At 69.2% G+C, this 57,671-nt stretch carries 45 protein-coding genes and 2 pseudogenes (2 of these 47 only partly in view); 21 read left to right on the forward strand and 26 right to left on the reverse strand.

Going from position 1 to position 57,671, the window contains the following annotated elements:
- The 5 genes in view from hpnH to KB879_RS16180 are tightly spaced (at most 38 nt apart) and all read left to right on the forward strand, a layout consistent with a single transcriptional unit that may run on beyond the window.
- On the forward strand, positions 1-823 hold the 3' portion of the coding sequence (gene hpnH / locus KB879_RS16160; RefSeq protein ID WP_211979416.1) for an adenosyl-hopene transferase HpnH. Its footprint begins 347 nt before the window's first position; only the last 823 of its 1,170 coding nucleotides appear in the window; its start codon lies beyond the left edge, outside the window; it ends in the stop codon at positions 821-823.
- 11 nt (positions 824-834) lie between these two features.
- The gene (hpnI, locus tag KB879_RS16165; RefSeq protein ID WP_211979417.1) at positions 835-1,989 is read left to right on the forward strand and encodes a bacteriohopanetetrol glucosamine biosynthesis glycosyltransferase HpnI; all 1,155 of its coding nucleotides are present in this window, start codon (positions 835-837) and stop codon (positions 1,987-1,989) included.
- A complete protein-coding gene (gene hpnJ / locus KB879_RS16170) occupies positions 1,986-3,410 on the forward strand; it encodes a hopanoid biosynthesis associated radical SAM protein HpnJ (protein WP_211979418.1) in 1,425 nt (474 codons plus the stop codon). Before hpnI ends, hpnJ begins: the two co-directional genes overlap by 4 nt.
- A gap of 38 nt (positions 3,411-3,448) precedes the next feature.
- Positions 3,449-4,252: a hopanoid biosynthesis-associated protein HpnK gene (gene hpnK, locus KB879_RS16175; RefSeq protein ID WP_080569609.1), complete on the forward strand. Its 804-nt coding sequence runs from the start codon at positions 3,449-3,451 to the stop codon at positions 4,250-4,252.
- Between the two features lie 9 nt (positions 4,253-4,261).
- Positions 4,262-5,266, forward strand: a complete 1,005-nt coding sequence (locus KB879_RS16180) for a lysylphosphatidylglycerol synthase domain-containing protein (RefSeq protein WP_211979419.1) — start codon at positions 4,262-4,264, stop codon at positions 5,264-5,266.
- A 13-nt stretch (positions 5,267-5,279) separates the two neighbouring features.
- Here KB879_RS16180 and KB879_RS16185 read toward each other — a convergent pair whose 3' ends face one another.
- Positions 5,280-5,924, reverse strand: a complete 645-nt coding sequence (locus KB879_RS16185) for a phospholipid-binding protein MlaC (RefSeq protein WP_211979420.1) — start codon at positions 5,922-5,924, stop codon at positions 5,280-5,282.
- 176 nt (positions 5,925-6,100) lie between these two features.
- Between KB879_RS16185 and KB879_RS16190 the strand changes: the two genes are divergently transcribed.
- Both KB879_RS16190 and KB879_RS16195 read left to right on the forward strand, forming a co-directional pair.
- Complete coding sequence (locus KB879_RS16190; protein WP_211979421.1) at positions 6,101-8,737, forward strand: MMPL family transporter; 2,637 nt, start codon at positions 6,101-6,103, stop codon at positions 8,735-8,737.
- A 40-nt stretch (positions 8,738-8,777) separates the two neighbouring features.
- A complete protein-coding gene (locus KB879_RS16195) occupies positions 8,778-9,572 on the forward strand; it encodes a VacJ family lipoprotein (protein ID WP_013953787.1) in 795 nt (264 codons plus the stop codon).
- A gap of 9 nt (positions 9,573-9,581) precedes the next feature.
- Here the strand turns inward: KB879_RS16195 and KB879_RS16200 are convergent, their stop codons facing one another.
- On the reverse strand, positions 9,582-10,034 hold the full coding sequence (locus tag KB879_RS16200) for an FKBP-type peptidyl-prolyl cis-trans isomerase (protein ID WP_013953788.1): 453 nt from the start codon (positions 10,032-10,034) through the stop codon (positions 9,582-9,584).
- A gap of 217 nt (positions 10,035-10,251) precedes the next feature.
- Between KB879_RS16200 and KB879_RS16205 the strand changes: the two genes are divergently transcribed.
- From KB879_RS16205 to KB879_RS16215, 3 genes are all read left to right on the forward strand, one after another.
- On the forward strand, positions 10,252-11,580 hold the full coding sequence (locus tag KB879_RS16205) for a tetratricopeptide repeat protein (RefSeq protein ID WP_013953789.1): 1,329 nt from the start codon (positions 10,252-10,254) through the stop codon (positions 11,578-11,580).
- A gap of 61 nt (positions 11,581-11,641) precedes the next feature.
- Positions 11,642-12,013 (forward strand): DUF6152 family protein, encoded by a 372-nt coding sequence (locus KB879_RS16210; protein WP_211979422.1) that lies wholly within the window; start codon positions 11,642-11,644, stop codon positions 12,011-12,013.
- Between the two features lie 15 nt (positions 12,014-12,028).
- Complete coding sequence (locus tag KB879_RS16215) at positions 12,029-12,541, forward strand: DUF6644 family protein (protein WP_211979423.1); 513 nt, start codon at positions 12,029-12,031, stop codon at positions 12,539-12,541.
- Positions 12,542-12,552: 11 nt separating this feature from the next.
- On the opposite strand, the gene copD is transcribed toward KB879_RS16215, so the two are convergent.
- From copD to KB879_RS16235, 4 genes are read right to left on the reverse strand one after another with little or no spacing between them, the layout of a single operon-like run.
- The gene (copD, locus tag KB879_RS16220; RefSeq protein ID WP_013953792.1) at positions 12,553-13,485 is read right to left on the reverse strand and encodes a copper homeostasis membrane protein CopD; all 933 of its coding nucleotides are present in this window, start codon (positions 13,483-13,485) and stop codon (positions 12,553-12,555) included.
- A complete protein-coding gene (copC, locus tag KB879_RS16225) occupies positions 13,486-13,872 on the reverse strand; it encodes a copper homeostasis periplasmic binding protein CopC (protein WP_013953793.1) in 387 nt (128 codons plus the stop codon).
- Between the two features lie 38 nt (positions 13,873-13,910).
- Positions 13,911-14,909, reverse strand: coding sequence for a copper resistance protein B (locus KB879_RS16230; RefSeq protein WP_041228717.1), 999 nt, complete (start codon positions 14,907-14,909; stop codon positions 13,911-13,913).
- A gap of 26 nt (positions 14,910-14,935) precedes the next feature.
- Positions 14,936-16,771 (reverse strand): copper resistance system multicopper oxidase, encoded by a 1,836-nt coding sequence (locus KB879_RS16235; protein WP_153953297.1) that lies wholly within the window; start codon positions 16,769-16,771, stop codon positions 14,936-14,938.
- Positions 16,772-16,936: 165 nt separating this feature from the next.
- On the opposite strand from KB879_RS16235, the gene KB879_RS16240 reads away from it, so the two are divergent.
- Both KB879_RS16240 and KB879_RS16245 read left to right on the forward strand, forming a co-directional pair.
- Complete coding sequence (locus KB879_RS16240; RefSeq protein WP_211979424.1) at positions 16,937-17,632, forward strand: heavy metal response regulator transcription factor; 696 nt, start codon at positions 16,937-16,939, stop codon at positions 17,630-17,632.
- Positions 17,629-19,002 (forward strand): heavy metal sensor histidine kinase, encoded by a 1,374-nt coding sequence (locus KB879_RS16245; RefSeq protein ID WP_153953296.1) that lies wholly within the window; start codon positions 17,629-17,631, stop codon positions 19,000-19,002. Before KB879_RS16240 ends, KB879_RS16245 begins: the two co-directional genes overlap by 4 nt.
- Positions 19,003-19,258: 256 nt before the next feature.
- Here KB879_RS16245 and KB879_RS16250 read toward each other — a convergent pair whose 3' ends face one another.
- The 10 genes from KB879_RS16250 to KB879_RS16295 all read right to left on the reverse strand — a co-directional run bounded on the left by KB879_RS16250 (position 19,259) and on the right by KB879_RS16295 (position 37,422).
- Positions 19,259-21,694 (reverse strand): CHASE2 domain-containing protein, encoded by a 2,436-nt coding sequence (locus KB879_RS16250; RefSeq protein ID WP_211979425.1) that lies wholly within the window; start codon positions 21,692-21,694, stop codon positions 19,259-19,261.
- Positions 21,669-23,360: a FecR domain-containing protein gene (locus tag KB879_RS16255; RefSeq protein WP_153953294.1), complete on the reverse strand. Its 1,692-nt coding sequence runs from the start codon at positions 23,358-23,360 to the stop codon at positions 21,669-21,671. The genes KB879_RS16250 and KB879_RS16255 overlap by 26 nt, the downstream gene beginning before the upstream one ends.
- Positions 23,353-24,081 carry a response regulator transcription factor gene (locus KB879_RS16260; RefSeq protein ID WP_013953800.1) on the reverse strand — a complete coding sequence of 243 codons (729 nt, stop codon included), beginning with the start codon at positions 24,079-24,081 and terminating at the stop codon, positions 23,353-23,355. Before KB879_RS16260 ends, KB879_RS16255 begins: the two co-directional genes overlap by 8 nt.
- 310 nt (positions 24,082-24,391) lie before the next feature.
- A complete protein-coding gene (pelG, locus tag KB879_RS16265; RefSeq protein ID WP_153953293.1) occupies positions 24,392-25,762 on the reverse strand; it encodes an exopolysaccharide Pel transporter PelG in 1,371 nt (456 codons plus the stop codon).
- Between the two features lie 2 nt (positions 25,763-25,764).
- Positions 25,765-27,363, reverse strand: a complete 1,599-nt coding sequence (gene pelF / locus KB879_RS16270) for a GT4 family glycosyltransferase PelF (protein WP_013953802.1) — start codon at positions 27,361-27,363, stop codon at positions 25,765-25,767.
- On the reverse strand, positions 27,360-28,346 hold the full coding sequence (locus KB879_RS16275) for a lipopolysaccharide assembly protein LapB (protein WP_013953803.1): 987 nt from the start codon (positions 28,344-28,346) through the stop codon (positions 27,360-27,362). The genes pelF and KB879_RS16275 overlap by 4 nt, the downstream gene beginning before the upstream one ends.
- Positions 28,339-29,778: a PelD GGDEF domain-containing protein gene (locus tag KB879_RS16280; RefSeq protein ID WP_013953804.1), complete on the reverse strand. Its 1,440-nt coding sequence runs from the start codon at positions 29,776-29,778 to the stop codon at positions 28,339-28,341. The genes KB879_RS16275 and KB879_RS16280 overlap by 8 nt, the downstream gene beginning before the upstream one ends.
- A gap of 66 nt (positions 29,779-29,844) precedes the next feature.
- Entirely contained in the window at positions 29,845-30,411 is a 567-nt protein-coding gene (locus tag KB879_RS16285) for a transporter (RefSeq protein WP_041228943.1), read from the reverse strand.
- 59 nt (positions 30,412-30,470) lie between these two features.
- Entirely contained in the window at positions 30,471-34,559 is a 4,089-nt protein-coding gene (locus tag KB879_RS16290; RefSeq protein WP_211979426.1) for a tetratricopeptide repeat protein, read from the reverse strand.
- Positions 34,522-37,422 (reverse strand): bifunctional glycoside hydrolase 114/ polysaccharide deacetylase family protein, encoded by a 2,901-nt coding sequence (locus KB879_RS16295; protein WP_249221137.1) that lies wholly within the window; start codon positions 37,420-37,422, stop codon positions 34,522-34,524. The genes KB879_RS16290 and KB879_RS16295 overlap by 38 nt, the downstream gene beginning before the upstream one ends.
- Positions 37,423-38,439: 1,017 nt before the next feature.
- Here KB879_RS16295 and KB879_RS16300 point away from each other — a divergent pair.
- The 4 genes from KB879_RS16300 (at position 38,440) to KB879_RS16315 (ending at position 42,501) form a co-directional block, all read left to right on the forward strand.
- On the forward strand, positions 38,440-38,643 hold the full coding sequence (locus KB879_RS16300; protein ID WP_010810931.1) for a cold-shock protein: 204 nt from the start codon (positions 38,440-38,442) through the stop codon (positions 38,641-38,643).
- A 227-nt stretch (positions 38,644-38,870) separates the two neighbouring features.
- On the forward strand, positions 38,871-39,740 hold the full coding sequence (gene hpnD / locus KB879_RS16305; protein WP_013953808.1) for a presqualene diphosphate synthase HpnD: 870 nt from the start codon (positions 38,871-38,873) through the stop codon (positions 39,738-39,740).
- Positions 39,741-39,799: 59 nt separating this feature from the next.
- Positions 39,800-41,818, forward strand: a complete 2,019-nt coding sequence (gene shc, locus KB879_RS16310) for a squalene--hopene cyclase (RefSeq protein WP_013953809.1) — start codon at positions 39,800-39,802, stop codon at positions 41,816-41,818.
- Positions 41,815-42,501, forward strand: coding sequence for a phosphorylase (locus tag KB879_RS16315; RefSeq protein WP_013953810.1), 687 nt, complete (start codon positions 41,815-41,817; stop codon positions 42,499-42,501). Before shc ends, KB879_RS16315 begins: the two co-directional genes overlap by 4 nt.
- Positions 42,502-42,519: 18 nt before the next feature.
- Here the strand turns inward: KB879_RS16315 and KB879_RS16320 are convergent, their stop codons facing one another.
- Positions 42,520-43,779, reverse strand: a complete 1,260-nt coding sequence (locus KB879_RS16320; protein ID WP_013953811.1) for an Hsp70 family protein — start codon at positions 43,777-43,779, stop codon at positions 42,520-42,522.
- Positions 43,780-44,030: 251 nt separating this feature from the next.
- Between KB879_RS16320 and nfsB the strand changes: the two genes are divergently transcribed.
- From nfsB to KB879_RS16335, 3 genes are all read left to right on the forward strand, one after another.
- Positions 44,031-44,675 carry an oxygen-insensitive NAD(P)H nitroreductase gene (gene nfsB / locus KB879_RS16325; RefSeq protein WP_041228718.1) on the forward strand — a complete coding sequence of 215 codons (645 nt, stop codon included), beginning with the start codon at positions 44,031-44,033 and terminating at the stop codon, positions 44,673-44,675.
- 145 nt (positions 44,676-44,820) lie between these two features.
- Positions 44,821-46,020, forward strand: a complete 1,200-nt coding sequence (locus KB879_RS16330; protein ID WP_013953813.1) for a CaiB/BaiF CoA-transferase family protein — start codon at positions 44,821-44,823, stop codon at positions 46,018-46,020.
- Complete coding sequence (locus tag KB879_RS16335; RefSeq protein WP_013953814.1) at positions 46,017-46,901, forward strand: citryl-CoA lyase; 885 nt, start codon at positions 46,017-46,019, stop codon at positions 46,899-46,901. Before KB879_RS16330 ends, KB879_RS16335 begins: the two co-directional genes overlap by 4 nt.
- Before the next feature lie 5 nt (positions 46,902-46,906).
- Here the strand turns inward: KB879_RS16335 and KB879_RS16340 are convergent, their stop codons facing one another.
- Positions 46,907-48,160, reverse strand: coding sequence for a diguanylate cyclase (locus KB879_RS16340; RefSeq protein ID WP_211979427.1), 1,254 nt, complete (start codon positions 48,158-48,160; stop codon positions 46,907-46,909).
- A gap of 204 nt (positions 48,161-48,364) precedes the next feature.
- The gene (locus KB879_RS16345; protein ID WP_013953816.1) at positions 48,365-49,114 is read right to left on the reverse strand and encodes an IclR family transcriptional regulator; all 750 of its coding nucleotides are present in this window, start codon (positions 49,112-49,114) and stop codon (positions 48,365-48,367) included.
- A 450-nt stretch (positions 49,115-49,564) separates the two neighbouring features.
- On the opposite strand from KB879_RS16345, the gene KB879_RS16350 reads away from it, so the two are divergent.
- Entirely contained in the window at positions 49,565-49,798 is a 234-nt protein-coding gene (locus KB879_RS16350; protein WP_010810922.1) for a hypothetical protein, read from the forward strand.
- A 276-nt stretch (positions 49,799-50,074) separates the two neighbouring features.
- Here KB879_RS16350 and KB879_RS16355 read toward each other — a convergent pair.
- The 7 genes and pseudogenes from KB879_RS16355 to soxC all read right to left on the reverse strand — a co-directional run bounded on the left by KB879_RS16355 (position 50,075) and on the right by soxC (position 56,637).
- A pseudogene (locus KB879_RS16355) lies at positions 50,075-50,845 on the reverse strand (methyltransferase domain-containing protein).
- Between the two features lie 67 nt (positions 50,846-50,912).
- Positions 50,913-51,794: an ABC transporter permease gene (locus KB879_RS16360; protein WP_211979428.1), complete on the reverse strand. Its 882-nt coding sequence runs from the start codon at positions 51,792-51,794 to the stop codon at positions 50,913-50,915.
- A gap of 16 nt (positions 51,795-51,810) precedes the next feature.
- Positions 51,811-52,647, reverse strand: a complete 837-nt coding sequence (locus tag KB879_RS16365) for an ABC transporter ATP-binding protein (RefSeq protein ID WP_153953288.1) — start codon at positions 52,645-52,647, stop codon at positions 51,811-51,813.
- Between the two features lie 2 nt (positions 52,648-52,649).
- Positions 52,650-53,660: an ABC transporter substrate-binding protein gene (locus tag KB879_RS16370; protein ID WP_153953287.1), complete on the reverse strand. Its 1,011-nt coding sequence runs from the start codon at positions 53,658-53,660 to the stop codon at positions 52,650-52,652.
- 79 nt (positions 53,661-53,739) lie between these two features.
- Complete coding sequence (locus tag KB879_RS16375) at positions 53,740-54,669, reverse strand: TauD/TfdA family dioxygenase (RefSeq protein WP_041228944.1); 930 nt, start codon at positions 54,667-54,669, stop codon at positions 53,740-53,742.
- 153 nt (positions 54,670-54,822) lie between these two features.
- Positions 54,823-55,410 carry a c-type cytochrome gene (locus tag KB879_RS16380; protein WP_013953822.1) on the reverse strand — a complete coding sequence of 196 codons (588 nt, stop codon included), beginning with the start codon at positions 55,408-55,410 and terminating at the stop codon, positions 54,823-54,825.
- Positions 55,397-56,637, reverse strand: a pseudogene (gene soxC / locus KB879_RS16385) (sulfite dehydrogenase). Before soxC ends, KB879_RS16380 begins: the two are co-directional and overlap by 14 nt.
- Positions 56,638-56,852: 215 nt before the next feature.
- Here soxC and KB879_RS16390 point away from each other — a divergent pair.
- Positions 56,853-57,671 carry the 5' portion of an ABC transporter substrate-binding protein gene (locus KB879_RS16390; RefSeq protein WP_013953824.1) on the forward strand. 312 nt of this gene lie beyond the right edge of the window, so the window shows 819 of its 1,131 coding nt (coding positions 1-819); its start codon is at positions 56,853-56,855; its stop codon lies off the right edge, out of view.

Raw genomic sequence — 57,671 nt, forward strand, 5'->3', positions numbered from 1 at the left:
GGACCAGTACCAGCCCAGCCCGTATTTCATCTGGTCGGTGCACCTGGACGGCGACCGCGAGATGCATGACCGCTCGGTGTGCCAGGAAGGCGTGTACGACCGCTGCGTCGAGGCGATCCGGCTGGCCAAGGAACGGGGTTTCCGCGTCAATATCAACTGCACGCTGTTCAACGATGCCCAGCCCGAGCGCGTGGCGAAGTTCTTCGACTCGATCAAGGCGCTGGGCGTGGACGGCATCACCGTGTCGCCGGGCTATGCCTATGAACGCGCGCCGGACCAGCAGCACTTCCTGAACCGCGGCAAGACCCGCCAGCTGTTCCGCGACATCCTGAGCCGTGGCCGCGCCGGCAAGAACTGGGCCTTCAGCCAGTCGACGCTGTTCCTGGACTTCCTGGCCGGCAACCAGACCTACCACTGCACCCCGTGGGGCAACCCGGCGCGCACCGTATTCGGCTGGCAGCGTCCGTGCTATCTGGTGGGCGAGGGCTATGCCGCCACCTTCCGCGAGCTGATGGAAGAGACCGACTGGGACGCCTACGGCACCGGCAACTACGAGAAGTGCGCCGACTGCATGGTGCACAGCGGCTATGAGGCCACCGCCGTGGCGGACACCTTTGCCCATCCGCTCAAGGCGCTGGGCGTGAGCCTTCGCGGCGTGCGCACCAGCGGGCCGATGGCGCCCGATATTGCGCTGGACAAGCAGCGGCCGGCCGACTACGTGTTTTCGCGCCACGTCGAGATCAAGCTCGAGGAAATCCAGCGCGCGAAGCCGCCCGCCAACCGGCCGCGGCCGGCGAAGGCCAACGCCGCGGCCACGCACTGACTGCACTGCCGATGGCCACCGAACTTGCCGCCACCCTCCCGGGCGCTGCGCTGACCTGCGTGTCGGCGGGCTATGCGCTGGCCGCCGCCTGGCTGTCGCGCCGCGCGCCCGCGGCAGGCGGCGGCACGGCAACGACACCGGTCAGCGTGCTCAAGCCGCTGTGCGGCGCCGAGCCCCGGCTGTACGAGAACCTGGCCACGCTGTGCCGGCAGCGGCATCCGTCGTTCCAGCTGGTATTCGGCGTGCGTGCCGCAGACGATCCCGCCATCGCCGTGGTTGAACGGCTGCGCCGCGACTTCCCGGCGTGCGACATCGCGCTGGTGGTCGATCCGCAAGTGCACGGCACCAACCTGAAAGTCAGCAACCTGATCAACCTGTTCGCGCAGGCCAGGCACGATGTGCTGGTGATCGCCGACAGCGATATCGCCGTGCCGCCCGAATACCTGGCGCGCGTGACCGCGCCGCTGGCCGACGCCGGCGTGGGCGTGGTCACCTGCCTCTACCGCGGCAAACCGACTGGCGGGCTGTGGTCGCGCATTGGTGCGCAGTTTATCGACGACTGGTTCGCGCCGTCGGTGCGCATCGCCCACGCGGGCGGATCGCAACGCTTTGCCTTTGGCGCGACCATTGCGCTGCGCCGCAATGCGCTGGAAGCCATCGGCGGCCTCGCAGCCTTGTCCGGCCGGCTGGCCGACGACTACTGGCTGGGTGAGCTGACGCGGCAGCAAGGCTTGCGCACGGTGCTGTCGGAGGTGGTGGTCACGACCGACGTCACCGAGGACCATTTCACCGACCTGTGGCGACATGAGCTGCGCTGGCTACGCACGATCCGTTCGCTGAATCCGCCGGGCTTTGCCTTTACCTTCATCACGTTCACCTGGCCGATGCTGGCGCTGGGTGTGCTGCTGGCACCGCTGCCGCTGGTACTTGCGGTGGCGGCCGTCGGCGCGCTGGCGCGCAGCGTGCTGGCAGGCAGCGTCGCCGCCGCACTGCGCGCACCGTTGCGCGATGCGCTGCTGCTGGCCGGCTGGGCATTTGCGCTGGCAGGCAAGCGCGTGCAGTGGCGCGAGCAGGTGCTGTCGGTGCGCGATGCCCTGCACGCCAGTCCTGCGCTGACCCCGAATCAACCTTCATCCACCGGCATCCATCCCCAGAGGCCGCTATGAAAAAAACCCTTTTCCTCCAGGCCCCTTCCTTCGACGGCTTCGACGGCGGCGCGGGCTCGCGCTATCAGGCCAAGCGCGAGATCAAGTCGTTCTGGTACCCGACCTGGCTGGCGCAGCCCGCCGCGCTGGTGCCGGGCAGCCGGGTGCTCGACGCACCGGCCGACGGCCTGACCGTGCAGCAGTCGCTGGATATCGCCGCGGACTATGAACTGGTCATCATCCACACCAGCACGCCCTCGTTCCCCACCGACGCCAAGTTCGCCGAGGAACTGAAGAAGCGCAAGCCGGATGTGATGATCGGCATGGTCGGCGCCAAGCCCGCGGTCGATCCGGGCGGCACGCTGGGCGCGAGCGAGGCCATCGACTTCGTCTGCCGCGAGGAGTTCGACTACACCTGCCAGGACGTGGCCGCGGGCAAGCCGCTCAAGGACATCCTGGGCCTGTCCTACCGCCTGCCGGACGGCTCGCTCGAACACAACGGGCAGCGCCCGATGATCGAGAACATGGACGAGCTGCCCTTCGTGGCGCCGGTCTACCAGCGCGACCTGAAGATCGACAACTACTTCATCGGCTACCTGAAGCACCCCTATGTGTCGATCTACACCGGCCGCGGCTGCCGTTCGCGCTGCACCTTCTGCCTGTGGCCGCAGACCGTGGGCGGGCACCGCTACCGCACGCGCTCGGCTGAAAGCGTGATCGCCGAGGTCAAATGGATCAAGGAGAACATGCCCGAGGTCAAGGAGATCATGTTCGACGACGACACCTTCACCGACTTCAAGCCGCGCGTGGAAGAGATCGCTCGGGGGCTGGGCCAGCTGGGCGTAACGTGGTCATGCAATGCCAAGGCCAACGTGCCGTACAGCACGCTCAAAATCATGAAGGAGAACGGGCTGCGCCTGCTGCTGGTGGGCTATGAGTCCGGCGACGACCAGATCCTGCTGAACATCAAGAAAGGCCTGCGTACGGACATTGCGCGCCGCTTCACCGAGGACTGCCGCAAGCTGGGCATCCAGATCCACGGCACCTTTATCCTGGGCCTGCCGGGCGAGACGCGCGAGACCATCGAGAAGACCATCGAGTACGCCAAGGAAATCAACCCGCACACCATCCAGGTGTCGCTGGCCGCGCCCTACCCCGGCACCACGCTGTACCGGCAGGCGGTGGAGAACGGCTGGCTCGAGGAAAACAAGGTCATCAACCTGGTCAACGACCAGGGCGTGCAGCTGGCCGCGATCAGCTATCCGCACCTGTCCAAGGAAGACATCTACCACGGCGTGGAGACCTTCTATAAGCGCTTCTACTTCCGCCCCGGCAAAATCTGGGAAATCGTGCGCGAGATGCTGGGCAGCTGGGACATGATGAAGCGGCGCCTGCGTGAAGGCGTCGAGTTCTTCCGCTTCCTGCGCTCGCACGAGGCCTGATCCTGGCCCACGCGCTTTCCTGTGCCTCGCAACGCGCGCTGATCGTCACCGCCGACGACTTCGGGCTGCACCCCGCCGTCAATGAGGCGGTGGAGCTGGCCCACCGCGACGGCGTGCTCAGCGCCGCCAGCCTGATGGTGGGCGCGCCCGCCGTGGCGGACGCGGTCGAGCGCGCGCGCCGGCTGCCGTCGTTGCGCGTGGGGCTGCACGTGGTGCTGGCCGACGGCCCGGCCACGCTGCCGCGCGCGCAGATCCCCGACCTGGTCGACGCCGGAGGCCGCTTCGGCTCGGCCATGGCCCTGGACGGCTGCCGCTTCTTCTTCCTGCCGCGGGTGCGCCGCCAGCTGGCGGCGGAGATCCGCGCGCAGTTCGAAGCCTTTGCCGCCACCGGCCTGCCGCTGGACCACGTCAACACACACAAGCATTTCCACCTGCACCCGACGGTGCTGTCGCTGATCCTGTCGATCGGGCGCGACTACGGCCTGCGTGCGATGCGCCTGCCGCGCGAGCATGGCGCGCCGTTGCTGCTGCGCCCCTGGCTGGCGCTGCTGCGCCGGCGCCTGGACCGCGCCGGCATTGCGCACAATGACTACGTGGTTGGCATCGCGCGCAGCGGCCAGATGGACGAGGCAGCCCTGCTGCAGGCGCTGGCGCAGTTGCCCGCGGGCGTGGGCGAGATCTACCTGCACCCGGCCGTGGTCTCTGGCGAGGCCATCACCGCATCGATGCGCGGCTACCGCCACGCCGACGAACTGGCCGCGCTGCTGTCGCCGCGCGTGCGCGCCGCGCTGGAGCGCGCGGCCAACCGGCGCGGCGGCTTTGCCGACGTGCTGGTGCCCTGACTTTTCAACATGAAACGCATTGCTTACCTGACCGGCCTGCTCGGGCTGCTGGCGCTCACCGCGCTGGTGATCCACCAGGGCGCCAGCGATATCGCCGCGATCGTGGCGCAGGGCGGCTGGCTGCTGCTGTTGCTGGTGCCCCTGCACGCACTGCCGCTGCTGCTCGACGCGCAAGGCTGGCGCGTCCTGCTGACCTCGGCCGACCCCGAGGAGAAGGCGGGGCTCGGTTTCCTGTGGTGGGTCGCCACAGTGCGCGAAGCGGTCAACCGCCTGCTGCCGACGGTGGGGGTCGGCGGCGAACTGGTCGGCATCCGCCTGACGCGGCTGCGCATCCGCGACACCACCGCGGTGACTGCCAGCATCGTGGTCGAAGTGATGCTGACGCTGTTCTCGCAGTACCTGTTCTCGGCCATGGGGGTGCTGCTGCTAGTGGCCGCGCTGCAGGACAGCGGCGGGGCCTGGGTCATCCTGGCCGGGCTGTTGCTGTCATTGCCGGTGCCGGTGCTGTTCGCGATGTCGCTGCGGCATACCGCGATTTTCGAGAAACTGGAAGGCGCGGCGCGCAAGCTGTTTGGCGAAGATCACCGCATTGTCGCGATGATCGACGGCGCGCGGCTCGATGCCCATATCCGCGCGCTCAACCGGCGCCGGCGCGAGCTGCTGGCGGCGCTGGGCTGGCAACTGGCAGGGCTGGTCAGCGGCACGCTGGAGATCTGGCTGGCGCTGATGCTGCTGGGCCATCCGGTGCCGGTCTGGCAGGCGCTGGCGATCGAATCGCTGACCCAGGCCGCGCGCCAGGTGGCCTTCTTCGTGCCCGCCGGGCTGGGCGTGCAGGAAGCGGTGGTAATGCTGCTGGGGCAGGTGCTGGGGATCGATGCGCAGGTCTCGCTGGCGCTGGCGCTGGTCAAGCGCGCGCGCGAGATCCTGTTCGGCGTGCCCGCGCTGCTGTCATGGCAATGGGTGGAGTTGCGCCACTGGCGGCGCAGCCGGGACACCGGTCACGCCGCCCCATAATGGCGTGCGGCGCTCAGGCGTCAGATGCCTGGCGCGCGTTGTGGGTGGTCAGGTACTTCACCAGCCCGTCGACCCCGCTGCGCGCGACGATGTCCGCAAACTGCTTGCGGTACACCTCGATCAGCCACGCCCCCATCATATTGATGTCGTAGATCTTCCAGCCGTTGGGAGTGCGCTGCAGCCGGTAGTCGATCTGCATCTCGTCGGCATTGTTGATCACGCGCGTCTGCACCACCACATCGGTGGCGCCGCTGCCGGACTTGATCGGCTGGTAGCGGAACTTGACGTTCTGCTCGCGCAGCTGCGCCAGCGACACCGCATAGCTGCGCACCAGCAGCATCTGGAACTGCTCATGGAGCTGTTGCTGCTGCTCCGGCGTGGCGGTGCGCCAGGCACTGCCCACTGCCAGCCGCGTGGTGCGCTGGAAATCCGTGTAAGGCAGGAACTGCTTCTGCACGACGGCGGTAATCTTGCCGAGGTCGCCGGCGCGGGTGTCGGGATTGGACTGGATGGTGCCGATCACGCCCTCTACCGCGGCCTGCACCAGCCGCTCGGGGCTGGCGCGCAGGTCGCCGGGCTGGACAGCCTGGGCGTGCGCTACGGAAACCATGGCCACCGCTGCAAGCGGCGCCAGGGGAAGCAAACCGTGAATCGTCATGGATGTGAGAGCCAGGAAGGAATGTGAAGCGGCGCCGCCGCTGCAGCGCAGGCGCCAGGCTGACAGTTTATAGCGGATCGGCCTGAATCGCGGATGCCTGTGCCGCGCATGCCGCATGCCGCATGCGCCACGCTTCCAGCCGATATACTCGCGGTTCGTGCTCCTTGGATCCGCCCATGCTGACTTCGCTGCTGACACGCATTGTCCGGCTTGCCACCGCCTGGCCGTGGCGCGTCATCATCCTCGCGGCATTGCTGACCGCCGCCAGTGGCGTCTACGTGGCCCGTAATTTTGCGATCAACACCGATATCGGCCGCCTGCTGGAATCCGACGCCCCCTGGGCGGTGCGCGACGCCGCCATCGGCGACGCCTTTCCCCAGCGCAACCAGTTGATCCTGGCGGTGGTGCAGGCGCCCGCGACAGAGCTGGCCGACGCCGCCGCCGACGCGCTGGCCGAGGCGCTGCGCCGCCAGCCGGCACGCTTCACCGCGGTCAGCCAGCCCGGCGGCGGCCCGTTCTTCGCGCGCAACGGCTTGCTGTTCGCCAGCAACGATGAAGTGCGCCAGCTCTCGCAGCAGCTCGTGCAGGCGCGTCCGCTGGTCAACGCGCTCGCGCATGACCCGACCCTGCGCGGCCTGTCCGATCTCCTCACCACCACGCTGACGCTGCCGCTGCAGATGGGGCAGGTAAAGCTGGGCGACATGGCCAGGCTGCTGGGCAGCAGTGCCCAGACACTGGACCAGGTGCTGGCCGGCAAGCCCGCCGCGCTGTCCTGGGCAGGGCTGCTTGACGACAGCCTCAAGCCTGGGCCCGATGGCCAGGTCTACAGCTACCTCGCGCTCAGCCCGGTGCTGGACTACAGCGACCTGCAGGCCGGGGCCGCCGCCTCGCGCGCGATCCGGCAGGCAGCGGCCGACCTGCAGCTGGCGCAGCGCTACCAGGCCACGGTGCGCCTGACCGGCCCGCAGGCGCTGGCCGACGATGAATTCGCCTCGGTCAGCGACGGCGCCGTGCTCAACGGCGTGCTGACGGTGCTGGTGGTGGTCCTGATCCTGTGGCTGGCCTTGCGCTCGGCGCGGCTGATCGTGGCGGTGCTGGCCAGCCTGTTTGCCGGGCTGCTGATCACCGCGGCGCTGGGGCTGGCCATGGTCGGTTCGCTGAACATGATTTCGGTGGCGTTCGCGGTGCTGTTCGTCGGGCTGGGGGTGGATTTCGGCATCCAGTTCGGCGTGCGCTACCGCGCCGAGCGCCATGACCGCGACCATATCGTCGAAGCGCTGGGGCTGTCCGCGCGCGGCGTGGGCGCGCCGCTGGCCCTGGCCGCCGCGGCCACGGCGGCGGCATTCTTCTGCTTCCTGCCCACCGACTACCGCGGCGTGGCCGAACTGGGGCTGATCGCCGGCGTGGGCATGATGGTGGCATTCGCCACCACCTTCACGCTGCTGCCGGCGCTGATCTGCGTGCTCAAGCCCGGCGGCGAGCCCGAGGCGCCGGGCTTCGCGTGGCTGGCGCCCGCGGACCGGTTCTTCGACCGCTATCGCAAGCCGGTGCTGCTGGTCACCCTGCTCGCGATCCTGGCAGGCGCGCCGCTGCTGCCGCACCTGCGCTTTGACTTCGACCCGCTGCACCTGAAGGACCCCAAATCTGAATCGATGGCCACGCTGCTGGCGCTCAGGGACGCGCCGCAGGCCGGCACCGACGATGTCAGCGTGCTAGCGCCTTCGCTGCCGGCCGCACGCGATCTCGCCGGCAAGCTCGCGGCGCTGTCCGAGGTGGCACGCGCGGTCACGCTGCAGACCTTTATCCCCGGCGACCAGCCGCCCAAGCTGCAGGCCATCGGCCAGGCTTCGGCCGCGCTGATGCCGGCGCTGACGCAACCCACCGCCACGCCCGCCACCGACAGCGTGCGCGTCAATGCGCTGCGCAATGCCGCGCGGCAGCTGGCCATCGCCGCCGACGAGCATCCCGGTCCGGGTGCGGCTGAAGCCGCGCACCTGTCCGCCGCGCTGAAGAAGCTGGCCTCCGCCGACGCCGCCACGCGCGACCGCGCCGAGCGCGCCATCGCCGTGCCGCTGCAGCTGGCGCTGGCACGGCTAAAGCTGGCGCTGGACCCGCAGCCTGTCAGCCAGCAGACGCTGCCGCCCGAACTGGTGCGCGACTGGATCACGCCGGACGGGCGCGCGCTGGTCAGCGTCAGCCCGAAGCTGCCGCCGCCCGCCAGCGCGCAGCGCGAGGCCGCGCTGGACCGCTTCATCACCGCGGTGCAGCGCGTGGCACCGACCGCCACCGGCGGGCCGATCGCGATCCGCGGCTCGGCCGATACCATCATGGCCGCCTTTACCCAGGCAGGCGCGTGGGCGGTGGTGTCGATCACCATCCTGCTGTGGATCACGCTGCGCCGTTTCGGCGACGTGCTGCGCACGCTGATACCGCTGCTGGTTTCGGCCATCGTCACGCTGGAGTTGTGCGTGCTGTTCGGCATTGCGCTGAACTTTGCCAACGTGATCGCGCTGCCGCTGTTGCTGGGCGTCGGCGTCGCGTTCAAGATCTATTACGTGATTGCCTGGCGGCACGGCAAGACCCAGCTGCTGCAGTCCAGCCTGACGCACGCCGTGCTGTACAGCGCGGCCACCACCGCCACCGCTTTCGGCAGCCTGTGGCTGTCGCAGCATCCCGGCACCGCCAGCATGGGCAAGCTGCTGGCGCTGGCGCTGGCGTGCACGCTGGTTGGGGCCGTGTTCTTCCAGCCGATCCTGATGGGCCGCCCGCGCGAAGGCGCCCATCACAAACATGACAAGGCTGCCCGGTCATAATCACAAACCCGACGCGGCCGACCCCGAACCCCTTCGTACGATGCCTTTACGCCAGCGCGCTACATCCGTTGCCACCACCGCCATTGCCGCCACCCTGCTCGCCGGCTGCGCCACCGGCCCGCAAGCCAATCCCGACGATCCGTTCGAGCCCATGAACCGCGCGGTCTTCACCGTCAACGACAAGCTCGACCAGTACGTGGCCGTGCCGGTGGCCAAGGGCTACAAGGCGGTCACGCCGGAGCCGGTGCGCACCGCGGTCACCAATTTCTATTCGAACATCGCGGACATCGGCAACTTTGCCAACAACCTGCTGCAAGGCAAGGGCGTTGAGGCCGCGGAGAGCTTCATGCGGGTCGCGATCAATTCCGTGCTGGGTATCGGCGGACTGATCGACATCGCCACGCCCGCCGGCCTGCAGAAGCATTCGCAGGATTTCGGCCTGACGCTGGGCACGTGGGGCGTGCCGTCGGGACCCTACCTGGTGCTGCCGCTGTTTGGCCCCAGCTCATTCCGCGACGGCGTGGGCCTGTATGTGAATTTCCAGTTCGACCCGACCACTTATGCCGAGCCGGCGGTGCGCAATTCGCTGTTCGGGATGAACGTGGTGGACGTGCGCACCAACCTGCTGGGCGCCACCGACCTGCTGAAGCTGGCGGCGCTGGACAAGTACACCTTTGTGCGCGATGCCTACGTGCAGCGGCGCCGCTACCTGCTGGGAGAGAGCACGTCGCTGCCGGACTACGACGAAAACGACGACAGCGGCGCGGCCGCAGCGCCCGCCGCGGAGGCGCCGGCGGGCACGCCTGCGCCCGCGCAGCCGCAGGCGCCGCGCTGATGCGGGCTCTTAGCCGCCGATCCCCAGCAGCACCACCTCGAAGGTAAGCGTGGCGTTCGGCGGGATCGTGCCCGGCACGCCGCGCGCGCCGTAGGCCGTGGCCGGCGGGCAGGTCAGCTTGGCCTTGCCGCCCACCTGCATCGCCTGCACCCCTTCGGTCCAGCACGGGATCACGCGGTTGAGCGGGAACGAGATCGGCTGGCCGCGCTTGTACGAGCTGTCAAACTCGGTGCCGTCGGCCAGCGTGCCGCGGTAGTGGACCTGCACCGAGTCGGTGGCCTTGGGCGAGGCGCCATTGCCCTTGATCAGGTGCTGGATGGTCATGCCCGACGCCAGCGTCTGCGGCGCCGCCGCGGGTGCGGCAGGGGCGGCCGGGGCGGCCGGGGCCGAGGCAGCCGGGGCGGCCGCGGATGCGGCGCAGGCGAAGGTCAGGGTGCCGAGGAAAAGCGCAAGTGTTTTCATGGGAAACCTGATGGTGAGGTCGTGATTGGGGATGCGGCAGTTTAACCGACACACGGCAACGATATGGCGGCAGCGGCATATAGCGCACAACGCACCCCGGCCATGCGCCTTGTGGCGGGCATGGTGCGGCGCACCCCGCCGCATCCGTTACACGGGGCGTTTTGCCGTCTACGATGGTTCGTGACAGCCCCGCTGCCGCGGGCGCACGGAGATTGCCATGGCACTCACGGATTCACGGGATCTTCCGGTCTCGACCCAGAACGCCCGCTCGGTCGAGCAGTATGAGACCGCCCTGCAACTGCTGAACAGCTACTACGGCAACCCGCTCGCCGCCATTGACACGGCGCTGGCCGCCGACCCCGGCTTCGCCATGGGCCACGCGCTGCGCGCCGCGCTGATGGTCACCTCTGGCGACGGCACCGCCGAGCCCATGCTGCGCCAGAGCGTCGAAGCCGGCGAAGCCCTGCACACCAGCGCCAACGACCGCGAGCGCCGCCATATTGCCGCGGCACGCGCCTGGCTGGACGGCGAGTTCGAGCGCTCGGTCCGGCTCTACGGCGATATCGTGATCGACTATCCACGCGACTTGCTGGCGATCCAGACCGCGCATCTCGAAGACTTCCTGCTGGGGCAGTCATCGATGCTGCGCGACCGCGTGGCGCAGGCGCTGCCGCACTGGGATGCCGGCATGCCGGGCTACGGCTACCTGCTCGGCATGCATGCCTTCGGCCTGGAGGAAACCCAGCTCTACGAGCGCGCCGAGGAAAGCGGCCGGCGCGCGCTGGAGCTCAATCCGCGCGACCCATGGGCCGTGCACGCGGTGGCGCACGTGATGGAGATGCAGGGCCGCCTGGCCGACGGCATCGCCTGGCTGGACGGGCGCCGCGACGACTGGTCCGACGACAATATGCTGGCCGTGCACAACTGGTGGCACCTGGCATTGTTCCAGCTGGAAGACGGCAGGACCGACGAGGTGCTGGCGCTGTACGACCGCTGTATCAAGCGCCCCGCGCCGGCGATCGCGCTGGACCTGGTGGATGCCTCAGCGCTGCTGTGGCGGCTGCACCTGCGCGGCGTGGATGTGGGCCGGCGCTGGCAGCCGGTGGCCGACGACTGGCTGGGCCGCGGCGCGGCCGGCTACTACGCCTTCAACGATGTCCATGCCGTGATGGCCAGCCTGGGCGCGCACCGGCCCGCGGCCGCCGACCAGGTCCGTGCCGCGCTGGAGCGCGCCGCCCTGGGCAACGGCACCAATGCCATGATGTCGCGCGATGTGGGGCTGCCGGTGGCCGATGCCCTGATCGCGTTCGACCAGGGCGATTACACCACTGCCATCGACCTGCTGACGCCGGTGCGCCTGATCGCCCACCGCTTCGGCGGCAGCCATGCGCAGCGCGACGTCATCAGCCTGACCCTGCTCGAGGCGGCGCTGCGCGGCGGCCGCAGCAACCTGGCGATTGCGCTCACGGCCGAACGCGCCGCGCTCAAGCCCATGAGCCCTAGCCTGCACCGGCTGGTGCAGCGCGCAGACTCGTGCCGCGCATAGGTCTCACTTCCACGGTCGGGATCGGCGCATATACTGCACCTGTCCTGACCGGAGACCACCCATGCCCAGCATCCGCGCCCTGTTCCGCCCCGCCCTCTTTGCCGCCAGCGCCGCGCTGGCGCTGGCCGCAGTGCCGGCCATTGCCCATCACGGCTGGTCCACCTATGACGAGACCAGGCCGCTGACGCTGACCGGCAAGATCGTCGAAAGCCACTACGAGAACCCCCACGCGCATATCCGCGTCGACGCCGGCGGCAAGCGCTGGCTGGCCGTGCTGGCACCGGTGTCGCGGATGGAGGCGCGCGGCGCCACCGCCGACAAGGTCGCCGTGGGGCGCGAGGTCACGCTGGTCGGCTACGCCAGCAAGGAAAAGGCCGACGAGCTGCGCGCCGAGCGCATCACAATGGACGGCAAGACCGTCGAGTTGCGCTGAGCCGGCTCGCGCCGCATGTCGGTGCTGTTCGCGCAATGGACGGAATGGGCCGGCGCGCTGGCGCGGCTGCCGTTCCCGATGGCCCTGCGCAGTTCGGCCTGGGCCTATCCCGCAGTGGAGATCGTCCACCTGGCCGGCATGGCGCTGCTGTTCGGCTCCATCTTCGTGGTCGACATGCGCCTGGCCGGACTCGGCCGGCGGCTGCCGGTGAGCCTGCTGTTGCGCCATGCGCTGCCCTTCACCGCCGGCGCCTTCGTCGCGGTCGCGGCCAGCGGCGTGCTGCTGTTCCTGGCCCATGCCGATGAGCTGGCCGTCAATCCTGCATTCCTGGCCAAGCTGTGCCTGATCGCGCTGGCGCTGGCCAATGTGCTCTGGTTCCACCTGGGGCCATATCGCAGCCTGCATGCCGGGCAACGGGGCTGGGACAGCGGCGTCGCGCCGCCAGCCGGCGCGCGGATCAGCGCCATTGCCTCGATGGTGACGTGGTCGCTGGTAATCTGTGCCGGGCGTTTGATTGCCTATGTCTGATCGCGCCGGCCTCATATCGGCGCCGGAGACAGCATCCCCAGCATGGCCACCAGGGCCATCACCAGCGCGGCGGCGCCGGCCTCCAGCAGCAGGCTGCGCCGCAACGCCAGCGCCGCCACCCGATGGTCCCCGGCCTGCACCGCCAACGCCAGCTGCGGGCTCAGGCGGAAGCGGTTCGCGGCAGCCATGCCAAGCATCGCCACGAACAGCGCGAGCTTGGCGGCCAGCAGCCCGCCATAGGACATCGGCGCAACATCGGGCAGCGCCGGGCCCACGATGAACCAGTAGTTGAGCACGCCGGTCAACAGCAGCGTGGCAACAATAATGGTGCCGACGCGGGCGAAGCCGTTCGAGGTGCGGCTCAGCAACGCCACGGCCGCCTGGTCCGATCCCGGCCGCGCCAGGGACAACAGCACGAACGCGGCCAACGCGCCAACCCATGCGCCGGCGGCCAGCAGGTGCGCCACGTCGGCGCTCAGGTGGACATAGCGCAAGGCGCCCTCATGCATCGCGCCGTGGCCGCCCCAGGCCAGCGTGGCCAGTGCAATCCCGCCGAACCCGGCCAGCGCAGCGCAGCGCGCGCCCGGCCGCCTGCGCCAGGACACGCCGGCCAGCACGCAAAGCAGCAGGGCCATCAGGCGCACCGACCAGGCCAAGCCGAAATCCGTGCCCGTGACGATCATCGCGAAGACGTGGCCCTGCAACGAAGCGTAGTCGGACACCCCCGTCATCGCCCGGGCCATCACGACGAGGGCGCCCAGCGAGAGCACGATGCCCGCTACGGCACAGCCCAGCGCAAGCGCCTGGCATCGCATGGCAAAGCGTGAGGCCCGTTCACCCCGATGCAGCGCATAGGTGCAGAACAGCGGCAGCCCGAACAGCAAGGCCAGGTCGACATAGAGCGCCAGGCGCAGCCCGGCGGCCACCCAGTCCGGTTGCGGCAATTACTTCACCGTGAAGGCGATATTGCCGTTGACGGGATGGGTATCGGATGACACCGCCCGCCAGTCGACGCGATAGCTGCCGGCCGGCAGCGGCTGCGCCGGCGTGATCACCATGGCCTTGGGGTCGTCGCTGCCGGAGACTTTCGCGGCCATTTTCATCGGCGCATGACTAGCCATGCCCGGCATGCCGGTCATCACCAGACTGGCGCCGGAAAACTGGGTGACCAGGGTCTCGGAGAACTGCAGTTCGATCTTCTGCGGCGCCGCCACTTCGGCCTTGTCCGCCGGCGTGGACGACACCAGCTTCGGGTGCGCGAAGGCGATGCTGCTGGCCAGCGCGGCGCTGGCGGCAAGCAGGGTCTGGATCAGGGGGCGATTGGCATGCATGGTTATCTCCGCTTGGGGATGATGATGAAGTTGTGGTGTCAGAACCAGACCCGGACACCGGCGACGAAACGCGTTTCGCCCGCCTTGCCGCCAGAGGTCCGGATCATGTCGGCGGTATTGCCGAAGGCCTGGTAGCGCTCCACGCCGATATACGGCGCAAACTGCCGGCTGAACTCATAGCGCAGCCGCAGCCCCACGGTGCCGTTGGACAAGCCGCTGCCGATGCCCACCTCCGGGTCGTTCTTGCCATAGAGGTTGGCTTCGATGCGTGGTTGCAGGATCAGGCGCTGCGTCAGCAGCAATTCGTATTCGGCGGACAGCCGCAGCGCGGTGCGGCCGCTGGTGCCGACATAGGCAGTGGCATCTACCTCGAACCAGTACGGCGCCAGCCCCTGCACGCCGAAGGCCAGCCAGTTGCGGGCCGGGCGGCCGCTGCCGGCGTCGTTGCGCAGGCCCAGCTGGGTATCCCAGTAGCTGGCCACGGCGTGGCCCCACAGCAGCTCGGTGCGGGCCTCGTGCATCTTGCCCTTCGACGCTTCGCCCTCGGCCTTGAGCACCAGCTTGTCGTAGCTGTTGCCGAACCATGCCTGCATCTCGTAGGCGGCGGCATTGCTGCCGTTGGCGTGGGCCCATTCGAGGCGGTCGACCAGCACCGAGGCGAACAAATGCTCGTCCGCCATCACTAGCTGGCGCTTGTCGCCGAGCGCGTACTTGCCGACGCCCAGCTGGTAGCCGCCGGAATAGGCATGCGGATCGCGGGCGTCGGGCGGCGCGCTGCCGCCCTGCATCTTCATGTCGCCGTGGTCCATGGCGGGGGCGGCCATGCCCTGCATGTCCGGCACCGGCGCGCCGCCACCGTCCATGGTCTGGATCCCGTCCTGCTCCATGCCCTGCATCTGGCCATGGTCCATGCCCTGCATGGCGGCCGGGGCATCGTGCTTGTGCGCATGGCCGGCATGCGGGTCCTGCGCTTGGGCTGCGCCGATTGCGGTCAAGGCCAGCGCCGCGGCCAGTATCGTCTTCGTGTGCCTGTGCATGGAGATTGCGAATTCAGGTTGAGCCATCACGCCACCACCACTTCGCGGAACATGCCCGCATCCATATGCAGCATCAGGTGGCAATGCCAGGCCCAGCGCCCCAGCGCATCGGCGGTGACCAGGAAGCTGATGCGCTGCGCCGGCTGCACGGGGATGGTGTGGCGCCGCGCCTGGAAGCTGCCGTCCGGCGCTTCCAGCTCGCTCCACATGCCGTGCAGGTGCATGGGGTGGGTCATCATGGTGTCGTTGTGCAGAATCACGCGCAGCCGTTCGCCGTGCTTGAAGTAGATCGGCGTCGACTTGCCGAACTCGACGCCGTCGAAGGACCAGGTGTAGCGCTCCATATTGCCGGTCAGGTGCAGCTCGACCTCGCGCCCGGGGCCGCGCGCATCCATGGCGCCGCCGATGGTGTGCTGGTCGGCCAGGGTCAGCACGCGCCTGCCGTTGTTGCGCAGGCCGATGCCGGGATCGTCCAGGTTGGTGCGGGCCATGTCGACGCGCATGTCGGTGCCCGGACCGTATTCGGTGCGGGCGTGGCGGGCGGTCTTGCTGGGGACCTTGAGCGGATCGGCGGCGGCCATGGCGTGCTGGCTGTGATCCATGCCGGCGTGGTCCATGCCCTGCATCGGCATCGCGCCGTGCTGCATGCCACCGTGTCCGCCATGCCCGCCGTGGCCTGTCATCGCGCCCATCATGTCGGTCATGGTCAGCCATTCGGCCTGGTCGAGCGCGGGCACCGGCGCCGCCAGCCCTTCCCTGACCGCCAGCGTGCCGCGCGCATAGCCGGTACGGTCCATCGACTGCGCGAACAGGGTGTAGGCGTCGTCGCGCGGCTCGACGATGGCGTCGCAGGTCTCGCCGGGGCCGAAGCGGAATTCGTCGACCGTGACCGGGTCGATATTCTGGCCATCGACCTGCACCACCCGCAGCTTCAGTCCGGGGATGCGCACGTCATAGAAGGTGTTGCCCGAGCCGTTGATAAAGCGCAGCCGCACGGATTCGCCGCGCCGGAACAGCCCGGTCCAGTTGCCGGCCGGGGTGACGCCGTTGGCCAGGTGCGTCAGCGTGGCGCTGGACAGGTCCGCCAGGTCGGTCGGGCTCATCCGCATCTGGTTCCACATGCTGCGCTTGTCCAGCGCCTGCTTCAGCCCGTCGCGCGAGACGTCGCGGAAGAAGTCGACCACCGTCGGCTGGTTGTAGTTGTAGTAGTCGCCCTGGATCTTGAGCTTGGTCAGCACCCGCATCGGGTCTTCGTCGGTCCAGTCCGACAGCAGCACTGTGTGGTCGCGGTCGGCCCGCACGGTTTCCTGCCCAGAGGCCGGATCGATGACGATGCCGCCGTACACCCCGGTCATTTCCTGGAAGCCGGAATGCGAGTGGTACCAGTAGCTGCCGGTCTGCGCGACCTTGAAGCGGTAAGTGAAGGTCTCGCCGGGCGGAATGCCGGCAAAGCTGATGCCCGGCACGCCGTCCATCTCGTACGGCAGGATGATGCCGTGCCAGTGGATCGAGGTGGCCTCGCGCAAGCGGTTGGTCACGCGGATGGTGACCGTGTCGCCCTCGCGCCAGCGCAGCGTCGGGCCGGGCAGCATGCCGTTGATGGTGGTGGCGATGGCCGGCTTGCCGGTAAAGTTGACCAGCGACTCGCCGATCACCAGGTCGAACTCGGTGCCGCGCAGGACCGGCGCCGAGCCGGAGCCGGCCGGGGCAGCCTGCCCGGCGCGCTGGCCCGCATGCTGCGCCCACGCGCTGCCGCCAACGCCGGCAAGGCTGGCCACCACGCCGCCGGCAACCAGCCCTTGCACGAAGCGGCGGCGGGGTAAATCGGGCAGCACAAGGCCGGTACTGGGGTGGCGTCGCATGTCATCAGTCCTGGTTGAAAGCATGCCAAGCGTAGCGAAGGCCACCCTACGCACGTCTGACTGGAACATGACATTCCGGTAATCTTCCGGTCATGTTGGCGCCCGCGTTACCGGCGTAGAGTTGCCGGACCCTGCCCAAAGGGCCGATCGATCAAGGAAAGTGCTGTGAAACTGCTAGTGGTGGAGGACGAGTCCAAGACCGGCGAATACCTGCGCCAGGGGCTGACCGAGGCGGGCTTTGTCGTCGACCTGGTGGCCAACGGGCTGGACGGCCAGCATCTGGCGATGACCGAGCCCTATGACCTGGTCATCCTGGATGTGATGCTGCCGGACGTCGACGGCTGGCGCATCGTGCAGGCGCTGCGCGCCGCGGAGAACGCCGTGCCGGTGCTGTTCCTGACAGCGCGCGACAGCGTGGCCGACCGCGTCAAGGGGCTGGAGCTGGGTGCGGACGACTACCTGGTCAAGCCCTTCGCCTTTTCCGAGCTGCTCGCGCGGGTGCGCACGCTGCTGCGCCGGGGCACGGCACAGATGGCGCTGGACCGCATCCAGGTGGCCGACCTGGTGCTGGACCTGGGCCGCCGCCGGGCCACGCGCGCCGGTCGCCGCATCACGCTGACCAGCAAGGAGTTCGCCTTGCTGGAACTGCTGGCACGCCGCCGCGGCGAAGTGCTGCCGCGCTCGCTGATCGCCTCGCAGGTGTGGGACATGAACTTCGACAGCGACAGCAATGTCATCGACGTCGCCATCCGGCGCCTGCGCGCAAAGATCGACGATGAGTTCGAGCCCAAGCTGATCCAGACCGTGCGCGGCATGGGCTATGTGCTGGAAGCCCCCGAGGCAGCGGAGGACGCTGAATGAAGGGCCGGATGTCGCTGACGGCACGGCTCACCATCCTGTTCTCGCTGTCGTCGGCCGCGGTGCTGCTGGGGCTGGGCGTGCTGATCTGGCTGGCGATCGACAATCATTTCGCCGACGAGGACTACGCCGTGCTGGGTGACAACGTGCGGCTGATCCAGAAGATCGCGGCCAAAGGCCCGGCAGCGTCGCTGCCGCAGCGCCTGGGCCCGGTGCTGGAACACCATGCCGGCTTCGTCGCCGAAGTGCGCGCCGCCGACGGCAGGCGCCTGTATGCCACGCAGGACTTCGACTTCGGCATCGCACTGGCTGCAGCCGCGCAACTGCCGGCGCAGCGGCATGCCTTCACCTGGGAACAGGGTGGCCAGACCTACCGCGGCATGCGTGCGCTGGCCCAGGTGGCGCCCGGGCAGCCGGGGCCGCTGCAGGTCGTGGTCGGCATGGACACTTCGCTGCATGCCCACTTCATGCACGCCTTCCGCCAGTCGCTGGCCTTCTACACCGCGCTGGCCGCGCTGGCGAGCGGGCTGCTGGGCTGGTGGGCCGCGCGCCGGGGGCTCTGGCCACTGCGCACCATGGCCTCGCGCGCGCGCGCCGTCACCGCGCACAAGCTGGACGAGCGCATGCCGGTCGATGCCGTGCCGGTGGAAATGGCCGACCTCGCCGCGACGCTCAACGCCATGCTGGAACGCCTGCAGCGCGATTTCGCGCGCCTGTCGGAGTTCTCATCGGACCTGGCGCACGAGCTGCGCACGCCGATCACCAACCTGATGACGCAGACCCAGGTGGTGCTCTCGCAGCCGCGCGATGCGGACAAGTACCGCGACGTGCTGGCGTCCAACGTGGAAGAGCTGCAGCGGCTGTCGCGCATGGTGTCGGACATGCTCTACCTGGCGAAGATGGAGCACGGCATCACCCTGCCGAACGCCGAGCCGATCGAGGTCGCTGATGAGGTGGCTGCGCTGTTCGATTTCTACGATGCGTTGGCCGAGGACAAGGGCGTGCGAATGGCCGTGCGCGGCAGTGGCCGCATCACCGGTGACCGGCTGATGCTGCGGCGGGCGTTGAGCAACCTGCTGTCGAATGCGCTGCGGCATACGCCGGCCGGCAAGGGCATTGTGGTGGAGATTTTGCGCTCGGCCGAAGGGGTGACGGTGGTCGTCGAGAACGAAGGCGACACCATCCGGCCGGAATTGCTGCCATCGCTGTTCGACCGGTTCTTCCGTGCCGACAAGTCGCGAGCGCGGCCCGAGTCCGATGGTGCAGGGCTGGGGCTGGCGATTACGCAGGCGATTGTGGCTGCGCATGGCGGGGGAATCGGGGTGGAGTCGGAGGGGGGAAGGACGCGCTTTGTCTTGACGTTCAGGGGATAGGCCGGGCTGCGTGTCTGTCGCTGCACCCGCACCTGTGCCGGCGAGAGAGCGCTCCGCGTTGTCGCGAAGCCGTACCCGCTGCCAACCCCAAAAAAAGCCGCCCACGCCAGTTACGGCCATTGGGGGAGCTGGCGTGGGCGCGAAAACCACCGGATGCGGCTCCAGCGGCGATCCGATGCTACGCAAATCCGCCTGTGACGACTGCCAACAATTGTGTCGGCGGCCGCAACACGCCTAGCGGCAATTTCCGTGCCGCTCAGGCCACAGGCAATTCGATGCGGAACACCGCCCCCGCGCCAGCGGCACTGCGCACGCTGGCCTTGCCGCCATGCCGCTCGGCCACGGCCCGCACCAGCACCAGCCCCAGGCCCGCGCCTTCCGGCGCGCCCTGCTGTCCCTCATGCAGGCGCGCGAACGGTTCGAACAATCGAGCCTGGTCGGCCTCGGCAATCCCCGGCCCGTGGTCCTGCACTGCAACGACAAAGCTGCCCGGCTCACGCGTGAGCGAGACCGTCACGGTCTCCCCTTGCGGGCTGAACTTGATCGCATTGCTGACCAGGTTGGCGATGGCGCGTGCCAGCAGCGTCGGTTCACCCTGCAGCACCGCGGGGTCGTCAGGCAGGTCGATCTGCAGCGTCACGTCGCGGGCCTTGGCCAGTGCCCAGAGCTGGTCCGTCGCATCCAGCACCAGGCCACCCAGTTCCACTTCCATGAACGCCAGGGTCTTCGACTCCGCGCGCGCGACGCTGATGAAGTCGTCGGCCAGCGTCATCGTGCGGCGTGCATGCGCGGCGATACGGGCCAGCACGCTGCTGTCCGTGGCGACATCGCCGGTGGCTGCGCCATCGCGCCGCGCGCGGCGCTCATGCAGCTCGATCAAGGCCAGGATCGAGGCCTGCGGCGAGCGCATGTCGTGCGACAGGAAGCGCAGCATCTGCTCGCGCTGGCGCTCGGCAATGCGGATCGCAGTGATGTCGATCACGCTGACGATCAGGCCGGCCACGGCGCCGGCCTCGGCATGCAGCGGCGCGCCATGCAGCAGGTAGCGGCGGTCGCCGCGCCCGGCCACCTCGATGCCGCCGTCGGGGACCGGGGCCGGGGCGATGCGGGCGCCGGCGTGGCGGTCGTGCAGCGCCTGCCAGTACGCCAGGGCCGGTGCCGGCGCGGGAAAGAGCGCCTCGATCAGCGCGTGGATGGCCGGCCGCGGCGGCCCGGCCTCGCCCGGCGCGCGCGCGGGCTCGCCGTCCAGCACGGCGGGCGCCAGCGCCACGCAGCGCCGGTTGGCCAACATCACGCCGCCATCCAGGTCGCAGATCGCGGTGGCATCGGGCAGACTTTCCAGGCCATCGGACAGGAAGCGGCGCGTGCCGCGCAGCTGCGCGCTCATGCCGTAGACGGCGCGCATGCGGCTGTCGAGCGTGGCGCCGGTATGGCGCGGCGCGGCAATCAGGCCGGGCTCGCGTTCCAGCCGCGCCAGTTCGTCGGTAAGGAAGCGCAGGGCCGCCTCCTGGCGCAGCCAGCTCCACAGCGGGTAGAACAGCACGCAGCCCAGCGCCGCGGCGGCGGGCGCGAACCACAGCCGCGCCAGCGCCAGCAGCAACAGCGAGCCGCCCAGCAGGGCGGCCAGCAGCAGCCCGGTGGCCACCAGCGCGCCGCGCGGGGGCAGGCGCAGCGCGGCCAGTGCGGCCAGCAGCACCGCCAGCAGCGTGCCGCCGACCTGCCACGCGCGCGGCACCGCCACGATGGCGTCGCCGTCGGCCAGCGCCTGCACGGTATTGGCCAGGATCTCCACCCCGCTCATGCCGCGGCCATCGCGCGACACCGGCGTCGGCAGCACGTCGCCCATGCCGGTGGCCAGCGCGCCGATCAGCACGGCCTTGCCGGCGAAGATGGCGGGATTGGCGCGGCCGTCCAGCACGTCGCTCGCCGACACGCGGGCAAAGGTGCCGGGCGGGCCGGCATACGGGATGCGCAGGCGGCCGCTGCGCTCCCAGCCGTTGGCCTCGGTGATCCGGGCCGGCTCCTGGCGCGCGATGCCGGGCGGCTCTCCGGCGTGCCCGAACGCCGCCATCACCGCGGCCAGGTGCGGCACGCCGGCGGCGGCCACCGGATGAGGCCCCTCGCTCAGATAGACCTGGCGCGCCACGCCATCGGTGTCGACCACCATGTTGATATGGCCCACCGCGGCGCCCAGCCCGGCCAGCGGGTAGCGCACCAGCATGCCGGCGGGGCCGGATTCGGCCACCACCGGCAGCACCACGTTGCCGGCCTGGGCCAGGCTGCGGGCCAGCACGGCGTCGTCTTGCGGATAGCGGGTGTCGCGCTCGGACAGGATCACGTCCACGCCGATCACGCGCGGCCGGCCGGCGGCGATGCGCTCGACCAGTTGCGCCAGCACCGCGCGGCGCCAAGGCCAGCGGCCGATGGCGGTGATGCTGGCGTCATCGATGCCGACAATGACGATGTCGTCGCGGGCCGGATGGTGCTGCGCGCTGATGGCGATATCGTAGGCGGCCAGGTCGGCGCGCTCGGTCCAGCCCTGGCGCGCGGCCAGCACCACCAGCGCCAGCACGGCCGCAAGCAGCAGGCACCATTCGATCCGCGTGCGCCGCCCGAAAGCCCGCCCGCCTGCCCGCGTAGGCGCGGCCGGTGGCGAGCCTGGCGCGTCAGTTGAGCCGGACGCGGCCACCACCGTCCGGCCGGTCGCCCGACCCGATCGCGCCGCCCTGCGAGTCGCGCAGGAAGGCAGAGACCTCGATGCGCTGCGGCGCGGAGAACGCCGCCGGGTCAGGCGTCACCCCCGGCGCCGCACGTGCCACGCGGATGAAATAGACGCCGGGCGCGGGGCGCGGCAGGTCAATGGTGTTGGTGGTGGTGTGCTCGTCGGCCAGCAGCGTGGCAAAGCCGGCATCGGCCGACACCTGAACCCGGTAGCCCGCGCCGGCACCACTGCCCTCGGGCCAGCCGATATGCAGCGCGCCGCCGTCGTCCTGCAGGGTCGGCACGGGCGGCTTGGGCTCGACGCTGAACGGGACCGCATCCGACCACGGGCCCGGCCGGCTCGCCGCATCGACGCTGCGCACGCGCCACCACCAGCGGCCCGGCACCAGCGCTTGCGCGGCGGCGGGCCCGGAGGCCGCCTGCACCACGGCATCGCGCGTAAAGGCGGGATCGGCGGCCAGCGCCAGTTCGTAGCGCGCAGCACTCGGCACGGTGGCCCATTCGAAGGCGACGGCGTCGGCATAGCGCACCGCATCCGCGGCAGGCTGCCGCGTGAACGGCGCCGGCGGGTTCAGCCGCACCGCCACCGGCGCCTGCGCGCCGTGCCCGGTCAGCTGGTGCTTGTCGATGGCGCTGACGCTCAGGTACAGCGTGCCCTCGGGCAGCCCGTCTACACGGGCGGTCGTGGCCTTGGCGCCACTGACGATGCCGGTCCAGGCCAGTTCGCTCAGCGCCGCATCGCGCGCCACCAGCACGCGGTAGGCGGTGGCGCCCGGCACCGGCTGCCAGGCGGCCTCGAAGGACGGGCCCAGCACGGTATCGGCCGGGGGCAGCAGGGCCGGCGCCGGCAGCAGCGCCACCGGCTGCGACAGCTTGCCGCCGGCCGACACGCCGATGCCATAGCCGGCACCGACCGAAGCCGCCGCGGTCATGGCGCGCTCCGCTGCCGGCCGGGCGCGGGCGCCCCGCGCCGCGCTGACGCCGACGCGCCCTTCCAGCACCTCGCTGCGGCTTCCCGCGGTGTCGGCCGAGACCCGGTAGCGGGTGCCGCGCACGCCGGTCACCATCATCGGCGTATGCAGCTCGAAGCGGCCGACGCCGCCGCCCGTGGGCGCCACGCGCGTATCGGCGGTGCCCTTGTCGATGCGGATCACGGTGTCGGTCAGGCCGCTGCGCGCGAACGTGCGCAGCCGGCTGACCGAGAGCCTGGTGGCCGGCGGCACCGTGACGCGGCTGCGGTCCGGCAGCTCCAGCGTGACCGAGCCGCCCGCGGGGGTCTCGATGCGCGCGGCTTCGTCCAGCGTCATGCCGGCCTGCACCGGCCGGCCATTGGCGCGGACCTCGCCGGCCACATAGACCACGCGCGCCGAGGCGGCCTGTTCGGGAATCTGGCTGAGCGGGATGCGCAGGCGCGAGCCGGGCACCAGCCGGTACGGATCGGCCACGCCGTTCAGGCGCTGCAGCGTGCGCCACCCCTGCTCGGACGCCATGTAGCGCGAGGCCAGGCCGATCAGCGTATCGCCCGGCTCCACCAGGTAGATAAAATCGGCGCCTTCCGCGCCCGCGGGCCCGGCGTGCGCCGGAACCGCCACGCCGGCCAGCAGGGCCAGCGCGACACCACCCATCACCTTACGCATCCGCCCCGGCCTCATCCGCTTCCGCGTCAGCCGCGGAAGCCTCTTCAAAGCGATAGCCGTGCGAATACACGGAGGTCAGCCGCACGCCGTTCTCGGGGCGCAGCGCCAGCTTCAGGCGCAGCCGCGAGATATGCGTATCCAGCGTGCGCGAGCCCGCCCCCATGGCGCGGCCCCAGACGGCCTGCTCCATCACCTCGCGCGCCAGCAGGCGCCCGGTATTGCGGAACAGGAACAGGGCCAGCTCATATTCGCGCGGCGACAGCAGCGCCGGCTCGCCGCCGACGGTGATGGTGCGCGCGTGGGTATCGACGGTGTAGTTGCCGCGCCGGATCAGCTCCACTTCCTGCGCGGCCTCGGGGTAGGCGCGGCGCAGCAGCGAGCGCACGCGGGCGATCAGCTCGCCGGCGCGGATAGGCTTGAGCATGTAGTCGTCGGCGCCCACCGTCAGGCCGTCGACGATATCGGATTCAGCGGTGCGGCTGGTGACGAACAGGATCGGCGGCATATTGCCGGACTTCTGCCGCACCCAGCTGACCAGCTCATAGCCGCTGGTGCCCGGCAGCTGCCAGTCGACCAGCAACAGGTCATAGGCGCGCTCGCGCAGCGCGCGCAGCAAGTCCGCACCGTTGGCGAAGGACTCGCACTCGAAGCCGGCTTCGCTCAATATCTGCCGGATCAGTTCGGCCTGATCCGGATCATCCTCCACGGAGGCAATACGCATACCTCTACATCCTTCTGCCAGCTTCCGACTGCAACTGCGGTCTCTGCCACGGCATGTCGACGGCTCGGCCGGCAAGTCATTCCTCATATTCACCCCCAGGGGGGCGCGGCCGTCGATCTGATCCGACGGGCCAGGCCGAAGCCCGCCGGCTGCCTCCATGTTACCCAATCGCGGGCCCATTCGTCGAGATGCCCCGACGAGGGGTGGCGGCGGTAACTGCGCCGATCCCTCCGCGATCGTCTTTCGATCTGCGCCCTCCTTGCCGCCATCGCGCTGCTCGGGGAGCCGGGCGGCGCGGCCCCGGCAGGACCTATTGCAGCATGTAGGTCTCGTACTCCAGCCGGTCCAGCTTGCGGTCCAGCAGGTACAGCGCCAGCGCCACCACCACCAGCAGCGACACCGCAAATCCGTAGCCGTACCACGCCGGTCCCAGGTGCAGCGTCAGCAGCGTCAGCGCGAAGTTCAGCACCACGAAGGTCGCGGTCAGCAGCAGCACCTCGCGGCGGCGGTCCAGGTAGAAGTAGATATTGAGCACCCCCAGCAGCACCACCTGCAGGCTGGCGCCGATCACGTCCACGTACAGCAGCGGCAGGTACAGCTCGGAAATGCCCAGCAGCCGCAGCACCCACACGCCCACCGCAAACAGCAGCAGCGCGGCGATGGCCTGCACCTTGACGATCTCGTACAAACCCAGCCGGATGGTCTGGACCATGGTGTTGCGCATGTCCTCGATATGCTCGAGCGAGCTGCCGCCGCGCACCGCGTTGTAGAACGCGTCGTAGTACTCGACGAAATCGGTCTCGATGCGCACTAGGAACACCGCCATGCCGGGGATGATCGCCAGGTAGGCCAGGAACACCGGGATGTCGTAGATGATCGACGCATGCAGCGGTCCGATCACCTGCTGCCCCGTGGAGGGCGCGTACCAGAACATGAACTTGTCGATCCAGATACCCAGGTTGTACAGCAGGCCGATCGCGACCAGGCTGGGGTAGGCATAGCGGCGCTGGAACACCTCGAACGACATGAACTGGCGGCTGGTGTAGTTGCGGTAGATCAGCGTCACCATGCCGGTCAGCAGGCACAGCTGGCCGGCGGCGAAACCGCCCAGCAGCCCTTCCAGCCCGTGGCCGCGCAGCGCCAGCGCGGCCCCGACCGAGATCGCATAGCCCAGCAGGAAGGTCCACACGATGGCCTTGTACTGCTTCATGCTCGACAGGAAGATCGCGGCAATCCAGATATTGCTCAGCACCACGAACCCCACCACCATCAGCAGCCGGTACAGCACCGACTGCTCGCCGAAGCTGAACACTGCGCACGCCACGCCGATGCCGCCCGACAGCACCGTCGCCAGCAGCGCCACCGCGTGGTAGTTGCTCAGGACCAGGTGGTCGCGCTTCTCGAACAGCCGGTCCGAGGTGAAGCGCGTGAACGCCAGCTGCATCGGCCCGGTCAGGATCAGGCTGCCGGCGATCAGGTAGGTCACCGACACCTGGAACTGCGTGATCAGCGAGCCCGGCACCACGAAGGGCAGGCTCAGCATGCCGATCAGCAGGATGCCGACGATCGACAGGATCCACGGCCCGGAGCTGATGATGCCGGCATACGCGTAGGCGCTCAGCATGCCCGACAGGTTGTCCCGCCGCAGCATCTTGCGCAGCTCGAATCCAATGCCAGCCATGCTCAGGCTCCTCCGTGGACCGGGCAGCGCGCGGGGTTGCCGCCGCCCTGCCGCTCAGGTCCGCCATGCCCGGCGCCGTCTGGTTGCGCCATCAGCCGTTGATACAGTTCGCGGTAGCTGCCCACCATGCGGTCCTGGGTGTAGTAGCGCTCCACGCGCGCCACGCCGGCGGCCTGCGCCGCCTGCCAGCGCGCCGGGTCCTGCAGCAGCCCTAACGCCGCCGCGGCCAGTGCCGCAGGGTCGGCAATGCGCACCACCTCGCCGGCCGAGCCCAGCGCGGCATCCTCGCCGGGCAGGCCGAACAGCAGCTCGCGGCACGAGCCCACGTCGGTGGTCACGCACGGCACGCCGGCGGCAAAGCCTTCCAGCACCACCAGCGGCAGCGCCTCGCTGATCGAGCTCAGCACCAGCACGCCCACCTGCGGCAGCAGCGCGTCGATGCGCTGGAAGCCCAGGAACTTGACCTTCTGCCCCAGGCCCAGGCTTTCGGCCAGGCTGCGGCATTCGCGCGCGTAGTCGGGATCCTCGTCCTCGGGGCCGGCGATCCAGCCTTCTGCATCGGGGTACTCGCGCACCACCGTCAGCATGGCGCGGATAAAGGTCTTGACGTCCTTGATCGGCACCACCCGGCCGATCAGGCACAGCACCGGCGGCACGCCCGGCTTGCGGCGCGCGCGCAGCGGCGCCAGGCGCGGCAGGTCGATGCCGTTGGGGATGCTGCGCGTGCGCGCCTCAGGGGCGCCGTCCTGCACCTGGCGGCGGCGGTTGCCCTCGTACAGCGCGACGATGTCGTCGCCGGCGTCGTAGCAGACCCGGCCAATGGTCTCGAAGAAGCGCACCCACAGTTCGCGGAAGTAGCTGATCTGGGAGATGTCGCGTTCGAACACATTGCGGTTGTCGCGGATCCACTGGCTCTGGAACAGGTCGATCTTGCGTTCCTTGGTGTAGATGCCGTGCTCCGACACCAGCAGCGGGCGCTGGTTGCGGTGGCGCAGCAGCGCCCCGAGAAAGCCCGCATAGCCGGTGGAAACCGTGTGGTAGACGCGCGCCGGGATCAGGTTGTCGGCAATGCGCACCAGCTGCCACAGCGGCTTGTGCATAATGCGCACGGTCCAGAAATAGTCCGTGAACGACGGGTCCGTGCAGAAGCGCCGGTATTGCTCGGTGATGGTCTGCCAGGCGCGGCGGCTGTACAGGAAGGCGTCCTCGCCCAGCGCCCCGCCCTCGCGCAGCGTCGGCATCAGCTCGCGGATCATGGCGCCGGCCTCGGCCTCGCGGCCCGGGTCGCGCAGCAGCTCGTGCAGGCGGTCCGAGGCGTCGAACGCCCTGGCATCGCCGGTGCTGCCCTGGACCAGCGGCGGCGGCGGAAAGTCGTACAGGTAGTGCGTTTCCAGGTGCACCACGTTGGGCGGCAACTGGTAGGCCATGTCGCCATAGTCCTCGCGCCGGCTGCCGATAAAGACGATGCCGAAGCGCAGGTCCGGGAACGCGCGGATCATCTGGTTGACCCAGCTCGACACCCCTCCGCTCACATACGGGAAGGTGCCTTCGAGCAGCAGCATGACGTCGGCCGACGTCCCTTTCATCAAGATCTCGCTCATGATTGCCAGTACCGCAACAGGGGCCGCACCAGCGGGAGCGGCGAGGGGCTGTCAAACGATGCCATCAGCTGGCGCACCGCGGCGTAGTCGCGTTCCAGGTAGGCGGCTTCGGCCAGGTGCGGCAGCACGCGCTCGCGCGCGAAGCCGAGGGATTCGGCGCGCTGCAGCCAGTCGCGCGCCTCGCGCGGGGCATTGCGCGCCAGCGCCAGGCGCCCGCGCATGTACCACAGCGAGGCATTGCTGTCGTCGTACTCCAGCGCCGCGCTGGCGTAGCGCTCGACCTGGCTGGCGGTGTAGCGGTAGACGTCGCCCTGCACCAGGTTCTGGTAGATCAGTTCCCAGTACAGGTCGGCCAGCCGCTTGCTGATCTCGGCGCGCTCGCTGGCGCTGTTGGCGCTCTCCAGCCGCGGCAGCTCGGCCAAAATCTGCTGGGTCAGCTGCTTCTCGGCGCCATCCAGCATGCCGTAGGCCAGCAGCCGCACGTCGTCGACGCTGTCGGCCAGCAGTTCGCGCAGCACCGGGCTGGCGGTGCGCGCCGGCATCGACTGCATCGCCACCAGCGCGGTCATGCGCTCGGGCAGCGGCGCGCGCGCATTGCCCAGCTGCGCACGCAGGCGCGCGCCGCCGCCGTGGGTGACGCGCGACATCAGGTGCGTGACGAACTCGGGCAAGCCCACGGTGCCGATGCCGCTGGTGTCCACGCGCCGCGGGAACAGCTTCGAGAACAGGTAGCTGCCCAGGCACACCAGCGCGCCGCCCAGCGGCACGAAGAAGCAGAACAGCGCGAGAAAGCCATAGCTCCACGCGAACGGCACGCGAAAGCGCCGCGGCAGCAGGCGCCACAGCAGCAGCGCCGTCAGCGCGGCAGCCGCCGCCTGCATGCCGAAGAAGGCCAGCAGCAGCGCAGTGCTGTTGCCGGCGCGCGCCAGCAGCGCCAGCGCGGCGATCTGGGCGGCGAGCCCGCTGGCGCCGAGCTTAAACATGGGGCGCTTCCCCGGCCGGCAGCGTGGCGGGGGCGATCGCGCCATCGACCTGGGCCCGGCGCAGCAGCTTGACCAGCGCGTCTTCCGAGCCGGCGCCGGGCACCGCCAGCGTATAGACGCCGATGCCCGCACTGGTGAAGTCGGTGCCGAACTGCGCGCGCAGCATGTCTTCGATGCGCACCAGGTAGGCCGCCACCGCCTGCGCATCGGACAGCGGCATCAGCGTCAGCATGGCACGGTGATGGGCGTTGACCACCGGCCACGCCACATCCAGCGCGCGCCGGCTGCGCACCACCTGCTCGAACAGCGCATCGCGCTCCGGATCCGCGTCGAACACCAGCGCCACCACCGAGCTTTCGATGCCGGTCTCGCGCCGCAGCCGCGACAGCCGCGCATAGTCCAGCGCAAACGGGTACGGGCAGGCCGGCAGCGCCGCCTGGATGGTGCGGGTGGCGCCGGCGTGCTCCACGCCGTCGGCGTAGTAGCCCAGCAGCACCATCAGCATCTGCAGGTTCTCGTAGGTCAGCGACAGGAACGGCATGCGCTCGACCACCAGCAGGCCGATCAGGTGGTCGGAGCCGGCCAGCACCGGCGCCACCGCCACGTAGCGCGTCTGCGCGCCATGCTGCAGGCCGTCGGCGCGCAGGTGCGCCAGCTGGCGCGTGTCCAGGCAGTGGCGCACCAGCGGGTCGGTGGTATCGAGCGTGAATTCCGGGCCGACGCTGGCGACAGGGGCACCGTCCACGTGCTCGCCATCGCAGGCATAGAGCGCGGCTGCCTCGAGCTGGCAGGCCTGCGCCACCACCTGCAGCATCGGTTGCGCGCCGGCCAGCACCTGGCCGGTGCGTGCCGCCTCGTCCAGCGCCACGCTGCGCAGCTGCGACAGCGTGTCGCGCAGCGTAGTGGGCCGCGCCAGCAGGTCGTTCTCCAGCCGCGCATGCGAGATGCGCAGCAGGTAGTGGTTCTTGGTCAGTGCCGCCAGGCGTTCGTCCAGGTAGCGGTTCACGGCGCGGGCACGCGCCAGGCGCGTGCCCCAGATATCGCCGAACTGCCCGGCCACCAGCACCAGCAGCAGCCCGCCGAGGAAGAACAGGCGCGGGAAAGGCCCTGCCATCACGCCGGTCTGCTGGTAGAAGTACCAGCCGCCCAGCAGCATCAGCACGCTGCCCACGCCGATCAGCGTGCCGTAGCGCAGCGCCAGGATCACCGGCAGCAGCCAGGCCCACGGAAAGCCCATGCCGAGCAGCAGCGGGTTCTGCGGCAGCGCCAGCCACGCCAGCCCCATTGCCGCCAGCATGGCCACCACCAGTTCCACCACGGCCGCGCGCCCGCTGACCGCCGGCGCCAGCAGGCGCGCATAGCGCCCCCCCAGGCCGATGCCCTGTCCTTGCCGCGCGCGATATGTCTTGTCAGCCGTATTGGCCACGCTCATCCCCTTGCTTCAACCATTCCATCGCCGCATCGGTGTGCAGCCTCGTCCTGATGGCTTGCCGCCGCCTCAGCCCTGCATCAGCGGCGCCAGCAGGCGGCGCAGCAGCTTCTGCGCGGTGCCCGACAGCGACGCGCGGCTCCAGCCGCTGTCGCTGCCGGTGGCCGACCACACCACTTCACCGCTGGCCACGTCCAGCAGCTGCAGCGAGATGCCGACCGCGGGCTCGCCGTCCACGCCCACCTTGTAGCGCCATTCCTGCACCGCGCCGGTCAGCGCGTAGCGGGCCTTCTCGGCACGCGCCCATTCCAGCGCCTTGCCCACGGCCTCGCGCTCGGCCGGCTCGAACAGCGTTTCCGGATTGAGGCTGGCCGGATAGCGCTTCAGGCTGGCCACGCCGCCGGTCTTCAGCAGGCTCTCGGCAATCGCCTCGGCGCGCAGGCCGGCCTGCGGCGTCTCGGTGTAGTTCACGATCGGCAGCACCGCGATGGTCTCGCCGCGGGCCAGCGCCGGCGCGCGGCCGACATCCGTCACCGCGCAACCCGCCAGCCACAGTGCCGCGCCCAGCGCGCCGCACCATGCCGCCAGCCGCCTGGCCACCGTCTTGCCCGTCACTGCCGTGGTTTGCTTGTTCATCTTCATCCCCTTTTCCATGTCCTGTTGTTACCCGATCCGTGCCATCCGCTGCCGCCGGCTCAATACAGCCAGCGATAGCGCATTCCCAGTTCCGTCAGCGGCTTGCCACCGTTGCGCGCCGCGGTCTCATGCGAGATATACAGCGCCAGGTGGTCGTTGCCGAACACCGATCCGGCCAGCCCGCCCTGCACGCGGAAGTTCTGCCGTGCGCGCGTGTCGCGCAGCAGCCCCACTTCACCGAACGGCCGCCACTTGCGTGTGTACTCATCCAGCAGCTCAGTGCCGAAGCCGAACAGCACGCCGGCCTGCGTAAAGCCCTGCGGCATGTAGAACGCCGGCGTGGCTTCGTCGCCGACCGGCACCAGCGACGCCATGCGCGGCGTCAGGCTGCCGCCGTTGGCGCTGTAGTTGGCATGCGTGCCGACCACACGCACGGTGTAGTCCGGATACGAGGTGCGGATCCTGTAGCCGGCCTCGACGTCATAGACCATGCCATGCCCCAGCGCGCTGCGGTCCTGCCCGCGGAAGCTGCTGTACTCGATGCGCGCGCCGACGAACTCGCGCAGGCTGAAGCGCCAGGTTGCGCCCAGCCCCACCACGTCCTTGGCCCCGCCCACGCGCAGCGGCGCCGATTCATCGGCCGGCTGGTTCAGCCCGGCCAGGGTGCTGAACTGCAGCCGACCCTGCTGGTTCCACTCGCCGAAGAAGCGCGCGGTCGCCATCGTGTCCAGTCCCTCGCGGTAGCCTGCAGTGGCACGCCAGCGCTTGCTGTTGTCGCGATAACCCAGCGACAGGTCGGCGCGCCGGTCGGACGACGGCACGTTCACCAGCTGCTGGGGGTCGGTGCTGCGCTGGTCGCGCCAGGTGCCGCGTAGGTTCAGGTCATACCCGTCCCACAGGCGCACGCCACCCGCGAGGCTGCCTTCGGTATATTCCAGCGGCTTCTGGTGCATGAAGCTCACGCGCGGCTCGATCGCCTGGGCGTTGTAGAGCAGCGTCTCCTGCAAGGTGTCCTGCAGCGTGTCGTCGGAACGGGCCCGCTCCTGGGTCTCGAAGGCCAGCGTCTGCGCGGCGCCGATGCGGTTCAGTTGCTGGTTGGCCTCGAGCTGGTTGGCCACCGGCACGCGGCCGGCCTGGCGCTCCAGGATGCGGTCCAGGCTGTTCATGTCCTGCTGGTCCAGCGCTATCGCCACCTCGGCATAGGCCGGGCGCTGCAGCCGGTTGACATACTGGCGGGCCAGCCAGCCGCGCGCCAGTTCGTTGGATTCCGCGGACATCGCCCAGGCCAAAGCGGCATCGCGACCGGCCGCGGACAGCGCGGCATCGCGGCGGGCCGCGTTGCGCACGACCTCCGCGGGCGCAGTTGCCGCCTCATGCAGCGGCGGCAGCCCGGCCACCTCGCCCAACTGCGACGGCGCGCCCGCCATCGGCGGCGCCAGTTCGCGCGCCGCGGTGGAAGCGCGGTCCGCGCGCAGCATCTGGATCACCAGCGCGCGCGAGACATCGCCCGAGGCAAAGATCTGCCCCAGCGCCACGGTCTGGCGGCGCAGGTCCGCGCGCGAAGGCGCGCCGGACTCGTTCTCGTACTCCTCGTCGCCGTCGGTGTTGTCGGGCCTCAGCCTGGCATAGCGCACCCCGCCCTGGGACCAGCCGTGGTGCAGGTCGATCCAGGCCTGGCGGCGCACGCGCCAGGCCATGTCGGTCTGGCCGATGGTTTCATAGGCATCGGCCATCAGGCTGAGCCAGAGCGGATCGGCGCTCTTGCCGTCATTGAGCCTGCGCAGGTAGTGCATGGCCGCGCGCCCGTCCTGGAAGCGCATATGGCCCGCGGCAAAGGCGCCCCACAGGTCGGGGTTGTCTTCCGCGTCGTCCTTCACCCGGCGCATCACCGCGCGCACCTCGGTAGCGCTGCCCTGGTCGACCAGCGTCCACAGCAGCGCCGCCAGGGTTTCGCTGTCGGCATCGCGCAGGCCAGCGGCGTGGCGCAGGTCGGCCAGAGCCAGGTCGCGCTGGCCGGTCACGCGGTAGTACTCCGCGCGCCGCATCAGGAAGCGGCTCGATTGCGCTGCCGCCTGGCGCTGCCCGGGCGTCATGTCCCGCAGCAGGCGTTCGATACGCGGGTAGGCATGGGCACGCGTGTAGTAGTACAGCGCCAGCTCCAGCGATGCCGGCTTGCCGCTGCGGCGCCAGTCGGCCTCGGCGATGCGCCCGGCGTCGATCGGGGTCTTGTCGTAGTAGGCGATCAGGTTGGAGAAATCCGCCTCCTGCGTGTCGCGGACCTCGTCCAGGCAGTCGTTGCGCGCCGGGCCCGCCGGCATCTGCAGGCAGTGTTCGTCCTGCGTCTGTGCCGCCGCCAGCATCAGCTGGCGATAGCCGTCCTTGAGCAGGTCGTCGCGCTGGTTCAGCCGCGCCAGCTCGGTAAAGGTGCGCCAGTAAAGGATGTCTTCCTTCCCGGCCGTGGCACGCGCCGGCAGCATGGCGTCCAGCGCCTGCGCCAGCTTGCCGCGCACATAGAGCAGGTTGGCGAGCTTGAGGGCATAGGCAGGGCGTGGGCCAAAGCGCTGCTGCAGCTGCGTATAGATCTGGAACGCGCGCTCGTCGTTGCCGGCGCGCTCGGCCAGCGCGGCGTGGCGCTCCATGATGTCGCGCGCCCTGGGGCCGTGGCTCAGGCCTTCGAGAAAGCGCATGGCCTCTTCCGGTTCGCCCAGGCGTTCGTAGGCCGCCACCACCTCGTCCACGGTCTTCAGGTCCGAGCCGCCCGCGCGGTGGCGCAGCGCGGCCAGGTAGGCGCGATCGTCGGACAGACCGGGGGCGAGCCGCATCACCGCATCCCACGCACGCTCGTCGTTGGTGGCGCGGGCATAGTCGAGCCAGCTCTTCAGGGCCACGGCGGGCTGGCGGTTCCATTCGGCCACCTGGGCCAGCCGTTCGCGCCAGATCGCCTCGCCCGGCAGCCGGCGCACCGCGGTCTCGGCCACGCGCTGCGCCTGGTCGAGCTTGCCGGCCGACAGGAACACGCGATAGGCGAGCTCGTAGTCGTCGGCGTTGAACGGCTTGTCGGCTGGCTCCGCCGGTGCTTGCGCGGGAGCAGCAGCTTGCGCCGCAATCTTGCGCGTACCCAGCTGGCCGGAAGCGGCCAGCGCTTCACGCAAGGCAAGGCCGCGCGGCCCGTCGAGGAAGACCAGGCCGCGCTCGGCCCAAGGCTGGCTGGCGGCGATGCGCCGCACCTCGGCCTGGCGCGCGGCCAACGCCATGTCCCCGGCATCGCGCATGCGCGCCGAGACCTTCAGCAGCCGCTCCACATAGCGGCTGGCCTGCTCCGGCTTGTTGGCCGCCAGCGCCAGCTTCGTCAGGTAGCGCAGCACCTCCGGATCGTCCAGCAGCTTGCCGCCGTGGCGCTCGGCCTGCGCCAGCGCTTCGTCCAGCAGGTTGCCTGACTGCAGCGTCTGCACCGCCTTCAGGAACAGCGCGCGCCGCTCGGCCAGCGTGGTGGCGGCCGCCTGTTGCGCGAACAAGGCGTTGGCGGCGTCGCGATAATCGCCGCCCGCGATCGCCATATCGGCCAGCTGGCGGTTCCAGAAGGCCGCGTTGTTACGGTCCTGGCTGGCCAGCGCCGCATAGAACTTGCGCATGGCGTCCTGGGCGCCCGCCTGGCTGGACTGCGTGGCCAGCGTTTGCAGGTCGGCCAGCCCCCAGCTGCGCCCGGCAGCCTGGTCCAGCAGGCTGCGCAGCTGCACCAGGTTCTGCTCGCGCTCAGGCGTATCCGGCAGCGCGGCCCAGGCGCGCTGCTGCGCGATCTCGATGCGGGTGCGCAGGATCTGGCCCGACAGGTCGGTGCCCTGCACCGCCTGCATGCGCGCCAGCATGGCCTGCGCCTCTTCCAGCCGGCCGGTGCGCGCGTATTGTTCGGCCAGCACGCCCATGAAAGCGGGGTCGTCGGGTGTGACCTTCCACCAGGCTTCGAGGTAGGCCATGGTCAGCCCGTCGATGGTGCGGCCCTGGCCCAGCAGGCGTTCGCGCAGGGTCTCGCGCGGGAACATCAACGCCAGGCCGATCCCCACCATCGCGGTGAAAGTCAGCACCAGCGCCGGCGGTAGCAGCCGCTCGCGCTCAACCGGCGCAGCGGACTTCGACTTGTTGCCTGGCATGGTTCGGATCGGTGACGGGTGCGGTGTCCACGCGCAGCGTGTCGCGCTCGCGGACGGCCTGTACGGGCTTGCCATCGACGCTCACACGGCAGTTGCCGGCGTTGGCAAGACGGAAGAATGGCTTGAAGTAGCCGCTGAAGGCGAAGCGCGTGACGCCATCGCGCTGCGACCAGTCGCGCACGATGCCGTTGGCTTCGGCCAGTTGCGGCGCGGCCGGGGCAGTGACGGTGTCGCGCACGGCAAAGCGCGCATCGCCGCCATCCAGGTGCAGGTAGACGCCGCCGCCCGGTGCCGGCGAGGTGCCGGTCACGCCGTGCGCCGCGCCCACGTCGGGCATGCCCGCGCCGCTCCAGCGCAGGTTGCGCAGGTTGCCGTCGCCGCGCACGATCCATTCGGCACCGGTGCTGCCCGGCCCGCCGTCGCCAACGTCCCGCGCCACGGCCATGTCCTGCCAGTCGAGCACCTTGCGCACGTAGTCGGTCGAGTGCAGCGGCAGCAGCGGCTGCGCCAGCACATAGTCATAGACCTTGCGCAGTGCCTTCAGCGACGCGGCCTTGGTGCCCGAATAGCTGTGGTAGTAGATATTGACCGGCTTGAAGCGATAAGGCTTGTCGGTCAGCTCGTAGGTCTCGATCACGCGTTCGAAGCCGTAGAACGGGCCGTGCCAGAGGTTGGTGTAGACGTTCTCGTTCTGGTTGGGCGCAAATACCTGGAAGGTGCCGCCGGGCTTGTTGATGCCCAGCGGCGCAATCGCGGTCCAGCTGGGATTGCTGCGCGTGATCAGCGTATCGCCGCCGTTCATGTTGAGCACGCGCGCCTTGTCGGTCAGGCGCAGCGCCTCGGCCGGCGGCTGGCAGTCGCCCGACCACAGCAGCATGCTGACCGGCTTGCCGGCCGGCGCCAGCGTGCGGTTGATGTAGTCGATGGAGCCGCCGATCTCGCGGTTCAGGTCCATGCTGTAGCCGGGGATGCTCAGGTGGAAGGCCTCGTCGCCCTCGACCACGGCGGCCCCGCTGGATTGCGCTGCCTGCCCTGGCGGTGCCGGCACCGTGCGCGACCATTCGAACGGATGCGAGAAGGTATGGCTGGCCACCTCGACATAAGGCTGCGCGAAGATCTTGCGCGCGATCGGCTCAAGCTCGGCGCTGAGCCTGGGGTACATGCCGTCCTTGCTGACTTCGCCCTGGATCACCGACATCGTCATCGGCAGCCGGTAGCGGTCGAAGATCTCGCGGAACAGCACCTCGCCGGAGAAACCGCCGCCGGGAATCTCGGCGCGCGAGGCAAAGCCGTCGCCGTCGATATGGATGGTCAGCAGGCGCCGGCCGTTCTCGGTGGTGACATCGGGCACGGGCATGGCGGGCAGGCGCAGCGCCTCGCGCAGGAAGTCCAGCGGCTGCACCACCCAGCGGCTCTGGGGGTTGCCGTTGCCGCTCTGGCGCACCGCATACGGCCCCAGCACATAGCCGCCCCACGGCGTGATCGCGGCGGCGTCATAGGTCAGCGTGCCCGAGCGCAGGCGCAGCAGCGAACGGTAGCCATCGCCGTCCGGCACCTGGATCGCTTCGGCCTGGGTGCGGTCGGGGGCCACCGGCATCTCGAAGCCCATCATCCGGTCCTTGGCCAGCACCTCGACCGGGCCCGACACGCGGCCCTTGACGGTCTTCAGCCCGAAGCTGCGCGCCACCGCGCCGCTCACGTTGGTGCCGAAGTCGTTGAGGAACACCACCGGCATGCCCTGCGCCATGCGCGCCTGCACCCAGGTATAGAAGCGTCCCGGCTGCGCCGTGACATTGCCTGACAGGTACACCACCACGCCGGCGTAGCGGTCCGGCCCGATCTCGGGCAGGTCCTCGCTGGTCTCGGCGAAATCCACGCGATAGCCAAGGTAGTTGAGCGGCATCGAGACAAAGCGCACGCCCTCGGAATCATCGATCGACACGCCGGGGCGGCGCTCCTGCACCACCAGCACGCGCCGGGGCAGCACCTCGACCTTGCCGATGCCAACCGTCTGCAGCCCGGGATCGGCCACATAGGGCGTGATCCCCAGCGCGCGGATGCGCTGCGCGGTTTCGCGTGCGCAGCGGCGGTCCGCCGGCGGGCAATAGTCGATGGAGATTACCGGCAGGCGGTACTGCTCGCGGATGGTGCGCGCCTGCGCCAGCAGCCAGTCGCGGTCCGCCTGCGGCACATTGACATAGCGGCCCTGGGCCTGGTTCCAGCTGCGGAACAGCGATTCGAAGGCAACGGCATGGGCCAGGTCGTGCACCTGCGGCAGGATCTCGAAGCCGCGGTTGAAGACCAGGCGCGCCTCGGGGTAGCGCGCCTTGATGGCGCGGATCACGCGCACCAGCCCGGCTTCCTGCCGCGCGCGCTCGGCGTCGGTCCTGGCGGCAAGCTGGTAGGAATCGAGGGTATCGAGGAAGAAGCCGCGGAAGCCGCGCTGCCACAGCGGCGCGATCACCTTGTCGACATAGAAGGCGGGCCAGCCGTCGGCTGCCTGGTCGATGACCGGGGCGTTCCAGGCGTCATTGCGCCCGACGAACCAGGCCTTGGGGATGTCCTTGAAGTAGGGGCGGCTCTCCAGCACCTCGCCCACGCTGACATAGGCAAACCAGGCGGTGGCCGGCGTCGCCGCCTGGCGCGGGTCGAAGCCGCTGTCGGGCTCGACCACGGCGATGTCGAAGGCCTGCAGGGCGTCAACCGGCGGCTTGGCGCCGTAGTGCAAGGCGATCGACGGCAAGGATGCCGTCTGCGCCGCGGGCACCGGCGCGGCCGCAGCCGTCGCCGCCCCGAGGGCCAGCGCGATGCCTTGCACCCGCTGCGCCATGCGCATCCCTACCCACCCCGATCGGAACGGCATGCGACCGCCCCGGCTCCCTTGTGCTTCCTCCAGCTGCTTCACAGGCTTGCTTCCTCTTCTCTGCGCACGCCGGCAAGTGCCTCACGCACAACATTTCCTGATGCGGTCGTCGCCGCCTTGTGTCCGACTGTGGACCTCAGAATCGGAAAAATCCGATGGTATCCGGCAAACGAATGCTAGGACAGACGCATGGATCACATTGTCAACAATTGTCCCAACACTGAGACATTGAGCCGGCTCGCGCATTAACGCGCGCCGCAGCGCCGCAGGGCACGTGCCAGCCACGCTCGTGGTACGGGCGCACCGCGAGCGGCCCTCAGTCTCAAATGCAAACAACGGAAACAGTCCAGGCCCCGTGCGCGACGGGTGGTGGGGCTGTCCGCAACCGCAATGCCGGACAGCTAGGTTTGAAACGCCATGATGGATTCCCCGTTCCGATCTTTTATGTATGGGCCCGCATACAGTGAGCGCGCTCATGTATGTCTGTGCATGACGCGAGCGCGGCCACCGGCCTGGCCTTTATTGCCAGCATAATGATATCTCCGGGCCGCGCCCGCTTCCCCCGAACGCGGTAGGCATTGGCTGCCGTAAGAATTTGTAAAAAAGATGGCACGCCCATGCACCGGACGGAAGCCATTATGCCCGGGGGCGTGGCATCGCGCTCGCTGACGGTGCACGCACAACCAAATCCGCCAATAGAAAATCAGGGAATTCACTGAACTGAAGCCGAAGTAGAAAACGCTAACATCTCCTATCGGAACCTCTCATCATGATTAGGCGCTTAGCCTGATTGACACGCCGGGAAAATTCGGCAGAATGATTCCCACTTGTGCAGCGCCCATGCGGTGTGTCTTTTGGTGTTGTCGTTCCGTGACGTTTTCGGTTGTCACGACAGCGACATATCGAAGTCATATGGAATGCGCTGGCGGGGAACATAAAAAAGGATCCGCTGGGTGCGTTGCACACGGTGTATAACGAGCGTTTTCGCTCATTTTGAAATTCAAGGTTGAGATAGATATGGAAACCGGTACCGTTAAGTGGTTCAACGACGCCAAGGGCTTCGGCTTCATCACGCCGGATGAAGGTGGCAATGATCTGTTCGCGCACTTCTCCGCAATTGAAGGCAATGGCTTCAAGTCGTTGAAGGAAGGCCAGAAGGTACGCTACGTCAAGGCCATGGGCCAGAAGGGCGAGCAAGCCACCAAGATTCAGGCCCTCTGATACCGGTGGAGTCCGGGCCGGTCCAGCGGACCGGCCGAAAGGAAAGCCCCGCAGCTTCGGCGCGGGGCTTTTTTATTGGCGCGCCGGCACCGGGGCGGTGGAGACTGCGATCCTGCAACGGGTGAAATTGCTATAATCGGCCGACCCACAACCACCCTCCCGCCAGTGGGCGCGCACGGATGCTGCGCGGTCAGTGCGGGACGGTATGCAGCGTGTCGAGGAGTTACGTGGCCGGTACTCAAATCGCAACGCAAGACGCCCCTGTCGCCGCCGACCATGGCGGCCAGGCCGGCCCAGCGGCATCGGCCGGCAGTTCCTTCCATGCCGCGCTGCGCATCCTGCCGTCAGCGCAGCGCCAGGCCATGTTCGAGATCTATGCGTTCTGCCGCGCGGTCGACGACATCGCCGACGGCAACGCACCGCACGCCGAGCGCCTTGCCGCGCTCGATGCCTGGCGCCACGACATCGCCGCCTGCTACGCCGGCAATCCGCCTCGCGCCCTGCAGCCGCTGAGCGCGCAGATCCGGGCCTTCCACCTGCAGCAGCAGGATTTCCTCGCCGTGATCGACGGCATGACCATGGACGTGGTGCAGGACATCCGTGCCCCTGACGCGGCCACCCTCGACCTGTATTGCGATCGTGTCGCCAGCGCTGTCGGCCGGCTGGCGGTGCGCGTGTTCGGCCTGGAAGAAGCGTGCGGCATTGCGCTTGCGCACCACCTGGGCCGCGCGCTGCAGCTGACCAATATCCTGCGCGATATCGACGAAGACGCTGCCATCGGCCGGCTCTACCTGCCGGCGGAAGCGCTGGCCGCGGCCGGCATCGGGGCGGACACGCCCCAGGCCGTGGTGGCCCACCCCGCCGTCGGCCAGGCCTGCGCGGCCGTGGCGCGCGAGGCCCAGGCGCACTATGACCAGGCCTATGCCATCATGGCGCGCTGCCCATCCCGGCAGGTGCGCTCGCCGCGCATCATGGCCGAGGTCTACCACCGCATCCTGGCGCGGCTGCGCACGCAGGGCTGGCGCGCGCCGCGCCAGCGCGTGCGCCTGCCGCGCGCCCAATTGCTCTGGATCGTGCTGCGCCACGCCATTGGCTGAGCGCTGCACCCGATGCATGCCGGGCGCGGCCGCGCCGCGCACCGGCATAAGGAGTCTGCATGTCGATGAATGAGACCGCCTTTGCCACGGCAGTGCCACGGATCGCGCCGGCCAGCGCGGGCGACAGCCCCTCGCCGCGCGGCGCCGCGCAGGCACTGGACCACGGCATCGGCCGCGCGATCGACGCGCTGCTGCACCAGCAGCGCCCCGACGGCCACTGGGTCTATGAACTGGAAGCCGACGCCACCATTCCCGCCGAATACGTGCTGATGGTGCACTACCTCGGCGAAGCCCCGGACCTGGAGCTTGAAGCCCGCCTGGCCCGCTACCTGCGCCGCATCCAGAATCCCGATGGCGGCTGGCCGCTGTTCCATGAAGGCCGCTCCGACGTCAGCGCCAGCGTGAAGGCCTATTTCGCGCTGAAGATGGCCGGCGACGATCCCCAGGCCGCGCATATGCAGCGCGCGCGCCGGGCCATCCACGCGCTGGGCGGCGCCGAGGCCAGCAATGTATTCACGCGCACGCTGCTGGCCCTGTACGGCGTGATGCCGTGGTCGGCGGTGCCGATGATGCCGGTCGAGATCATGCTGCTGCCGCAGTGGTTCCCGTTCCACCTGTCCAAGGTCTCGTACTGGGCGCGCACGGTGATCGTGCCGCTGCTGGTGCTGAACAGCCTGCGCCCGCAGGCGCGCAACCCGCGCGGGGTCGGCATCAATGAGCTGTTCGTCGGCAATTGCCATACGGTGCGGCTGCCGCCGCGCGCGGCGCACCAGCACGCCGGCTGGTACACCGTGTTCCGCGGCCTGGACGCGCTGCTGCGCGTGGCCGAGCCGCTCGTCCCGCGCACGCTGCGCCGGCGCGCCATTGCCGCGGCGCAGGCCTTCGTGCGTGAGCGGCTCAACGGCGAGGACGGCCTGGGCGCCATCTTCCCGGCAATGGCCAACAGCGTGATGATGTTCGACGTGCTGGGCGTGCCGCCCGACGACCCGGCGCGCGCGGTGGCGCGGCAATCCATCGAGCGGCTGCTGGTCGAGCACGGCGACGAAGCCTATTGCCAGCCCTGCCTGTCGCCGGTGTGGGATACCGCGCTGGCCGCGCACGCGCTGCTGGAAACCGGCGAGGCGCGCGCAACCGCCGCGGCCGGGCGCGGCCTGGACTGGCTCAGGCCGCTGCAGGTGCTGGACGTGCGCGGCGACTGGATCGTGCGCCGCCCACGGGTGCGCCCCGGCGGCTGGGCCTTCCAGTACGCCAATCCCTATTACCCGGACGTGGACGACACTGCCGTGGTGGCCGCCGCGATGGACCGCTACATGCGCGCGCACGATGTGCCGGGCCGCTATGACGAAGCCGTGGCGCGCGCCGCCGAGTGGATCGTCGGCATGCAAAGCAGCGACGGCGGCTGGGGCGCGTTCGAGCCCGAGAACACGCATCTCTACCTGAACAACATCCCCTTTGCCGACCATGGCGCGCTGCTGGACCCGCCCACCGCGGACGTGTCCGCGCGCTGCCTGTCGATGCTGTGCCAGATAGGCGCCACGCCGGGCAAGAGCGAACCCGCCGCGCGCGCGCTGCGCTACCTGCTGGCCGAGCAGATGCCCGACGGCAGCTGGTTCGGCCGCTGGGGCACCAACTATATCTACGGCACCTGGAGCGCGCTGTGCGCGCTGAACGCCGCGGGCCTGGCCCCGGAAGCCCCCGAGATGCGCCGCGCCGTGGCCTGGCTCGAACAGATCCAGAACGCCGACGGCGGCTGGGGCGAGGACGGCAGCAGCTACCGGCTCGATTACCGCGGCTACGAGCCGGCGCCGAGCGTGGCCTCGCAGACCGCGTGGGCGCTGCTGGCGCTGATGGCAGCCGGCGCCGCGCGGCATCCGGCGGTGGCACGCGGCATCGACTACCTGCTGCGCACGCAGCAATCCGGCGGGCTGTGGCATGAGCCACGCTTTACCGCCGTGGGCTTTCCGCGCGTGTTCTACCTGCGCTATCACGGCTATGCGCGCTACTTCCCGCTGTGGGCGCTGGCGCGCTACCGCAACCTGCAGCGCGGCGGCGCGCACCAGGTGTCCTGGGGGCTATGACGGCACCGTTCGTGCTGGTCGTCACCGGCATGGCGTTCGAGGCGCGCATCGCCGCCGGCCCGCATTGCCGCGTGGTGCACGGCCTGCGCGGCCTTGCGCTGGAACAAGGCGTTTCCGCGATGGCGAGCCGGTACTGCATGGGCATTCTCAGCTTTGGCGTGGCGGGCGGGCTGGATCCCGCGCTGGCGCCGGGCGATCTCGTGCTGGCGGACTCGGTCTGCGCGGCAGGCGAACGCTACGACACCGACATGACCTGGACCCGGGCAATGCACGCGGCACTGCCGCATGCCAGGGTCGGGGTCCTTGCCGGCGCGGACCAGCCGGTGCTTTCGGTTGCCGCCAAGCAGATGCTGCACCGGGCCACGGGGGCGCTTTGCGTCGACATGGAATCACACCTCGCCGCGCGCATGGCGGCGGCTTGCCGGCTGCCGTTCGCGGCTTGCCGCGTGGTGATCGACCCGGCCAGCCGCGCGGTCCCGGCTGCCGCGGCGGCGGGCATGGGTGATGACGGCAAGACCGATGTGGGCGCGGTGCTGGGCAGGCTCTTGCGCGCGCCGTGGGAACTGCCGGCGCTATTGCGGCTGGCGGGCGATGCGGCGGCCGCGCGCGGCGCGCTGCGGGCGGCCCGGCTGGCGCTGGGGGATGAATACGGCTTGCGCGATATGCGAACGCTGGCCGGCTGAGGGGATCCCCTGACGGCGTCAGCCGCCAAACTTCCGCACAGCATCCAGCGCCAGCCCGCTGCCGATGCTGCCAAACCGGTCCCCTTCCACGCAACGCGCTTCCGGCAACAGCGCCGCCAGCCGCTGCCGCAGCAGCGGCACGCTGCTGGAGCCGCCGGTGAAGAAGATGGTATCTACCGCGGCGCCATCCACGCCGGCGTCCACCAGCAGCTTCTGCACAGTCTGCTCGGTCTTCACCACCAGCTTGTCGATCGACGCATCGAACTCGTCGCGCGTGATGGTCAGCGTCAGCCCCTGCTCCAGCCGGTGCAGGTCCACGTCGGTGCTGCCGTCATCGGACAAGGCGATCTTGGCGGCTTCCATCTGGATGGCCAGCCAGTGCCCGGCACGCTCGCGGATCAGCCGCACCAGGCGGTCGAGCTTGACCGTATCCGCTGCGTCGCGGTAGTTGTCCATCACCAGCGACCACGCCTTGCGCGTATAGACCAGGTTGATGGTGTGCCAGCTGGCCAGGTCGAAATACTGGCTGGACGGCATCGCCTTGCCGTTGCGCAGCGCGCTGCCCAGGCCCAGCAGCGGCATTGCGCGCGCCAGGCTGAGCGCACGGTCGAAGTCGGTGCCGCCGATATGCACGCCGCCATTGGCCAGGATGTCGTCGCGCCGGTCGCTGCGCGCGGCGCGCTCGGGCGACAGCCGCACCAGCGAGAAGTCCGAGGTACCGCCGCCGATGTCGGCCACTAGCACCAGTTCCTCACGCGTGATCCGGGCCTCGTAGTCGAAGGCCGCGGCGATCGGCTCGTACTGGAACGCGATCTCGCCGAAGCCCGCGTCGCGCGCGATCTCGGCCAGGGTGTCTTCGGCGAGCTGGTCGGCGGCCGGGTTCTCGTCGATGAAGAATACCGGGCGGCCCAGCACGGCGCGCGAAAACTCCGTGCCGGCAGCCTGCTCGGCACGCGTCTTCAGCTCGCGGATGAAGTGCGCCAGCAGCTTGCGGAACGGCATCGCCTGGCCCATCACCTCGGTGCTGTCGTCCATCATCGAGGTGCCCAGCAGGCTCTTGAGCGAACGCATCAGCCGGCCTTCATAGCCAGCCAGGTAATCACCCAGCGCGGCGCGGCCATAGCTGACCAGCGGATCCTCCGCATGGAAGAAGATCACCGAGGGCAGCGTCACCTTGCCGTCCTCCAGCGGCAGCAGCGCCGCCGGCCGCTCCGGATGGCTCCAGCCGACCGTTGAATTGGACGTGCCGAAGTCCAGGCCGCATGCGTTTGACATCATCGATTCCGTTCCCTGCAAGACAAAGTAGCCCGCGCGGCGCAAGGCCGGCGCGGGCGGGGGCGTCATTGTAGGGCAGTCGCGCTGACCGTGGAGGCCCGAGGGGCAGACGATGTTGTCGGGAAGCTATTTTCAAACATGCATTGAAGGCAGTACTAATCAAATGTCTCTTTTTCAATGACATGGCAACTGGGACCATGGCGACCTCGGCGTGGTGCTCCCTGCATCACCCACTTTCCAACTGGAGCCTGGTCATGAATCTCTCCGACATCGTCGATACCCGGTATGCCACCAAAGCCTTCGAGGCAGGCCGCACCCTGCCCCAGGCCACCGTGGACCAGCTGCTCGCCGTGCTGCACAAGAGCCCGTCCTCGGTCAATTCCCAGCCGTGGCACTTCGTGGTTGCCGCCACGCCCGAAGGCCGGGCACGGATGACGCGCGCCACCGTCGACCGCCATCCCTACAACACGCAGAAGATCCAGGACGCCTCGCATGTGATCGCGCTGTGCGTGCGCACGGAAATGGATGCCGCCCACCTGGCCGGCATCCTGGCGGCCGAGCAGCGCGACGGGCGTTTTGCCGATGACGCTGCCCGCGCCGGCATGGACAAGATCCGCCGCGGCTTTGTCGACCTGCACCGCTACGACCTGCAGCACTGGATGACACACCAGGTCTACCTGGCGCTGGGCGGCCTGCTGATGGCCGCGGCCGCGCTGGGCGTGGACGCCACGCCGATGGAAGGCATCGATACCGGCCCGCTCGACCTCGAACTGGGCCTGCGCGAGCGCGGACTGACCAGCGTGGCGCTGGTCAGCCTGGGCTACCGCAGCGCGCAGGACTTCAATGCCGCGCTGCCGAAGTCGCGGCTGTCGCGGGAAGAAGTGTTCACGTTCCTGTAATTCCGTTCCAGCAAGTCCGGCCCCGGCAGGGGCTGGCGCGTGCCTTGACACGCCAGCATGCGCCTCCTATGCTGCGTCTGTTCTTTATTAAAGACCATTGTTCTGTTCTACGGAACATCAAGAACGTACGGCCGGACGTAGCCCCATGCAAAAGCCCCTGCGCCATATCCGCGTGCTCGACCTCACCAATGTGCTGGCCGGGCCGTTCTGCTGCCACCAGCTTGCCCACCTGGGCGCCGAAGTCATCAAGGTGGAAACCCCCGGCACCGGCGACCTGGCGCGCCAGCTGGGCGCCGATGCCGAGCTGAACCAGCGCCTGATGGGCGTGTCGTTCCTGGCCCAGAACCCCGGCAAGCAGTCGCTCACCCTGAACCTGAAGCACGCGCGCGGCAAGGAGGTGTTCCGCAAGCTGGTGCAAAGCGCCGACGTGCTGGTGGAGAACTTCCGCCCCGGCGTGATGGACCGGCTCGGGCTGGGCTACGAGACCCTGAAGCAGGACAACCCGCGCCTGATCTACTGCGCGATTTCCGGTTTCGGCCAGGACGGGCCGCTGGCCGGGCTGCCGGCCTATGACCAGATCATCCAGGGCATGGCCGGCGTGATGAGCATTACCGGCGATGCGCAGAGCGCACCGTTGCGGGTCGGCTATCCGGTCTCGGACACCATCGGCGGGCTGACCGCGGCGCTGGCGGTGTCGGCGGCGCTGGCGGACCACCAGCGCACCGAAGGCTATTTCATCGACGTATCGATGCTGGAAGCCACGCTGGCCACCATGGGCTGGGTGGTGTCCAACCACCTGATCGCCGGCAAGGTGCCGGCGCCGATGGGCAACGAGAACATGACCGCCAGCCCCTCGGGCACGTTCCGCACCGCGCACGGGCTGCTCAATATCGCCGCCAACAAGCAGGAACAGTTTGAAGCCGTGTGCCGCGTGCTGGGCCGTCCCGAGCTGGCCGCCGATGCGCGCTTCGCGCAGCGCCAGGCACGGCTGGCCAACCGGGGGGAACTGACACAGGCGCTGGAAGCAGAGCTGGCGAAGAAGCCGGCCACCGAATGGTGGCCGCTGCTGACCGAGGCCGGCGTGCCCGCCGGCCCGGTGCTGGACGTGCCGCAGACGCTGGCCCATCCGCAGGTGCGCGAGCGCGGCATGATCGGCGAATTTGCCGATGCGCCCGGCGTAGGCCGCGATATCCGCGTGGTGCGCACCGGCTTCAAGCTCAACCGCGAGGCCCCGGCCGTGGACACGCCGCCGCCGGAGCTGGGCCAGCATACGCGGCAGGTGCTGGCCAGCCTGGGCTACAGCAATGCGGACATCGACCAACTGAGCGAGGAGCGCGCGATATGAGCGGCATCGACACCAGCAGCCACCCCGGCCACACCCGGGATGACGCCATGGACCCGGGCCAGCGCCTGTCGCAGGACTGGTGGCGCACCGGCATCATCGACATGCGCCCGGGCGAGATCCGCTACCGCGGCTACCCCATCGAACAACTGATCGGCCGGGTCTCGTTTGCGCAGATGATCTGGCTGATGCTGCGCGGCGAGCTGCCCGGCCCCGGGCAGGGCGAGCTGCTGGACGCGGCGCTGATGGCCGCGGTCGACCACGGCCCGCAGGCGCCCAGCATTGCCATCGCACGCATGGCGGCCACCTGCGGCGTGGGGCTGAACAACGCCATGGCTTCCGCCGTCAACGTGCTGGGCGACGTGCATGGCGGCGCCGGTGAACAGGCGGTGGCGCTTTACCAGGACGTGGCGCAGCGGCTGGATGCGAGCAGCGCCATGGACGACGCCGTCGCCGCCGCGCTGCAGCACTACCGCGACCTGCACGGCAAGTTCATTGCCGGCTTTGGCCACCGTTTCCACCCGGTCGACCCGCGTGCGCCGCGGCTGCTGGCGCTGGTCGACCAGGCCGCGGCCAACGGCGTGGTCAGCGGGCGCTACGCGGGGATCGCGCGCGCGGTCGAGGCAGCGCTGGGTGCCGGCCGCGGCAAACCCATCCCAATGAATATCGATGGCGCCACAGCGGTGATCTATGCCGAACTGGGCTTTGCCGCACCGCTGGCGCGGGGGCTGTTCTGCCTGTCGCGCTCGGTCGGCATCCTGGCGCATGCCTGGGAACAGACCTGTGAGGGCGGGCGCAACAAGGGCCCGATGCCGCGCCAGTTCCTGTGGACCTATGACGGTGCGCCGCAGCGCGATGTGCCAGAGCCAGGCCGGCAGGCATAACGGGGTCAGCCGGCCAGGTCGGGCTCAGGCGCCAGCATTGACGCCGGCGATGCGCTCGCGGCCGCCGGCGCCACCATGGACGAGGCCAGCACGTAGCGGTCGCGCCCATGTTCCTTGGCGTGGTAGAGGGCGCGATCCGCATCGGCGAACAACAGGCGCCACAGCGCTTCCTTGCTGCCCGGGCCGCCGCGCAGCTGCGCCATGCCAATGCTGACGCTGGCATGGCCATGGCCGGCGGGCAGTTCGATCGCGCGCACCTTGCGCAGGATCCGGTTGGCCAGCGCCGAGGCCTGCTGCTCGTCGGTATGCGGGCACAACACGCAGAACTCCTCGCCGCCATAGCGCCCGGCCACGTCCGAGGCGCGGCGCGAATTGTCCAGCGCATGCGCAACCTCGCGCAGCACGGCGTCGCCGGCGTGGTGGCCGAAGGTATCGTTGACCTGCTTGAAATAATCGATGTCGATCACCAGGCAGGACAGCGCCTGCCCGTCGCGCTGCCAGCGCGCCACCAGCGACAGTGCCGACATCTCAAGCGCCCCGCGGTTGAGCAGCCCGGTCAGGGCATCCACGCGCGCGCCGCTTTCGTTGTGCGCGATGATCTGCTCCATCGCCATCATGGTGAAGCCGAACAGGCCCAGCAGCGTGGCGATCAGCGGCGCCAGCAGCCAGGCCGAGCCGGCCGAGCCGGCAAAGAACAGCGTCAGCGGCGCGGCGCCCGCACCGCCCGCCACGGGCAGGTTCATGGCATGGCTGAAGCCGGCCAGCTGCGTGGCCAGATGCACCAGGCTGGCCACCAGCACCAGCGGCGCGCCGATGCTGCGGCGCCCGCGCCCGGCGCGCGCCAGCGTGGCAAAGGTGGCCAGCGACACCAGCGCCAGCAAGCCGTAGACGATGCGCAGCACCACCTGCTGCCCGTCGGGCATGCCGCTGGTGGCCGCGATCAGGCCAAGCACGATCACGCCCGCGGCGGCCAGCGCCGCGGGATGGGCCGGCACCCCGTAATAGACCCGCACGCCGCGGTAGATCAGCAGCCAGCCAGCCACGAACGCCAACGCACCCAGCGTGCCCAGATGGCCCGTGCCGCAGGCAGCGCTGATGGCCAGCGCCAGGCCCGCGGCCGACACCAGCACGTGCCCGAACGCCCACAGCCGCCCCGCCTCGCTCGCGCGCAGCGCGAACACCAGCCCCGCCGCAATAATCAGCGTGCTGCAGAAAAACACCATCATCACCACCGCAATGGTCTGCTGGTCCAGGTGCACGGGGATTTCCTCAAGGATGCCGTCTGCCGCGCCGTCAATATCGAGCAGCGGGCATCAGGCCACAGGGGCGCGAAGCAGGCATCTCCCGCACTTGTTTTCACAACATGTGACGTGCGTTGTTTTCAATGCCAGCCGCATGATAGCCCGCACATGCCGGGCCGTGGCACCCCCGACAAGCCGGGTCGGGCCGGCTGCACACGCAGCTCAGTCCGGGGTGGCCTTGTCCGCAATGCTGTCCGGAAAGGAGCCGCCCAGCGCCTGGGTCAGCACACGCGCCGCATGCAGCACATCGACGCGGAAGTCTTCCCGGTAGCGCGAGGCCGGGCAGGTCAGCGTCAGCGCGCCGCACAGCACATCGCCGGGACCGAACACCGGCGCCGACACCCCGGCAAGATCGGGGCTGCGGTCGCCCACCAGAGCCGCCACGCCCTCGTGCCGGATGCGCTCGTAGAGCGAGCCGGACTCGCCCGCAAAGGCGCGCAGCACGCGCGCGCCGGCGCCCCGGTCGCGCGGCAGCAGTTCGCCGGCGCGGACATGGTCGCGCACCGGCTGCGGCGAATCGACGCGGTACAGGCACAGTCGGTGCTCGCCCTGCTCGACATGGAAGGCCGCGCTTTCACGCGTGATGCGCACCAGCTCGCGCAGCGCCGGCATCACCACCGCCTCCAATGAGAACGACGCCGCGTAGACGGCATTGAGCCGCGCCACCTCGGGACCCAGCCCATAGCGCCCGTCCGGCTGGCGCCGCACCAGCCCGGCGTGCTCGAGCGAGGCCAGCAAGCGCAGCAGCGTGCTCTTGTACAGGCCACTGCGCTGCGCCAGCTCGGCCAGCCCCAGCGCGGTATCGCCAAGGCGGAACACCGACAGCACGAACAGCGCCCGGTCCACGGCGATGGCGCCGCCCGCGGCGGCGTGCTTGTCGGCTTCTGAAACCTGTGCGGCTTTGCGTGGCATGGCGGACGGCGGCGATCCTGGCTGGACCGGATGACGGAACGATGCGCCAACGTATAGAACGCATCCCGGCTTGTCAATCCGCCCTGCTGCGTGTCAAGGAAGCAGCACACGTGCGCCGGAGCCGCGCAAACGACGCTGCACGCATTCATGGATCCGGGCGGCGGCGCGCTGGCGTTTTTCTGCAACACGTGGCCAGTGCCTCCTGCCGCCCAGGCCGTCGCCCAAGCGCCTTCGCCGGCCCCCCGGCTACCGCATGCGCCACATTGCGTGCGCGTACTCGCCACTCCCCAGTTTGCAAGTGGAATTAGAGGGAAAGTTACCTGCTTTTGATTAAGCAGCCGCTGCACGGCGTGGATAAAATCATGCGTTGCCTGACCTCTGCGCAATCCCTGCGCTGCTTTCCGTACCCTCGCTGCAATGTCTCACCGCCGTGCTTTTCCCGACCCTGGTATGACCGTTCCCGCCCTCTCGCTTGGCGCCATCCTGGATGACCTGCGTAGCGCCCCGCGCCCGCTGACCTCCGCGGAGTACACATACCTGGCCCACCTGCGGCAGCGTATCGTCACCGGCGACGCAGACCTGTGGACCACGCTCGAGACCGCGGGCGTGCCATGCAGGGAACGCCGCCTGTCGCCCGAAGTGGTGCAGGCGCTGACCGCTATCGGCCATTTGCCGATGCACTGAGCCCGGCTCGCACCACCCCGCATTGCAGAAATTTCCCGGGGTCATTTCGGAAAGCCGCACCCTCCAGCCAGCCTGCGTCCCGCTACGATCGATCCACTTTCGATTCGCCGGGCACCGTGCTTCCAGTCAAGCGCCAAGCATGCCCCGGCCACGGCCCAGGCATGGCTTACCCAAGCAACCGGCGCGTCAGCTTCCCGCGACGGCCCGGAAACCCGAACCCGGCGCCGTTGCGCGCCACGGCGCCGCATTCTGGGTGCGGCAGGCGACGATGTAGCGTCAGGCCAGCCGTTCGCAGCAATAGGCCTCGGTGCGATAAGGGAGAGCAACCTCGGCTCGGCCCGCCAGCGCGGGATGCCCGTCGATAACCGCCTGCAGCCGTTCACGCACGCGGGCTTGCTCCGCCGCCGGCAGCGCGGCAATGAAGCTCACCGACATCACCCGGTCCACGATCACCTGCTGCGGCGCCCCTACATGCGTGTAGGGCAGGCGCTGCAGCGCCAGCGGCCCGAAGCCCTCGGCGGGAAAGACCCGCCTCCAGTCGCCCTTGTAGAAGCGCGGCGCGTCGCCTTCATACGGCGTCATGATGGCCGTCAGCTGCGCCACCCAGTCCACGCTTTAATCGCGCACGTTCCATACCAGCCCTAGCCGGCCGCCGGGGCGCAGCACGCGGCCGATTTCCGCCATCGCGCGCGCATTGGCAAACCAGTGGAAGGCCTGCGCGCAGACGACGGCGTCGACGCTGGCATCGGGCAGCGGGATGGCCTCGGCACTGCCTTCCAGCGCCTGCACTGACGGCAGCACCGTGGCCAGCTGCGCGCGCATCTGCGCCACCGGTTCGACCGCGATCACCGTCGCCCCCGTCTCCACCAGCCGGCGCGTGAACTTGCCGGTGCCCGCGCCCAGGTCCAGCACGGTGCGGCCCGCGCGCAAGCCCAGCGTGCCGCGCAGCCAGGTGTCGATTTCAGTGGGATACTCGGGACGTCCGCGCGCGTAGGTATCGGCCTGGCTGGCGAATCCCTGTGCGGCGGCCTGGTGGATGGCGGTCATGGGTGGGCTCCGGTTGCGTACCGGAGGCGTAGCCTACGCCCCATGCCGGCACACGGCAAGCGGGCGGCTACTGCTGCATGCCCCAGCGGCGCACCGTGAGCCGTTCCAGCGTGGTGAACACCAGCCCCTCCACCAGCAACCCGATCAGGATCACCGCGGCCAGCCCTGCAAAAACGCGGTCGGTGTAGAGCTCATTGCGGTTCTGGAAGATGAACCAGCCCAGCCCGCCCTGCCCCGACGACGCGCCGAACACCAGCTCGGCCGCGATCAGCGTGCGCCAGGCAAAGGCCCAGCCGATCTTCAGGCCCGACAGGATCGCCGGCAGCGCCGCCGGCACCAGCACCAGCGCGACATAGCGCAGCCCGCGCAGGCCGTAGTTGCGGCCCGCCATGCGCAGCGTCGGCGGAACTGACTGGAAGCCCGCGTACATGTTCAGCGCCAGCGGCCACAGCACCGAATGGACGAGCACGAAGACCAGGCTCCTGGTGCCCAGCCCGAACCACAGCAGCGCCAGCGGCAATAACGCTATCGCCGGCAGCGGGTTGAACATGGCGGTGAGCGTATCCAGCACATCGCGCCCAAAGCGCGTGGACACGGCCAGCGAGGTCAGCACGAACGCCAGCACGATGCCGGCCGCATAGCCGCGCAGCAGCACCGACAGCGAAATCGCCGCCTTGCCCGGCAGCTCGCCGCTGCCCACCGCCTCGGCAAAGGCGCGCATCGTGGCCAGGCAGGACGGCAGCAGCAGGTCGTTGTCCTGCACGCGCGCCACCAGCTCCCAGATCAGCCCCAGCGCCAGCAGGATCACCGCCTTGCGCAGCCAGCCGTGTTGCCACAGGCGCTGGTACCACGGCAGCGCGCGCGCAAGCGGGGCTTCGGTGAAGGGTTCAGGATCGCGTTCGTATTCGGGCCGAAGCGTGTCGGCCAGTGTCAGTGTCGGTTGCGTCATGATGCGATGTCCCGGATCAGCGGCCCGCCGCGCTGCGCGCACGCGGCGCGGCCTCGGCTGCGGGCTCGTCGAACAGCAAGGTATGGATGCGTTGCGCGGCGGCCTGGAATTCGGCGCCGCCCTGGCTGGCCAGGCTGAACTGGTGGCTGTTGAGTTCCGCGCGCACGCGGCCCGGGTGCGGCGACAGCAGCAGGATGCGGCTGCCCACCACCAGCGCCTCTTCGATCGAATGCGTGACGAACAGCAAGGTGAAGGCTGCGTCGTCCCACAGCGCCAGCAGCTCTTCCTGCATGCGCCGGCGCGTGAGGGCGTCCAGCGCGGCAAAGGGCTCGTCCATCAGCAGCACCTTGGGGCGCATCGCCAGTGCGCGCGCGATCGCCACGCGCTGCTTCATGCCGCCCGACAGCGTATGTGGGTAGGCATCGGCAAAATCGGCCAGCCCCACCTTGTGCAGGCTGTCCAGCGCCAGCTCGCGCGCCTCTGCCCGCGACAGCTTGCGCGCTTGCCGCAGCGGGAACATCACGTTCTGCACCACCGTTTTCCACGGCGGCAGCTGGTCGAACTCCTGGAACACCACGATGCGGTCCGGGCCGGGCTGCAGCACACGCCGGCCTTCCAGCCGGATCTCGCCCTCGCTGGGCGGAACGAACCCGGCAACCGCCTTCAGCAGCGTGGACTTGCCGCAGCCGGACGGGCCCAGCAGCACGAAGCGGTCGCCGGCATGCACGTCGAAGCTGACGCGATGGGTGGCCCGCACGATGCGCTCGGGCGTGCAGTACTCCAGCGACACGCCATCCACCTGCAGCAGGGGCGTGGCGCGGTCCGACACCACGCGCAGGTTGTGGGTGGCCATGCTCAGCTCCCCTGCGCGGTGACCGGGTCCTGGAAGAAATAGTCCTGCCAGGACTTGGGCTGGTTGCGGATCGCGCCCACGCGGTGCATGAAAGCGGCCAGCGCAAAGGTGTTCTGCGGCGCCACGCGGAACTGCACCTGCGGGTTCTTGAGCACGCGCAGCAGCAGCGCGCGGTCGGTCTTGGCCTTGCTCTGGCGTAGGTAGATGTCGGTGGCCGCTTCCGGATTGGCGGTGGTAAAGGCCGCGGCCTCGGCCAGCGCATCGACGAAAGCGCGATAGGTCTTGGGATTATCGTTGCGGAATTTCTCGGTCGCGTACAGCACCGTGGAGGAGCTGGGGCCGCCCAGCACGTCATACGAGTTCAGCACGATGCGCGCGTTCGGATTGCCGGCCAGTTCCTGCTCCTGGAACGGCGGATTGCCGAAGTGCCCGGTGATCTCGGTGCCGCCGGAAATGATCGCCGCGGCCGCATCCGGGTGCGGCACCGCCACGGTCCACTTGTCGAGGCGGTTGTACTCCTTGTCGCCCCATTGCCTGGCCGCAGCCAGTTGCAGCACGCGCGACTGCACCGACACGCCCACCGCCGGCAGCGCGATGCGGTCCTTCTCCGTGAAATCGGCAATCGATCTCACTTTGGGGTTGTTGCTGACCAGGTAGTACGGGAAGTTGCCCAGCGACGCCACGCCGCGCACGTTCTGCTTGCCGTGGGTGCGGTCCCACAGCGTCAGCAGCGGGCCCACGCCGGCGCCGGCGATATCGATGGCACCGGACAGCAGCGCGTCATTGACCGCGGCCCCGCCCGACAGTTGAGTCCATTCGACCTTGATGTCGACGCCCTGCTGCTTGCCGTGTTTCTCGATCAACTGCTGGTCGCGCGCCACGTTGAGCAGCAGGTAGACCACGCCGAACTGTTCGGCAATACGCAGCTTGCCTTCGGCGTGCGCGGTGCCGGTGATGGCCAGGCCGGCGCTCAGCGCCAGCAGGCCGAGCCTGCGGGAAAAACGAGAGAACATGATCGAAACTCCGGGGAATACGTGGATGAGCGCTTGCCAGTGCAAGCGCGTACGGTGACTTGCGATACTGCTGCCGCCTTCAGCGCGGCACGTCACCTTCGATGGTGGTGCGGTACATCACGCGCCGCAGTTCCGGCGGACAGCCCGCGGCAAGATGCAGCAGCGAGCGGTTGTCCCAGAACACCAGGTCATGTGGCTGCCACTGGTGGCGGTAGATGTGGGCGGGCTTGACGCTGTGCGCGAACAACTGGTCCAGCAGGTCGCGGCTTTCCTTCTCGGGCAGGCCGACGATGCGGGTGGTGAAATGCTCGCTGACAAAGAGCGCCTTGCGCCCCGTTTCCGGATGGGTGCGCACCACCGGCTGCAGCACCGGCCTGACTTGCGCAATCTGCTCCGGCGTCAGGTTGGGCCGCCACGGGCTGCGTTGCTGCAGCTCGGCATAGCGCGCCAGGTAGGTGTGCTCGGCCTGCAGGCCATCAACGGCGCGCTGCAGCGCAGCCGGCAGCGTGTCCCAGGCCAGGTGCATGTTGGCGAACAACGTATCGCCTCCCTCGGCGGGCAGCTCGCGCGCATGCAGCAACGAACCGAGGCTGGGCTTTTCCTTGTACGACAGGTCCGAATGCCAGAAGTGGCCGGCATCGCCCAGCCCGATCGGCTTGCCGTTCTCGACCACGTTGGACACCACCAGCACTTCCGCATGGCCCGGCAGCTGGAACTGGTGCAGCACGTGGATCTGCAGCGGGCCGAAGCGGCGGCTGAAATCGATCTGCTGCGCGGGCGTGATCTGCTGGTCGCGGAACACCACCACGTGGTAGTCGAGGTGGGCGCGATGGATGCGGGCAAAATCCGCGTCGGACAGCGGCTGCGACAAGTCGAGCCCGATCACTTCCGCGCCCAGCGGCGCGTCCAGCGCACGGATCTCGAAGTTGCCCGCATCTGCGAAAAATGCGGTGGAAAGCGGCGCGCTCTGCTGGCGCGAAACACTGGCGTGGGCGGTTGCGGTCGTCATGGCAAGCTCTGGCATACGGGGGAAGCCGATGCGGCATCGGGGATGCCGCGTACAAGCTTGCACTGTAGAGAGCCGGCCATCGCCCGGTCAACGAATCATATCGCTGGCCCTTATCCGCTTATCGCATATCCATGTCTCGACATTTGCGGGCCATCAGGGCTTGCCGGGGCAACCGCTGCGGCACGGCACGTTGGCCGTATCCGGGCGCGCGTCGGCGACAAAGCCATCGCGGTTCGGCATCTTCACCTGCGGCAGCGTGCTCGCGTCCAGCACCGCATCTGCGGGCAGGACGCCGTTCCTGTGCAGCAGCCACGCGGTGACGGCATAGACCTCGTCCGGCGCCAGGCTCTGCGGCGCGTTGTAGGGCATGGCGCGGTTGATGAAGTCGAATACCGTGGTCGCGTAGGGCCAGAAGCTGCCGATGGTCTTGACGGGGTCCTTGCCCCTGGCGGCGTCCTTCAGCGTGCCCTGCCCGCCCACCAGCGCATCGGCCGGCTTGCCTTCGCCATTGACGCCGTGACATGCGGCACAGTGCTGCGCATAGACCTGCTGGCCCCGCGCGACCGTGCCGCTGCCTGGCGGCAGGCCAGTGCCGTCCGGGGTCACGTCGATATTCCACGCGGCAAGATCGCGCTCGCTGGCGGGGCGGCCTATGCCGAAGGTCTGCGCAAGGACCGTTTGCGCAGCGCAGGCCAGCGCCAGCACGGCGACGGCACCGCTGAATCGTTCAAGCGCGCGCATTGGCAATGCTCCCGTCCGCGGCCACGCGCCAGCGCTGGATCGCGTTGTAGTGATAGGTGGAAGCCACGCCGCGCGCGGCCACCAGCTGGTCCGGCGTGGGCTGGACGTTGCCGGCTTCGTCGATGGCGCGGCTCTCCAGCGAAGCTGGCCCGCCATCCCAGCGCCACGGCAGGCGGAAGCGCACCAGGGCGCGGTCCAGCACCGGCTCCTGCAGTTGCGCCTCGCGCCAGCTGCGGCCGCCGTCGACCGACACCTCGACGCGGCGGATACGCCCGTGGCCCGACCACGCCAGGCCCGCGATCTCGTAGAAGCCGCGCTCACGCAATCTGTGTCCGGCGCGGGGAAGGTGATCACGGACTTCACGTCCATCAGGAAGGTGAACTGCCGCGCGCTGCCGTCGGGCAGGGAATCCGTGTATTTCGAAGTCTCTTCGCGCGACATGAACGGCGCGCGCCCCAGCTTCAGGCGCCGCAGCCACTTGATGGACATGTTGCCCTCATAGCCCGGCAGGAACAGCCGCAGCGGATAGCCATGCTCGGGGCGCAGCATCTCGCCGTTCTGCGCATAGACCAGCAGTGCGTCTTCCAGCGCCTTGGCCAGCGGCACGCTGCGCGTCATCGCTGCGCCATCGGCGCCCTCGGCTAGCACCCACACAGCTTCCGGCGCCACGCCGACTTCGTCCAGCACCACGGACAACGGCACGCCGGTCCATTCGCAACAAGACAACAAGCCGTGGCTGATCTGCACGGACTTCGCACCGGGCGCCTTCCACTCGCGCCCGGTGTTGCCCGAGCACTCCAGGAAATGGATGCGCGACACCGACGGCAGGCGCACCAGGTCGTCCATGGTGAAGATGCGCGGGCGCGCCACCAGGCCATGCACCGCCAGCCGGTGCTGCGCCGGGTCGATCAGCGGGATGCCGGCGTGAAGGCGCTCGAACACCAGCCCGGTCGGCGTGATGATGCCGCGCAGGTCCTGCAAAGGCGTCATCGACGAGTTGGCGCCGGGCAGCGGCGCCGCGCTGCGGCTGCGCCGCACCACGTCTTTCTCGAACGGGGACGGCTGGCCATACGGATGCCACAGCACGGGCTCGCCCGGCGTGCGCGTCCACGGCGCAACCGTCAGGGGTTCTGCGCGCGCCGCAGTAGCGGCGCCAGCCGCGGCGGCGCCCAGCACCGCCCCGCGCTGCAGGAAGCGCCGGCGGCCGGAAGTCAGGTCATTGCTCATCGTGAGGGCTTGGTCAGCCTGGCAGGGATCAAAATGCGCAGACTGTAGGACAGCACCGGCGCTCGGCCAACGAAGAAGATTGCATGCCGATATGCCAACGCCGCGCTGCGCGCCATATGCGCGGGGCCGATAACCAAAGTCGGAATCATTCGTTCTGGTCCGCGCGCAGCGCCGCTTATCGTGGAGCCGTCCTCCACTTCAAGAAGGTCTGCACGATGACGACCCCGCGCCCCCATGCCACCGCTGCACCCACGCTGACCCGCCGCGAGCTGCTGCGCTGCGTGGCCTGGTCCGGGCTGGGCATGGCGGCTTCGCTGTCGCCGCTGTCCGCGTTCAGCGCAAGCCCGGCCGCGCGTCCCGACGTGATCCGCGTCGGCGTGGCCCAGCCCGCCACCGGCACCCCGCCCAGCTTTGCCGGCAGTTCGCTGGCGATTGCCCATGCGCGCGGCTGGCTGGAGGAATCGTTCAAACCGACCGGCACCCGCGTGGAGTGGTTCTTCTTCAAGGGCGCCGGCCCCGCCGTCAACGAGGCGCTCGCCAACCGCCAGCTCGACTTTGCGCTGCAGGGCGACCTGCCGTCCATCGTGGCCCGCTCCGCCGGCCTGAAAACGCGGCTGGTGCTGGCCACCGGCGTGCGCGCCAACATCTACGTGGGCGTGCCACCCGATTCGCCGCTGAAGACGGTCAGCGACCTGCGCGGCAAGCGCGTGTCGCTGTTCAAGGGCACCAATATGCATCTGCCGGCGCTGCGCCTGCTGGAAGCGAACGGGCTCTCCGACAAGGACCTGCGTCTGCTGAACCTGGACACGGCCGGCTACCTGGCGGCGCTGTCCACGCGCGACATCGACGCCGCCATCGGCGCCATGGACATCCTGCGCCTGCGCGACAAGGGCGCGGTGCGCATCCTGTACTCCAGCAAGAACCAGTCGCCGATCTACACACGGCAAAGCCACGTACTGGTGAGCGACGAATTCGCCGGGCGCTATCCGGAGGCCACGCAGCACCTGGTGAAGGCCGCGGTCGAGGCGGCGCGG

This window comes from Cupriavidus sp. KK10, from assembly GCF_018223725.1.
Classification (GTDB): Bacteria; Pseudomonadota; Gammaproteobacteria; order Burkholderiales; family Burkholderiaceae; genus Cupriavidus; species Cupriavidus necator.

Coding starts and splice junctions, on each gene's coding strand:
- hpnI (WP_211979417.1), top strand. CDS start 835: ATGGCCACCGAACTTGCCGCCACCCTCCCGGGCGCTGCGCTGACCTGC.
- hpnJ (WP_211979418.1), top strand. CDS start 1,986: ATGAAAAAAACCCTTTTCCTCCAGGCCCCTTCCTTCGACGGCTTCGAC.
- KB879_RS16180 (WP_211979419.1), top strand. CDS start 4,262: ATGAAACGCATTGCTTACCTGACCGGCCTGCTCGGGCTGCTGGCGCTC.
- KB879_RS16185 (WP_211979420.1), bottom strand. CDS start 5,924: ATGACGATTCACGGTTTGCTTCCCCTGGCGCCGCTTGCAGCGGTGGCC.
- KB879_RS16190 (WP_211979421.1), top strand. CDS start 6,101: ATGCTGACTTCGCTGCTGACACGCATTGTCCGGCTTGCCACCGCCTGG.
- KB879_RS16195 (WP_013953787.1), top strand. CDS start 8,778: ATGCCTTTACGCCAGCGCGCTACATCCGTTGCCACCACCGCCATTGCC.
- KB879_RS16200 (WP_013953788.1), bottom strand. CDS start 10,034: ATGAAAACACTTGCGCTTTTCCTCGGCACCCTGACCTTCGCCTGCGCC.
- KB879_RS16205 (WP_013953789.1), top strand. CDS start 10,252: ATGGCACTCACGGATTCACGGGATCTTCCGGTCTCGACCCAGAACGCC.
- KB879_RS16210 (WP_211979422.1), top strand. CDS start 11,642: ATGCCCAGCATCCGCGCCCTGTTCCGCCCCGCCCTCTTTGCCGCCAGC.
- KB879_RS16215 (WP_211979423.1), top strand. CDS start 12,029: ATGTCGGTGCTGTTCGCGCAATGGACGGAATGGGCCGGCGCGCTGGCG.
- copC (WP_013953793.1), bottom strand. CDS start 13,872: ATGCATGCCAATCGCCCCCTGATCCAGACCCTGCTTGCCGCCAGCGCC.
- KB879_RS16230 (WP_041228717.1), bottom strand. CDS start 14,909: ATGCACAGGCACACGAAGACGATACTGGCCGCGGCGCTGGCCTTGACC.
- KB879_RS16235 (WP_153953297.1), bottom strand. CDS start 16,771: ATGCGACGCCACCCCAGTACCGGCCTTGTGCTGCCCGATTTACCCCGC.
- KB879_RS16245 (WP_153953296.1), top strand. CDS start 17,629: ATGAAGGGCCGGATGTCGCTGACGGCACGGCTCACCATCCTGTTCTCG.
- KB879_RS16255 (WP_153953294.1), bottom strand. CDS start 23,360: ATGCGTAAGGTGATGGGTGGTGTCGCGCTGGCCCTGCTGGCCGGCGTG.
- KB879_RS16260 (WP_013953800.1), bottom strand. CDS start 24,081: ATGCGTATTGCCTCCGTGGAGGATGATCCGGATCAGGCCGAACTGATC.
- pelG (WP_153953293.1), bottom strand. CDS start 25,762: ATGGCTGGCATTGGATTCGAGCTGCGCAAGATGCTGCGGCGGGACAAC.
- pelF (WP_013953802.1), bottom strand. CDS start 27,363: ATGAGCGAGATCTTGATGAAAGGGACGTCGGCCGACGTCATGCTGCTG.
- KB879_RS16275 (WP_013953803.1), bottom strand. CDS start 28,346: ATGTTTAAGCTCGGCGCCAGCGGGCTCGCCGCCCAGATCGCCGCGCTG.
- KB879_RS16280 (WP_013953804.1), bottom strand. CDS start 29,778: ATGAGCGTGGCCAATACGGCTGACAAGACATATCGCGCGCGGCAAGGA.
- KB879_RS16285 (WP_041228943.1), bottom strand. CDS start 30,411: ATGAACAAGCAAACCACGGCAGTGACGGGCAAGACGGTGGCCAGGCGG.
- KB879_RS16290 (WP_211979426.1), bottom strand. CDS start 34,559: ATGCCAGGCAACAAGTCGAAGTCCGCTGCGCCGGTTGAGCGCGAGCGG.
- KB879_RS16295 (WP_249221137.1), bottom strand. CDS start 37,422: ATGCCGTTCCGATCGGGGTGGGTAGGGATGCGCATGGCGCAGCGGGTG.
- KB879_RS16300 (WP_010810931.1), top strand. CDS start 38,440: ATGGAAACCGGTACCGTTAAGTGGTTCAACGACGCCAAGGGCTTCGGC.
- shc (WP_013953809.1), top strand. CDS start 39,800: ATGTCGATGAATGAGACCGCCTTTGCCACGGCAGTGCCACGGATCGCG.
- KB879_RS16315 (WP_013953810.1), top strand. CDS start 41,815: ATGACGGCACCGTTCGTGCTGGTCGTCACCGGCATGGCGTTCGAGGCG.
- KB879_RS16320 (WP_013953811.1), bottom strand. CDS start 43,779: ATGATGTCAAACGCATGCGGCCTGGACTTCGGCACGTCCAATTCAACG.
- nfsB (WP_041228718.1), top strand. CDS start 44,031: ATGAATCTCTCCGACATCGTCGATACCCGGTATGCCACCAAAGCCTTC.
- KB879_RS16330 (WP_013953813.1), top strand. CDS start 44,821: ATGCAAAAGCCCCTGCGCCATATCCGCGTGCTCGACCTCACCAATGTG.
- KB879_RS16335 (WP_013953814.1), top strand. CDS start 46,017: ATGAGCGGCATCGACACCAGCAGCCACCCCGGCCACACCCGGGATGAC.
- KB879_RS16345 (WP_013953816.1), bottom strand. CDS start 49,114: ATGCCACGCAAAGCCGCACAGGTTTCAGAAGCCGACAAGCACGCCGCC.
- KB879_RS16350 (WP_010810922.1), top strand. CDS start 49,565: ATGACCGTTCCCGCCCTCTCGCTTGGCGCCATCCTGGATGACCTGCGT.
- KB879_RS16360 (WP_211979428.1), bottom strand. CDS start 51,794: ATGACGCAACCGACACTGACACTGGCCGACACGCTTCGGCCCGAATAC.
- KB879_RS16365 (WP_153953288.1), bottom strand. CDS start 52,647: ATGGCCACCCACAACCTGCGCGTGGTGTCGGACCGCGCCACGCCCCTG.
- KB879_RS16370 (WP_153953287.1), bottom strand. CDS start 53,660: ATGTTCTCTCGTTTTTCCCGCAGGCTCGGCCTGCTGGCGCTGAGCGCC.
- KB879_RS16375 (WP_041228944.1), bottom strand. CDS start 54,669: ATGACGACCGCAACCGCCCACGCCAGTGTTTCGCGCCAGCAGAGCGCG.
- KB879_RS16380 (WP_013953822.1), bottom strand. CDS start 55,410: ATGCGCGCGCTTGAACGATTCAGCGGTGCCGTCGCCGTGCTGGCGCTG.